45 protein-coding genes, 2 tRNA genes and 1 pseudogene are annotated in these 57671 nt (G+C 71.1%); 23 read left to right on the top strand and 25 right to left on the bottom strand.

The window, feature by feature from the left end:
• Positions 1-149 precede the first annotated feature (149 nt).
• Positions 150-1046 carry a M23 family metallopeptidase gene (locus NYZ98_RS31410; RefSeq protein ID WP_262847208.1) on the top strand — a complete coding sequence of 299 codons (897 nt, stop codon included), beginning with the start codon at positions 150-152 and terminating at the stop codon, positions 1044-1046.
• Positions 1047-1126: 80 nt separating this feature from the next.
• Here NYZ98_RS31410 and NYZ98_RS31405 read toward each other — a convergent pair whose 3' ends face one another.
• Positions 1127-1771 carry a TetR/AcrR family transcriptional regulator gene (locus NYZ98_RS31405; protein ID WP_262847207.1) on the bottom strand — a complete coding sequence of 215 codons (645 nt, stop codon included), beginning with the start codon at positions 1769-1771 and terminating at the stop codon, positions 1127-1129.
• Between the two features lie 141 nt (positions 1772-1912).
• Here NYZ98_RS31405 and NYZ98_RS31400 point away from each other — a divergent pair, with 141 nt between their 5' ends.
• Complete coding sequence (locus NYZ98_RS31400) at positions 1913-2881, top strand: zinc-binding dehydrogenase (protein ID WP_262847206.1); 969 nt, start codon at positions 1913-1915, stop codon at positions 2879-2881.
• 19 nt (positions 2882-2900) lie between these two features.
• Positions 2901-3815 (top strand): LLM class flavin-dependent oxidoreductase, encoded by a 915-nt coding sequence (locus NYZ98_RS31395; RefSeq protein ID WP_262847205.1) that lies wholly within the window; start codon positions 2901-2903, stop codon positions 3813-3815.
• 46 nt (positions 3816-3861) lie between these two features.
• Here the strand turns inward: NYZ98_RS31395 and NYZ98_RS31390 are convergent, their stop codons facing one another.
• A complete protein-coding gene (locus NYZ98_RS31390; RefSeq protein ID WP_262847204.1) occupies positions 3862-4437 on the bottom strand; it encodes a DsbA family protein in 576 nt (191 codons plus the stop codon).
• A 190-nt stretch (positions 4438-4627) separates the two neighbouring features.
• Between NYZ98_RS31390 and NYZ98_RS31385 the strand changes: the two genes are divergently transcribed.
• Together NYZ98_RS31385 and NYZ98_RS31380 are read left to right on the top strand one after the other, a co-directional pair.
• On the top strand, positions 4628-5848 hold the full coding sequence (locus NYZ98_RS31385) for a styrene monooxygenase/indole monooxygenase family protein (RefSeq protein ID WP_262847203.1): 1221 nt from the start codon (positions 4628-4630) through the stop codon (positions 5846-5848).
• Between the two features lie 333 nt (positions 5849-6181).
• Entirely contained in the window at positions 6182-6709 is a 528-nt protein-coding gene (locus NYZ98_RS31380; protein WP_262847202.1) for a hemerythrin domain-containing protein, read from the top strand.
• A gap of 48 nt (positions 6710-6757) precedes the next feature.
• On the opposite strand, the gene NYZ98_RS31375 is transcribed toward NYZ98_RS31380, so the two are convergent.
• On the bottom strand, positions 6758-7999 hold the full coding sequence (locus NYZ98_RS31375; protein ID WP_262847201.1) for an MFS transporter: 1242 nt from the start codon (positions 7997-7999) through the stop codon (positions 6758-6760).
• A gap of 206 nt (positions 8000-8205) precedes the next feature.
• On the opposite strand from NYZ98_RS31375, the gene NYZ98_RS31370 reads away from it, so the two are divergent.
• Complete coding sequence (locus NYZ98_RS31370) at positions 8206-8922, top strand: ArsR/SmtB family transcription factor (RefSeq protein WP_262847200.1); 717 nt, start codon at positions 8206-8208, stop codon at positions 8920-8922.
• Positions 8923-8965: 43 nt separating this feature from the next.
• On the opposite strand, the gene NYZ98_RS31365 is transcribed toward NYZ98_RS31370, so the two are convergent.
• Positions 8966-9439, bottom strand: a complete 474-nt coding sequence (locus NYZ98_RS31365) for a GNAT family N-acetyltransferase (protein WP_262847199.1) — start codon at positions 9437-9439, stop codon at positions 8966-8968.
• 98 nt (positions 9440-9537) lie between these two features.
• Positions 9538-10923 (bottom strand): Dyp-type peroxidase, encoded by a 1386-nt coding sequence (locus tag NYZ98_RS31360; RefSeq protein ID WP_262847198.1) that lies wholly within the window; start codon positions 10921-10923, stop codon positions 9538-9540.
• A gap of 264 nt (positions 10924-11187) precedes the next feature.
• Between NYZ98_RS31360 and NYZ98_RS31355 the strand changes: the two genes are divergently transcribed.
• Positions 11188-11264: transfer RNA gene (locus NYZ98_RS31355), tRNA-Thr, on the top strand.
• Between the two features lie 252 nt (positions 11265-11516).
• On the opposite strand, the gene NYZ98_RS31350 is transcribed toward NYZ98_RS31355, so the two are convergent.
• Positions 11517-12515, bottom strand: a complete 999-nt coding sequence (locus NYZ98_RS31350; protein WP_262847219.1) for a LacI family DNA-binding transcriptional regulator — start codon at positions 12513-12515, stop codon at positions 11517-11519.
• Between the two features lie 166 nt (positions 12516-12681).
• Entirely contained in the window at positions 12682-15135 is a 2454-nt protein-coding gene (locus tag NYZ98_RS31345; RefSeq protein WP_262847197.1) for a glycoside hydrolase family 3 N-terminal domain-containing protein, read from the bottom strand.
• Between the two features lie 355 nt (positions 15136-15490).
• Between NYZ98_RS31345 and NYZ98_RS31340 the strand changes: the two genes are divergently transcribed.
• The 4 genes from NYZ98_RS31340 (at position 15491) to NYZ98_RS31325 (ending at position 19892) form a co-directional block, all read left to right on the top strand.
• Positions 15491-16858 carry an extracellular solute-binding protein gene (locus NYZ98_RS31340; protein WP_262847196.1) on the top strand — a complete coding sequence of 456 codons (1368 nt, stop codon included), beginning with the start codon at positions 15491-15493 and terminating at the stop codon, positions 16856-16858.
• An 83-nt stretch (positions 16859-16941) separates the two neighbouring features.
• Positions 16942-17781 (top strand): carbohydrate ABC transporter permease, encoded by an 840-nt coding sequence (locus tag NYZ98_RS31335; RefSeq protein ID WP_316249622.1) that lies wholly within the window; start codon positions 16942-16944, stop codon positions 17779-17781.
• A 2-nt stretch (positions 17782-17783) separates the two neighbouring features.
• Positions 17784-18707, top strand: a complete 924-nt coding sequence (locus NYZ98_RS31330) for a carbohydrate ABC transporter permease (protein ID WP_262847195.1) — start codon at positions 17784-17786, stop codon at positions 18705-18707.
• 330 nt (positions 18708-19037) lie between these two features.
• Entirely contained in the window at positions 19038-19892 is an 855-nt protein-coding gene (locus tag NYZ98_RS31325) for an SGNH/GDSL hydrolase family protein (RefSeq protein ID WP_262847194.1), read from the top strand.
• 79 nt (positions 19893-19971) lie between these two features.
• On the opposite strand, the gene NYZ98_RS31320 is transcribed toward NYZ98_RS31325, so the two are convergent.
• Positions 19972-21336: a beta-1,3-glucanase family protein gene (locus NYZ98_RS31320; protein WP_262847193.1), complete on the bottom strand. Its 1365-nt coding sequence runs from the start codon at positions 21334-21336 to the stop codon at positions 19972-19974.
• Positions 21337-21659: 323 nt separating this feature from the next.
• On the opposite strand from NYZ98_RS31320, the gene NYZ98_RS31315 reads away from it, so the two are divergent.
• On the top strand, positions 21660-22202 hold the full coding sequence (locus tag NYZ98_RS31315; RefSeq protein ID WP_262847192.1) for a hypothetical protein: 543 nt from the start codon (positions 21660-21662) through the stop codon (positions 22200-22202).
• A gap of 36 nt (positions 22203-22238) precedes the next feature.
• Here the strand turns inward: NYZ98_RS31315 and NYZ98_RS31310 are convergent, their stop codons facing one another.
• From NYZ98_RS31310 to NYZ98_RS31300, 3 genes are all read right to left on the bottom strand, one after another.
• Positions 22239-23816 carry an alpha/beta hydrolase gene (locus NYZ98_RS31310; protein ID WP_262847191.1) on the bottom strand — a complete coding sequence of 526 codons (1578 nt, stop codon included), beginning with the start codon at positions 23814-23816 and terminating at the stop codon, positions 22239-22241.
• A gap of 85 nt (positions 23817-23901) precedes the next feature.
• On the bottom strand, positions 23902-24732 hold the full coding sequence (locus NYZ98_RS31305) for a PSP1 domain-containing protein (protein WP_380708452.1): 831 nt from the start codon (positions 24730-24732) through the stop codon (positions 23902-23904).
• Positions 24733-24858: 126 nt separating this feature from the next.
• Positions 24859-26361: an FUSC family protein gene (locus NYZ98_RS31300; RefSeq protein ID WP_262847190.1), complete on the bottom strand. Its 1503-nt coding sequence runs from the start codon at positions 26359-26361 to the stop codon at positions 24859-24861.
• Positions 26362-26427: 66 nt separating this feature from the next.
• On the opposite strand from NYZ98_RS31300, the gene NYZ98_RS31295 reads away from it, so the two are divergent.
• Positions 26428-26964, top strand: coding sequence for a MarR family winged helix-turn-helix transcriptional regulator (locus NYZ98_RS31295; RefSeq protein ID WP_262847189.1), 537 nt, complete (start codon positions 26428-26430; stop codon positions 26962-26964).
• A gap of 8 nt (positions 26965-26972) precedes the next feature.
• Here the strand turns inward: NYZ98_RS31295 and NYZ98_RS31290 are convergent, their stop codons facing one another.
• Positions 26973-28154: a DNA polymerase III subunit delta' gene (locus tag NYZ98_RS31290; RefSeq protein ID WP_262847188.1), complete on the bottom strand. Its 1182-nt coding sequence runs from the start codon at positions 28152-28154 to the stop codon at positions 26973-26975.
• A 118-nt stretch (positions 28155-28272) separates the two neighbouring features.
• Positions 28273-30333, bottom strand: a complete 2061-nt coding sequence (tmk, locus tag NYZ98_RS31285) for a dTMP kinase (protein WP_262847187.1) — start codon at positions 30331-30333, stop codon at positions 28273-28275.
• Between the two features lie 231 nt (positions 30334-30564).
• Between tmk and efeU the strand changes: the two genes are divergently transcribed.
• From efeU to efeB, 3 genes are read left to right on the top strand one after another with little or no spacing between them, the layout of a single operon-like run.
• On the top strand, positions 30565-31416 hold the full coding sequence (gene efeU, locus NYZ98_RS31280) for an iron uptake transporter permease EfeU (protein WP_262847186.1): 852 nt from the start codon (positions 30565-30567) through the stop codon (positions 31414-31416).
• A 47-nt stretch (positions 31417-31463) separates the two neighbouring features.
• Complete coding sequence (gene efeO / locus NYZ98_RS31275; RefSeq protein ID WP_262847185.1) at positions 31464-32612, top strand: iron uptake system protein EfeO; 1149 nt, start codon at positions 31464-31466, stop codon at positions 32610-32612.
• Between the two features lie 43 nt (positions 32613-32655).
• A complete protein-coding gene (gene efeB, locus NYZ98_RS31270; RefSeq protein ID WP_262847184.1) occupies positions 32656-33906 on the top strand; it encodes an iron uptake transporter deferrochelatase/peroxidase subunit in 1251 nt (416 codons plus the stop codon).
• A 199-nt stretch (positions 33907-34105) separates the two neighbouring features.
• Here efeB and topA read toward each other — a convergent pair whose 3' ends face one another.
• Positions 34106-36754: a type I DNA topoisomerase gene (gene topA / locus NYZ98_RS31265; protein ID WP_262847183.1), complete on the bottom strand. Its 2649-nt coding sequence runs from the start codon at positions 36752-36754 to the stop codon at positions 34106-34108.
• 243 nt (positions 36755-36997) lie between these two features.
• On the opposite strand from topA, the gene NYZ98_RS31260 reads away from it, so the two are divergent.
• A complete protein-coding gene (locus NYZ98_RS31260) occupies positions 36998-37183 on the top strand; it encodes a DUF5703 family protein (RefSeq protein ID WP_262847182.1) in 186 nt (61 codons plus the stop codon).
• A gap of 437 nt (positions 37184-37620) precedes the next feature.
• Here the strand turns inward: NYZ98_RS31260 and NYZ98_RS31255 are convergent, their stop codons facing one another.
• From NYZ98_RS31255 to NYZ98_RS31245, 3 genes are all read right to left on the bottom strand, one after another.
• Positions 37621-39789 (bottom strand): chaplin, encoded by a 2169-nt coding sequence (locus NYZ98_RS31255; RefSeq protein ID WP_262847181.1) that lies wholly within the window; start codon positions 39787-39789, stop codon positions 37621-37623.
• Between the two features lie 290 nt (positions 39790-40079).
• Complete coding sequence (locus NYZ98_RS31250; RefSeq protein WP_262847180.1) at positions 40080-40733, bottom strand: hypothetical protein; 654 nt, start codon at positions 40731-40733, stop codon at positions 40080-40082.
• Between the two features lie 235 nt (positions 40734-40968).
• On the bottom strand, positions 40969-42267 hold the full coding sequence (locus tag NYZ98_RS31245) for a M20/M25/M40 family metallo-hydrolase (protein ID WP_262847179.1): 1299 nt from the start codon (positions 42265-42267) through the stop codon (positions 40969-40971).
• Between the two features lie 495 nt (positions 42268-42762).
• Between NYZ98_RS31245 and NYZ98_RS31240 the strand changes: the two genes are divergently transcribed.
• A tRNA-Leu gene (locus NYZ98_RS31240) sits at positions 42763-42851 on the top strand.
• A gap of 456 nt (positions 42852-43307) precedes the next feature.
• Here the strand turns inward: NYZ98_RS31240 and NYZ98_RS31235 are convergent.
• Positions 43308-43754 carry a hypothetical protein gene (locus NYZ98_RS31235; RefSeq protein ID WP_262847178.1) on the bottom strand — a complete coding sequence of 149 codons (447 nt, stop codon included), beginning with the start codon at positions 43752-43754 and terminating at the stop codon, positions 43308-43310.
• 226 nt (positions 43755-43980) lie between these two features.
• Here NYZ98_RS31235 and NYZ98_RS31230 point away from each other — a divergent pair, with 226 nt between their 5' ends.
• The 3 genes from NYZ98_RS31230 to NYZ98_RS31220 all read left to right on the top strand — a co-directional run bounded on the left by NYZ98_RS31230 (position 43981) and on the right by NYZ98_RS31220 (position 48703).
• A complete protein-coding gene (locus tag NYZ98_RS31230) occupies positions 43981-47787 on the top strand; it encodes an nSTAND1 domain-containing NTPase (RefSeq protein ID WP_262847177.1) in 3807 nt (1268 codons plus the stop codon).
• Between the two features lie 260 nt (positions 47788-48047).
• Positions 48048-48263: a hypothetical protein gene (locus NYZ98_RS31225; protein ID WP_262847176.1), complete on the top strand. Its 216-nt coding sequence runs from the start codon at positions 48048-48050 to the stop codon at positions 48261-48263.
• Positions 48264-48376: 113 nt separating this feature from the next.
• A complete protein-coding gene (locus NYZ98_RS31220) occupies positions 48377-48703 on the top strand; it encodes a hypothetical protein (RefSeq protein WP_262847175.1) in 327 nt (108 codons plus the stop codon).
• Here the strand turns inward: NYZ98_RS31220 and NYZ98_RS31215 are convergent.
• A complete protein-coding gene (locus NYZ98_RS31215; RefSeq protein WP_262847174.1) occupies positions 48673-52686 on the bottom strand; it encodes an nSTAND1 domain-containing NTPase in 4014 nt (1337 codons plus the stop codon). The two genes, NYZ98_RS31220 and NYZ98_RS31215, sit on opposite strands and share 31 nt — an antisense overlap.
• A 181-nt stretch (positions 52687-52867) precedes the next feature.
• Here NYZ98_RS31215 and NYZ98_RS31210 point away from each other — a divergent pair, with 181 nt between their 5' ends.
• On the top strand, positions 52868-53056 hold the full coding sequence (locus NYZ98_RS31210) for a hypothetical protein (protein ID WP_262847173.1): 189 nt from the start codon (positions 52868-52870) through the stop codon (positions 53054-53056).
• A 426-nt stretch (positions 53057-53482) separates the two neighbouring features.
• On the opposite strand, the gene NYZ98_RS31205 is transcribed toward NYZ98_RS31210, so the two are convergent.
• The 5 genes from NYZ98_RS31205 to NYZ98_RS31185 all read right to left on the bottom strand — a co-directional run bounded on the left by NYZ98_RS31205 (position 53483) and on the right by NYZ98_RS31185 (position 57352).
• Positions 53483-54235, bottom strand: coding sequence for a GAF and ANTAR domain-containing protein (locus NYZ98_RS31205; protein ID WP_262847172.1), 753 nt, complete (start codon positions 54233-54235; stop codon positions 53483-53485).
• A gap of 119 nt (positions 54236-54354) precedes the next feature.
• A complete protein-coding gene (locus NYZ98_RS31200) occupies positions 54355-55134 on the bottom strand; it encodes a GAF and ANTAR domain-containing protein (RefSeq protein ID WP_262847171.1) in 780 nt (259 codons plus the stop codon).
• A gap of 88 nt (positions 55135-55222) precedes the next feature.
• The gene (locus NYZ98_RS31195) at positions 55223-55657 is read right to left on the bottom strand and encodes an STAS domain-containing protein (RefSeq protein ID WP_262847170.1); all 435 of its coding nucleotides are present in this window, start codon (positions 55655-55657) and stop codon (positions 55223-55225) included.
• A gap of 271 nt (positions 55658-55928) precedes the next feature.
• Positions 55929-56834 (bottom strand): LysR family transcriptional regulator, encoded by a 906-nt coding sequence (locus NYZ98_RS31190; protein ID WP_262847169.1) that lies wholly within the window; start codon positions 56832-56834, stop codon positions 55929-55931.
• 350 nt (positions 56835-57184) lie between these two features.
• Entirely contained in the window at positions 57185-57352 is a 168-nt protein-coding gene (locus NYZ98_RS31185; protein ID WP_262847168.1) for a serine/threonine-protein phosphatase, read from the bottom strand.
• Positions 57353-57355: 3 nt separating this feature from the next.
• Between NYZ98_RS31185 and NYZ98_RS31180 the strand changes: the two are divergent.
• Positions 57356-57544: pseudogene (locus NYZ98_RS31180) on the top strand (AAA family ATPase); the annotation flags it as partial.
• On the opposite strand, the gene NYZ98_RS31175 reads toward NYZ98_RS31180, so the two are convergent.
• The coding region (locus NYZ98_RS31175; RefSeq protein ID WP_262840876.1) for an integrase core domain-containing protein at positions 57540-57671 on the bottom strand (132 nt) is incomplete at its 5' end. The pseudogene NYZ98_RS31180 and the gene NYZ98_RS31175 sit on opposite strands and share 5 nt — an antisense overlap.

The raw sequence follows: 57671 nt of genomic DNA, 5'->3' as shown, positions 1-57671 counted from the left end.
TTGGACGTTTTTTATATGGCTTATCCGGACGCTGAACGCCAAGTAGGGCCTCCGGAGCCGCTTTCCGGCGGTCCCTCCAGAACCCGCGTCCGGTCGGAGCGCGTCGGCACCCAGCGCCGGACCCGCCGGAGCCGCGAGAAAGGATCCGCATGAAGCTCAACAGGTTGCTCACAGCGGGCACCGCCCTGCTGCTCAGCCTCGCGGGCGGCGTCGCGCTGGCACCGAGCGCCGGCGCGGCCGGACCCCGGCCGAACTTCCAGCTCCCCTTCCCCTGCGGCCAGAGCTGGACCGGGAACTCCAGCGCCAGCAGCGCCCACCAGTCCTACGAGATCGACTTCAACCGGGGGAGCACGGCCGACGCCGACCTCGGGGACACCGTGGCCGCCTCGGCGGCCGGCACCGTCGTCATCTCGGCCAACCAGGGGTCGACCAACGGCTTCGGCAACCTGGTCAAGATCGACCACGGCGGCGGCTGGTCCTCGTACTACGCGCACCTGCGGGTGCGGTCGGTGAGCGCCGGGGCCCAGGTCGCGCAGGGCCAGAAGATCGGCGAAGTGGGCAACACCAGCAAGCCGGGCAACAACATCTCGCCGCACCTGCACTACGAGGTGCGCACGACCGACACCTCCTACCCGGCCAACATCCAAAGGGCCGTCTTCAACGGGGTGACGTTCGGGTACCCGGTCCAGACGGTCACCTCGAACAACTGCTCCGGCAGCAACAACCCCTACTCTCCCGAGGAGATCTGCGGCAGCGGCTACAGCGTCATCGACTCCGCCGCGCTGGGCTCGGCGGGCCGCGTCTACCTGCTGTACAACACCGGCAACGCCAACAACTGCGTGGCCACCGTCAAGAGCGCGTCGGTCGGCACGGCGACGGCCACCTCCGCGTACCTGGAGGTGCAGGGCAAGAGCCGGGTCACCGACTCGGGCAGCTTCGCCTACTACGCGGGCCCGGTGCGGGCCGCCGCCGGCAACACCTGCGTGAAATGGGGTGGGAAGGCCGGCTCGTCCACCTACGACAGCCCCTTCGAACACTGCGGCTGACCCACCGCCCGGCAAGGCCACTTCCCCCCGGAGGTGGCCTTCGCCGTTCGTTCCCTCCCGGAGTCACCACCTGCCGCCGTTCAGTCGATGTCCGCGTGGTACCACCTGCCGCTGTAGGTCTCCCAGTCCGGAGGCGTGCCCGGCAGGTCCTCCCGCCGGGCGCCGCTCCGCAGGCCGTCCAGCGCGAGGGCCAGCAGCCGCCCGCTGACGTTGGCCCGCTCCTCGGTGCCGCGCGGGCTGCGGCTGAACTGCTCGATCAGGTAGGAGACGTCCAGAGCGGTCAGGTCAGTGCGCACGGTGCCGTCGGCCCGGGCCCGCCCCACCAGTTCCTCCATCAGCCGGCGCCCCAGCTCGCTCGCCGCCGTCATCTCGGCGGTGACGGCGATCGTGCCGGCGGCCGAGCCGAGCGACCCCACCCTGGCGTCCACGCAGCGCCGGACGAAGCCCGCGACCGCCGACCACCCGTCGCCCTCGGCGGCGATCGCCTCCCGCGCGGACGCGATCGACTCCTCCATCGACAGCAGGCACAGCCGTTGCAGCAGCTCCTCCTTGCTGCCGTACCGGCGGTAGAACGTGGCGATGCCGACCCCGGCCAGGTCCGCGAGGGCGGACATCGGCGCCCCGGCGCCCTGCTCGGCGAAGACCGTGCGCGCGGCCTCCAGCACGAGGCGGTCGTTGCGCTCGGCCTCGGCCTGACGTCCCCGCCTGCTTTCGCGTCGCGCCATGTCAGGCACGGTTCCGCCCGCCGCCGGGCGACCTGTCGTCGGGTCCACGACCGGAGTCTATTGCTATCGGAGCGAATCATTCCGCTATCTTTATCGGAGTGATTCATTCCGATAGATGAGGTCTCCGCGAGAGGAGCGGACATGCGCGCGATATGGCTACGAGAGTTCGGCGGACCGGAGGTGCTCGTCCCCGGGGAGGCGCCGGAACCGCGACCAGGCCAAGGACAGGTCGTCATCGAGGTGGCCGCGATCGGCGTCCCCTTCATAGAGACGCAGGTCAGATCGGGTTCCGCGCCGGTACCGCTGCCCACGCTGCCAATCATCCCCGGGAACGGCGTGGGCGGCACGGTCATCGAGACCGGCCCGGGAGCCGACCCCGCGCTCGTCGGCCGGACGGTCGTGACCTCCCTGAAAGGGTCGGGCGGGTACGCCGAACGGGTGGCGGCGGACGCCGGCGGCCTGATCGCCGTACCGCCAGGACTGGACCTCGCCGACGCCGTCGCGCTGCTCGCCGACGGGCGGACCGCGATGGGCGTCATCCGGGCCGCGGCCCCCCGCCCCGGCGAGTGGGTGCTGGTGGAGGCCGCGGGGGGCGGGGTCGGGAGCCTGCTCGTCCAGCTCGCGGTGAACGCGGGCGCCCAGGTGGTCGCGGTGGCCGGATCGCGGCGCAAGCTCGGCCTGGCCGCCGACCTGGGCGCGAAGGCGACCGTCCGCTACACCGAGGACGGCTGGGACGACCGGGTCCGCGAGGCCGTCGGCGACGCCGGGGTCGACGTGGCTCTCGACGGGGTCGGCGGCGCCATCGGCCGCGCGGCGTTCGAGCTCGTCGCCCCTCGGGGGAGGTTTGTGATGTTCGGCGCCGCCGGCGGGACGATGACACGCGTCACGGAGGCCGAGGCGTCCGGACGTGGCGTCGACCTCGTCACCGGGGCGCGGATCCTGCGGTCGCCCGCCGACATCAGGGCGATGGCCGAGGCCGCGCTCGCCGAGGCCGCCGCCGGCCGCCTCCGCCCGGTCGTCGGCCAGACCTTCCCGCTGGAACGGGCCGCCGCCGCGCACGCCGCCATCCAGTCCCGCACCACCCTCGGCAAGACCCTCCTCATCCCCTGACCACCCCCAAGGAGCTGAGATGTCCCTCGATATCGGAGTCGGGCTGCCCACGACCGGCCGAGGCCCGGACCGCACCCTGCTCGGCGACGTCCGCGAGCACGCCGTACTCGCCGAGGAGCTCGGCCTCGAATCGGTGTGGGCCGCCGACCACCTCATCCCGGCCGCGCCCATCCTCGACAGCACCATCGCCCTCGCCGCGGCGGCCGGCGCCACCCGCCGCGTACGGCTCGGCTTCGGTGTGATGGTGCTCGCCATGCGCCCCCTCGCCTGGGCGGCCAAGCAGCTCGGCACGTTGCAGCACGTCTCCGGCGGGCGCGTCCTGCTCGGCGTCGGCACCGGAGGCGTACCGCACGGCACCGCCGGGTGGGAGGCGGCGGGCGTGCCGTTCGCCGAACGCGGGCCGCGCACCGACGCGGCGCTCGGCGCGCTCCCCGGCCTGCTGGCGGGCGAGCCCACCGTGCTGCCGCACGAACCCGGGGCTCCGAAGATCACGCTGGCGCCCGCCGCCGCCGTCCCGCCCATCCTGATCGGCGGCAACGGGCCCGCCGCGCTCCGGCGCGCGGCGGCGTACGGCGACGGCTGGTTCCCCTCGGTCATCACCCCCGAGGCGCTGGCCGCCGGAGTGGCCCGCCTGCGCCGACTGGCCGCCGAACGCGGCCGGGCGCGGCCCACCGTCACCGTCGGGATCCCCGCGGCGCTCGGGGGCGGCCGGGGCGGCCGGGCGGCCGTCGCCGAGGCGCTGTCGCGGGGGTACGGCGTGCCGCTGGAGCAGGCCCTGGAGATCCCGCTGGCCGGGGACCGGCATGAGGCGGCGGAGCGCCTGGCGGAGTACGCGCGGGCGGGCGCCGAGCGGGCGGTCCTGATGACCGACCTGCCGGACTGGCGCCACCACTACGAGCGGGTGGCCGAAGTGAACGCCCTCCTGAACCCCTGACCGGTGGCGGCGGGCGGGCCAGAGGGTGGCGCACGGCGGGCGGGGTTCAGGCGTTCGTGGCGGCGTCCACGGCGGCGGTGATGATCTGGATGTTCGCGGGCACGGCCTTGCCCTGGACGAACACCGTCGGGGTGGCGTTCACCCCGCGCAGCGCGGCCTTCGCCGTCACGTACGCCGCCCAGTCGACGTACACGTGCCTGCGCACCGAGTCCTCGAAGTCCTGGTCCTCCACCCCGAGCGAGGTGCCGAGCCCGATCAGCTCGTCGTCGCTGAGCCCCGGCCCGCCCTCCGGCGGCTGGTTCACGAACAGCATGTAGGCGTACTCCACGAACCTGCCCTGGTCGGCCGCGCACCCCGAGGCCGACGCCGCCCGTGAGGAGTACCGGTTGGTGGACGCTTCGTCCAGGATGTTCATCGGGTGGTACAACCGGGCGATCCGCCTGCTCCGCACGAGCTCGTCCAGCTTGGGCCCCGCGGTCAGCTCGAACTGCTTGCAGAACGGGCACAGGAAGTCCAGGTAGACGTCCACGACGACCGGCCCGGCCCCCACCGCGATGCCGCCCTCGGTGCCCGTCACCCCCGCCGGTATGTGGACCGGCGGCGCCACGTGACCTGATCGCATGCTCATACGCTCCTTCTCCCCCCGCGCCGTGCATCCTGAACAGGCCGATACGGAATGCCGGGGGACGGTGACGCGCACGACCGTATCGCCGGTGACCAGGACGGACATACGTGCCAAGTCCACGCCAATCCGTCATTGATTCCGGAACAAACAGGGTGCAGGTCAATGGGCGGTGAGAAAGGAGCAACCGATGACCTCCAGTGGAATCGGTGTCGTGGGCACGGGGATCTCCGGCCTGACACTCGCGTTGCGGCTGCGGCAGCTGGGCGTGGACGTGACCCTGTACACCGAGAAGACCGCCGACCAGATGCGAGGCGGGCGTCTGCCCAACACCGTCGCCCGGATGTGGCGCACGCGTGAACGCGAACGGACCATGGGCTGCGAGCATTTCGCCGTCGAGGGCAGCTTCGCGACGACCGCGAAGATCTCCCTCAAGGGGGCGCCGCCGCTGGAGTTCCGTGGCGTGCTCGACGAGCCGTTCCACGCGGTCGACTTCCGCCTGCTGCTGCCCGCCCTCCTGGACGACTACACCTCGCGTGGCGGCCGGCTCGTGGTGACCGAGCCCTCGCCCGGAGCCGCCGAGGTCGAGAAGTGGTCGGCCGCCCACGAGCTGATCGTGGTGGCGGCCGGCCGGCGATCGGTGGCCGAGCTGTTCCCCCGCGACGAGACCCGGTCCCCCCACGTCGCGCCGCAGCGTTCGCTCCTGGCCGGGCTGTACACGGGCGTGACCCTGGCGGGCTTCAGCTACAACGTGTCGCCCGGGTGCGGCGAGATCTTCCAGATGCCCATGTGGACGCGCGAGGGCCTGGCCGCCGGGATGATGGTCGAGGCCGTTCCCGGCGGACCGCTCGAACCCGTGACCCGGCTGTCCTACCGGGACGACCCGCGCGGTTTCGTCCGCACGCTGCTGGACACGCTCACCGAGCACGCGCCGCGCATCGCCGAACGCGTCGACCCCGGCTCGTTCGCCCCGCTCGGCCCGGACGACCTGCTCCAGGGCGCGGTCACACCCGTCGTGCGCACCCCGGTCGCCAAGCTCTCCACCGGCCGTATCGCCCTCGCCGTCGGCGACGCGTGGATCACCAACGACCCGGTCACCGGGCAGGGCGCCAACCTCGGCTCACACTGCGCCTGGGTGGCCGCCGAGGCCATCGCCCAGGGCGGCCCGTACGACGAGACGTTCGCCATGTCGGTGGCGGAGGAGATGTGGAAGATGGCCGGCCCGGTCACCGAATGGGCCAACGCCTTCCTCCAGCCACCACCCGAGCACGTCCTCAGACTGCTCATCGGTGCCGCCACCGACCAGTACCTCGCCGACCACTTCGTCAACATGTTCGCCGACCCCATCTACGCCTGGTCCATCCTCTCCGACCCCGAAAAAACCGAATCCCTCCTGACCTCCCGCCCCTAACTCGGGCCACGCCCGCTCAAGCGCTGGTCCAGCCACCTCGTCCCCACCTCCATCAACCCACCGATCCCCCCGCCCCCATCTCCCTCGCCTCCGCCCCGGTCCCACTGATAGGCGCCGAGGCGGCGGGATGGGGGTCGGCGAAGTCGGCGCCTAATACGGCGAGCACCCTCCCGCCCCACCGTGCCCCCACTCATGGGCGCCGAGGCGGCGAGGCGGGGGTACGGCGAAATCGGCGCCCTGTACGGCGGGTGGGTGGTCGTTGGGCCGGGCCCTCAATATCGTGGAGAGTTAACAATAGTTGATGAGATTCCACGATATGTTAGCCTGTGCGACATGACGGACATTGGGCAAGTGGACGACGCTCCCGGCCGGCATCTGGTGGAGGAGCTCAAATGGGTCCACGGCATGCTCCGCCACGATCTGCGGATCTGCCAGGAGCTGGCCGGGCAGATCAGCGCCGGCGCCCCCGCAGGGGACGTCGGCGCGGCCGTGCGTTCGCTGCGGACCCGGAGCCCGCTCTGGCAGCTCAGGGTCAACTGCCTGCGCTACTGCCAGGTCGTCCACGCCCACCACGGCATCGAGGACATCGCGCTGTTCCCGGCACTGCGCAGATCCGACCCGAAGCTCGGCCCGACCGTCGACCGGCTGGAGGCCGACCACCGCAAGGTGTCCGACCTGCTCGACCAGGTGGAGTCGCTCGCCGACCTCCTCTCCGGCGACAGCGAGGGTGACACCGACGAGACCCGGAAAAGGCTGTCGACCGCCCTCACCGACCTCGGCGCCCACCTGCTGGAACACCTCGACTTCGAGGAGAAGGCCATCAGCCCCACGCTCCGGCAGTGGCGCGGCTGGCCCCTCTGACCCCGGCGCGTCGCGGAGACGCCGCCCCCACGGCCGCCGCTCCAGCTGTCACCGTCCGCCGACAGCCGCCGTACGCGTACGCCCAGCCCAGCGCGCGAGCGCCGGCACCGGCAGCGAGCACGCGAGAAAGACACCCGCGACCAGCAACCACCCCGTCGCCGCGAACCACGTGAGCACCAGCGTGAAGACGGCCGGAGCGAACATCTGCACGGTCGCGGTCGCCGCCTCGGACGCCCCCTGGTACGCGCCCCGCGCGTCCTCACGCATCAGCTCGATCGACAACCCCCAGCTCCCGCCCACGTACCCCAGCTCACCGGCGACGTGGAAGAGCGCCGCGAGCAGGACGACCACCGTCGCCGCCGTACCCGACCCGCCGGCCGTCGTCGCGAGCAGGACGCACGACACCGCCAGGCACACGCCCGCCCAGACGGTGACCCGTGCCGCCCGCGTCGTGCCTCGCGTCAGGTTCGTGACCGGCACCTGCAACGCGGCGATGCCGACCGAACTGATGACCACGACCACCCCGCTCAGCGACAACGGCAGCCGGGTCGAACCGGCGATCCACAGCGGCAGCCCGGCCGAGAGCATGGCCCAGCACAACGAGAGCACCGACGTGGCGCCGACGACCGCCAGATAGGGCCGGTCACGCAGCACGACCCGGACCCCGGACCTCCCATCTCCCCGCGAAACACCGGAACCAGGACCGCCCGGCACCGTCGCGGTCAGCACGGCCAGTACGGCGAACGTGAGCGCGTTACCGGCGATGGCGAGCATGTACGCGGAGTCGGTGCCGGCCGTCAACACGATGGCGCCCAAGCCCGCCCCCAGGGCGTAACCGACGTGCTGCGCGACCCGCTGGCGGGCGAGCGCCTTCACCCGGGCGTCCGTACCGTCGACCAGACCCGCGACCAGCGCCGTCCGGATCGCCGTGGACCCGTTCGCGGGGGCCACGAAGGCGGCGGTGACCAGGAAGAACATCCATGGCTCCCGTACGAGGACGTAGCAGGCCATGGCCACTCCGCGGACGACGGTGAGCCCGACCAGCACGGCGCGCGCGTCGAGCCGGTCGCTCAGCGCCCCCAGCGGGATCGCCGTCACGAGGCCGGCACCGCCGGCCACCGCCATGCCGGCGCCGACCGTGGCGGGCGACAGGTGCAGGACGCGGGTGAAGTACAGCGCCCAGATGGTGAACCACATCCCGTCCCCCAGGGCCGTGATCCCTCGCCCCCACAGCAGACGCCCAAGCCCCACCACCTCCCGCCCGCTCCGCCGCCCCACCACCGCGACCACCGACCCACCACCTTTCACGACTCCCTTAAAGGTGAATGTAGCGCTAGTGCCTTCATCGCGACAACCATCATTCAGGACATCATGAATGTTGATAGGATCGGACCAGAGGTCACGATTGGCGCGGGGTCGCACGATCGAAGCGGCATCGCGTGCGGGGACGGGGCCGCAACTGAGCTGGATGGACAAATGACGAAAAAGGTGGACGCATGAGGGGATGGGTGGACGCGGACGAACCGGTCCTCGCCTCGGTCATCTCGCTGACCCGGGAACTGGCCGACCCGGTACGCCTCACCGCCCTCCAGCTCCTCTCCGCCGAGGGCCCCCACACGCTCACCCAGCTCGCCGACGCGCTCGGCGTCTCGGCCCCCCGCCTGGGCAACCACCTCGCCCGTCTACGCACCGCCGGGCTGGTGACCGTCGAGCACACCGGCCGGCACGCGGTCTACCGGGTGGCCTCCCCAGGCCTGGGCGAGGTGCTCAGCGCGCTGGCCCACTACGCGCACGCCGACCTGGCCGTACGCCCCGGCCGGCCCTCGACGCCCGACGACGTGGCCCACACCTGCTACGACCACGCGGCGGGCCGGCTGGGCGTGGCCGTCCTCGGCACGCTCGTCGAACGTGGCGCCCTGCGTCCCCCCGACGGCCGCGACGGCTCCCTCGCGCTGGGCGGCGACCCGGCGGCGTTCGCCGAGCTCGGCGTCGACCTGACCACGGTGGACGCGCGGCGGCGCAAACTCGCCACGGCATGCCTCGACCGCACCCACCGCGTACCGCACCTCGGCGGCGCGCTGGGCAAGGCCGTCCTCGACGCCCTCCTCGCCCGCGACCTGGTCAGAGCGCATGAGGGCACCCGCGAACTGACCGTCACCCCCAAGGGCGCGGCCGAACTCCCCACCCTTCTCCCCGCCTTCACCACCCCCTGACAGGCCAGAAGACCTCGGACGGGGAGCTGCCGGGGCCCAGGTCTCATGCCTCAAGAACGAGGACCACCTCCGCGATACCGTCCTCAGCAAGGCGACTCTCGTCGGTCACCCGGCGGAACCCGCATTTCTCCAGCACCCGAATCGACCCGACATTGTGCTCGGCGACGTCCGCGTACAGAGGGCGCTCCCGCACCCGGCCGACGAAGAGGGTCAGCGCCCGGGTCGCGACACCCCGTCCCCAATGGCGGCGGCCGATCCAGTATCCGATGAGCCGGGTGTCCGACCGCCGCCAGCTCACGACGTTGCCGGCCACCTGGTCATCGACCAGGACCGTCTGGGTGACGACCGTACGATCGGCCCGGATGTTCACCCAGTGCGCGGCGAACGACGCCCGGTCCTTGGGGGGGAACGCCGCCATCCGGGTCGCCTCGGGCTCGAGTTGCTGCTCGAAGAAGACCCCGATGTCGCCGTCCTCGACGTCCCTGAGGCGCACCTCACCCAGCGGCTCCTCGGCCATCGGCGATCCCTTCCTCCGGTCGTCCCGCGTGACCAGAGTCTCGCACCCGCCCGGCCGAAGGGGGCGCGGCGCCCATGCGCGCGCCGCGCCCCCTCGGCTCAGAGGCTCCTGAGGAAGGCCAGGGACGGCGCGAAGAAGTACTCGCCGCCCTTCATCGTGACGGTCTGCGGCACCTCGGCCTGAAGAGGTGAGGTCCTGTCGCTGCCCCATGCCTTCGGGAAGGTCACCTTGGTGTCCCGCCTGCCCTGGCCGATCACCGGATCGAGCCCGGCGCCCTCCGCCGGGAAGCCGGAGTTGTCGGCCCACGACTGCTGGGTGAACTCGAACTGCCCCTGCAGGCTGGAGTTGAAGGCCATGAACAGCAGGCCCACCCCGCCCGTCGGCCGCGTCTCCGGAGGCGCGTCGTCCCACGGCACGTCGGTGCGTGTGCCATAGGTCTGGCCGCGCCTGGCCATCATCACGCCGAGCACCCGCTCAAGCCCGCCGTCCCGCGTGTCGCGAGGGTTGACCTTGCGGATGTGCGCGCTGACCGGGCACTTTGAGCCGGGGTCGTCGCGGTAGCTGAAGTCGTTCTGCACCGGGTGGCCGTCCGAACTCGGCCGGCCGTGCAGCCGCAGCGGCGTGCCGTTGCGGAACCTGCCGACCAGCATCGCGCCCGCCAGCGGCCGGTCGGCCCCCTTGAGCCCGAGATTGTCGGCCAGGTGCTCCTCGGCCTGCCGGAACGCGCGGACGTTCTGCTCCAGCTTGCGGAACACGAGATAACTGCCGAAGTGCCGGGCCGGCGCGGGCGCCAGCGGGTCGGACACCAGGACGTGGCTCAGCGGGAAGAACGGCGTCCAGTTCGTGCCGCTCTCCTCGGCCACCTGGTCGGCCAGGAACAGCGGCTGGCTGCGGCCGTCGATGTAGCCGAAGTGCTCGATGCCGCGCCCCTGGGCGTTGCGCAGCCCGTTCGCCTTCTCCTCCCCGAGTACGTCCGCGCTTTCCGGCAGCAGGGCCAGCACCCGTTCACGGGTGGCGGCGACCGGCTCCTCGGTGGCGTCGCCGATGAGCACGACCGCGTGGATCTCCCCCTGGTACGCCTTCTCCCAGCCGCTCACCGGCGGGTCGCTCAGAGTGTCCTTGCGGCGCTTGAGCCCCGACTTGAACGCGTTGTCGGTGAACGCGGTCGTGGCGTGACCGAGCTTGAGGTACCCGACCTTGCTGATCCCGACCCCGACGTACGGCTTGCCGGGCGTCTTGGCCTTGTTGAACGCGCGCACCTCCTCCAGGTGCTCGCGCGCCGACTTCATCAGCGGGACGAGGCTCCGAAGGAACCTCCTGCCCTCCGGCCCGTCCCCGAAGTGGACGAACAGCACCGCCATGTGCTCCCGGACGTGCCCCTGCAGAATGTTGGGCTGCAGGTTGTCGAGCATCGCCTTGGTGTCGGCGTCCAGACTCCCCGAGTCCCACGCGAGCGCCTCACCATTGGCAAGATTCACCGCCATGCCGATCCTTCCCCGTTGTCCGTGTCATCCCGGGCCCCCACCCATAAGTGTTTTTTTCACGACAACGTGACTATTGCTAGGACCGACACGGTAAGACCTCCGACCTCCTCGTCGGCGACTTCGGCCCCCAAGGCCGGCACGTACCCGAACAACCGCCGCCCCCAAGCCGGATCCCCCACCAGACGATCACCCCGACCACCACCATGACCCGCAAGGCGCCAGGGGCTGGTACCCTATAGGCGGTCGTGGGGATCCCTCGACCATGCCGCCTTAGCTCAGTCGGCCAGAGCACTTCACTCGTAATGAAGGGGTCAAGGGTTCGATTCCCTTAGGCGGCTCCAGGCCGAAGGCCCTCCCGGTACTCCGGAAGGGCCTTTTTCATGCGCGCCGACCGGCGTAGACGTCACCTCGCGCTTCCCGACACCGCGCCTGGCTTGACCGGTGCGATGGGTGCAGTCGGGGAGCTCGAGGGGCGGAGCCCTTCGATCAGGGGCGGAGCCCCGCTAGAGATACTGCCCGAGCCGAAGGCGAGGACCGACGCCTTAATAGGAGCCCCGCTGATGACACTGCCCGAGCTGGAGGCGAGGAGCGAGTTAGGGTTTGGGGGCGGTGGAGGCGCGGAGGATTAGTTCGGTGGCTAGTTCTACGTGGTGGGAGTCGATTCGTTCGCCCGCTGCCAGGCGCAGGGCCGTGCGGACGGCTACGCCGCCCATCTCGCGTAGGGGCTGGCGGACGGTGGTCAGTGGGGGTGAGGACATGCGGGCGACCTGGGTGTCGTCGAAGCCGACGATGCTGAGGTCCTCGGGCACGCGCAGACCGCGCGCCCTGGCCGCCTCCAGCACGCCGAGCGCGATGTCGTCGCAGCCGGTGAAGATAGCCGTGGGGGCGTCAGGGAGGTCGAACAGGGCCGTGCCGCCCCTTACGCCCTCCTGGTAGTGGAAGTGCCCTGAGCGTACGTAGGCCGGGGGGACCGGGGCGCCCGCGGCCTCCATGGCGGCGCGGTAGCCGTGCAGGCGGGCCTGGTTGCAGGCGGCGGTGGCCGGGCCGCCGAGGTAGGCGATGCGGCGGTGGCCGAGCGTGAGCAGGTGTTGCGTGGCGGCCAGGCCTCCGGCGAAGTTCGTCGAGCCGACGCTGGTGACGCCTCTGGTCTGTGGCAGGTTCAGCGGGTCGATCACGACCAGCGGCAGCCGTACCCGGGACAGGGCGGTGAGTTGCGCGGCGGTCAGCTCGCTGGTGATGGCGATCACGGCCCGGCGCCCGGCGGCGACCAGGCCGCGCGCCCAGGGTCCGCCGCGGTCGGCGTTGCTCCGGATGCTCACAACGATCGCCGCGTCGGCCTCGGCGCCGGCCCGGACGGCGCCCTGGACGATCTCGGTCGAGTACGCGTTGAGGTCGGCGTCGAGCTCCACCTCGATGGTGTCCGGCACGGCCGTGTCGCCGCCCCTGCGGCGCTGCGGCGGCGCGACGTAGTCGTGGTGCTCCAGCAACGACTCGACGAGGGAGCGGGTCACCGGCGAGACGTCGCCCCGGCCGTTGAGCACCTTCGACACGGTCGCGACAGAGACGCCCGCGGAAGCCGCGACCGTGGCCAGCGTGGCCCGTCTGGGACCGGCGGTGTCTGTTCCAGCGGAAGGGTTGGGTGTGGCTCGTCCAGGACTGTCTGCGTCTGTTCCTCCCCGCTGTGTGACGGAGGAGACCGGCCTGGCCCGTTCAGGACCGGCGGTGTCTGTTCCGGCGGAGGGGTCCGGCGTGGCCCGGTTAGGACTGGCCGGCATCTGTTTCTCCCTGCTGTACGGCGGAAGAGTCCGGCGTCGTCTGCACGTGGACGCGGGTGACCAGCCGTCGCCCCGGGCCGACGTGGCGCGGTGTGCCGGTCAATCGTATCCGGCCCTGGCAGGGCAGGTCGGCCGCCGATGCGCCCACGAACACCTCGATGTCCCCGGGTTCGACGACGCGTCTCAGGTCGCGCCCGGTGAACGCGGTGCGGTCGGCGGGCACCGTGAAGGTCGCGAGGGCGCTCGCGCCGGGTTCCAGCCGGACCCGGGTGAAGCCGGTGAGCTGCAGCACCGGCCGGGTGACCTGGGCGACCACGTCGTGCAGGAAGAGCTGGACGACCTCCTCGCCCGCCCGGCCGCCGGTGTTGCGTACGCGCACCGACACGGTGAACTCGCCGTCGGTGGGTACCTCGGCGTCGCTGATCCGCAGGTCGGAGATGGCGAAGGTGGTGTAGGAGGTGCCGTGCCCGAAGGGGAACAGCGGGGTCGGGTCGAGATTGCTGATGCCGTGGCTGTTGGCGCCGAGCGGCGGCTGCAGGTAGGTGCCCGGCTGCCCGCCATGGCCGCGCGGGATCTGCACCGGCAGCTTCCCGCTGGGCTGCACCCGGCCGGACAGGACGCCGGCGATGGCGGCCCCGCCCTCTTCGCCGGGCATGAACGCCTGGACGAGCGCGGCGGCCGTCTCGGACACGGTGCCCAGCGCGTAGGGGCGGCCGGAGACGACGACGACCACGACCGGTGTGCCGGTGGCGGTCAGCTCGGCCAGGAGGTCCTCCTGTACGCCGGGCAGCCGCAGGTCGTCGGCGTCGCAGCCCTCTCCTGAGGTGCCCAGCCCGAACATCCCGGCCCGGTCGCCGACGACGGCCACGCACACGTCGGCCTCGCGTGCCGCCTGGACCGCGGCGGCGAAACCGGAGCGGTCGGTGCTCCGCACGTCGCAGCCGGGCTGGTGGACCAGTTCGGCGCCGGGCAGTTCGTCACGCAGCGCGTCGAGCAGGCTGGGCGCGGCCACGCCGAGCCCGAGTTCGGGATGGCGGGGCAGCACGTGGTTGGGGAAGGCGTAGCAGCCCATGAACGTGCGCGGGTCGTCGGCGCAGGGGCCGACCACGGCCACCCGGCGCGGCTCCGTGCGCCCCTCGCCGAGCAGGGGCAGCGCGGTGCCCGCGTCGAGGAGCACGATCGAGCGTTCGGCCAGTTCCCGGGCGAGTTCCCGGTTGGCCGGCGAGTCGAAGTCGACAGCACGCGCCCCGGCCACCGAAGCCTCCGGGGTCCAGTCCGCGTCCAGCAACCCGAGTTGCACCTTCTGGGTGAGCAGGCGCCGGGCGGCCCGGTCGATCAGGGACTCCGCCAGCTCGCCCCGGCGTACGCGCTCGGTGAGGTGCTGGCCGAAGCCGAGCGTGTCGGGCAGTTCGACGTCGATGCCCGCGGTGAGGGCCTGCACCCCGGCCTCGTAGGCGTCCGCGGCGATCTGGTGGGTCGTCGCGAGGAACGGGATCGCCCAGTAGTCCGACACCACCGTGCCGGTGAACCCCCACTCGTCGCGCAGCAGGTCGGTCAGCAGCCACGCGTCGGCCCCGGCGGGGACGCCGTCCACGTCGGCGTAGGAGTTCATGACCGAACGCGCGCCGCCCTCGACGATGGCGGTCTCGAAGGTCGGAAGGATCATGTCCATGAGCTCGCGCCGGCCCATCGGCACCGGGCCGTGGTTGCGTGCCGCCCGTGAGGCGGAGTAGCCGGCGAAGTGCTTGAGCGTGGCGATGACGCCGGCGCCCTCCAGGCCGCGCACGTAGGCCGCGCCGAGCATCGCGACGAGGTACGGGTCCTCGCCCATGGTCTCCTCGACCCGGCCCCAGCGGTAGTCGCGCACGACGTCCAGCACCGGCGACAGGCCCTGGTGGACGCCCACGGCGCGCATGTCGCGCCCGATGGCGGCGGCCATCCGCTCGACCAGGTCCGGGTCGAACGTCGCGCCCCAGGCGATGGCCGCCGGGTAGACGGTCGCGCCGTAGGTGGTGAACCCGGTCAGGCACTCTTCGTGGACCAGCGCCGGGATGCCGAGCCGGGAGTGCTTCACCACCTCGGACTGGAGCCGTACCACCTCCGCGGCGCCCTCCGCCGCGGTCAGCGGAACGCTGCCGAACACCCGCGTGAGGTGGCCGAGGCCGTGGCGAATCGCCTCCTCGAAGGGCACCCGGCCCGAGGCCGCGAAGACGTCCTGCATCGGGGCCACGTTCGCGGTGCCTTCGGCCTCCTCGGTCTCCGCGCCCTCCTCGGCCCCCATGTCGTTGCCGAGCCAGCGGCTGCCGAGCTGGCCGACCTTCTCCTCCAGGGTCATGGCCTCAAGGAGGGCCTCGACCCGGTCGGCCACGGGGAGGGCCGGGTCCTGCCACGTACGGAGGATCCGGCCCGCCGCGGAGGCCCCATCAAGCGCCGTCATCTGGCTTCTCCTCAAGAAAAAATCCGTTCCGCAAATGTCCGAAACCTTTCGGAGCGTTGCGGCAGCTCTGCTCGTCATCCTGGCACACCCGAGGTGACCAGGAAAATCCCAGTTGAGAGTACCTCAAATCGCTTGCATGCCAACTTGGCGTCACCAAGAGGGCACCCCTTGACAGGCAAGTACTGGAAATCTAAATTGACGTGCCACGCGGCCTGTTTCGGAAATGTTTCGACATGCTGGGCTCAAAGGGAGCGGATGCCTGGCAGCGGAGGTGCCGACCCGACCGGCGGCCACCGCCACTGATGTTTCACATGGAGCCGCGCCCAGCCCCGGCATTCGACATACGGAGATCAGCGTGGAGTCAACGACACCATCTCGCCGCACCTTCCTCACCCTCTCCATGGGCATCCCCCTGGGTGCCGCGCTCGCGGCATGCGGCACCTCCGGACCCGCCCCGGTAGGCGGAGCCGCGAGCAGCGCGGCGGCCACGACCGGCGGCGGAGGCAGCGGGGCCAAGGCCACCTACTGGTACCTGTCGGTCCAGCCGCAGGAGGGCGTGCGCACCCGGGCCGTGGAGCGTTTCAACAAGGCCAACCCCAACGGTCAGATCACCGGCACGACCGTACAGAACGACGCCTACAAGACGAAGATCAAGACGGCGATCGGCGCGGGCCAGGCGCCCACCATCATCTGGGGCTGGGGCGGCGGCACTCTGCGCACGTACGTGCAGGCCGGCCAGGTCGACGACCTCACCTCGTGGTTCGAGCAGAACGCGGCCGTGAAGGACCGGCTGTTCCCCTCCTCCTTCGGAGCGGCCACGATCGACGGCAAGATCTACGCGATGCCGTGCGAGACCGTGCAGCCGATCGTCCTGTACTACAACAAGACGGTCTTCGAGAAGGTCGGGGTGCAGCCGCCGCAGTCGTGGGGCGACATCATGGCCCTGGTCCCCAAGTTCAACGCCGCCGGCATCGCCCCGTTCTCCCTCGGCGGCCAGTCCCGCTGGACGAACATGATGTGGCTGGAGTTCCTCTTCGACCGCATCGGCGGCCCCGAGGTGTTCCAGGCCGTGTTCGACGGCAAGAAGGACGCCTGGTCCAACCCGGCCGCCCTGGACGCGCTGACCAAGCTGCAGGACCTCGTCAAGGCGAAGGGCTTCATCAAGGGCTTCTCCTCGATCACCGCCGACTCCAACGCCGACCAGGCCCTGCTGTACACGGGCAAGGCCGCGATGATGCTGCACGGCGGCTGGACGTACGGCAGCATGTCGACCGACGGCGGCGACTTCGTCTCCGGCGGCCACCTCGGGTACATGAACTTCCCGCCGGTCGAGGGCGGCAAGGGCGACCCCAGCAACACCGTCGGCAACCCCGGCCAGTACCTGTCGATCTCCTCCAAGGCGACCCCCGAGCAGAAGGAGATCGCCAAGAAGTTCTTCGCGACCGCCGTGCTCAACGCCGAGGACGCCAAGGAGTGGGCCGGCACGGGCGCGGTGCCGATCGTCAAGGGCGCCGACGCCGGGTTCGCCACCTCCAAGGACGCGGACTTCCTGAAGTTCGTGTACGGCATCGCCAGCAACGCCAAGTCGTTCGCCCAGTCCTGGGACCAGGCGCTCAGCCCCACCGCGGCCGAGGTCCTGCTGGACAACATCGCCAAGCTGTTCCAGCTGTCGATCACGCCGCAGCAGTTCGTGTCCAACATGAACGCGGTCATCGGCAGTTGAGCGTGTTCACCACCCCTGCTCGGAGAGGGACGCCGCCGGCCGCCACGGGAGGGGCCCGAAGCGGCGTCCTCCCGTGGCTGGCCGTGCCGGCCTTGGCGATCTTCGTCGCCTTCGGGGTGATCCCGCTGGTCGGGGTCCTGTTCCTCAGCTTCACGTCCTGGGACGGGCTCGGCGAGATCCACATGTCCGGGCTCACGAGCTGGCGGGCCGTGCTCGCCGACCCCGGCCTCGTGCACGCGGTGCTGGTGACGTTCCTGGTGATGGCCGTCTCCTGGGCGGTGCAGACCCCGGCCAGCATCCTGATCGGGGTGTTCCTGGCCGGGCACCAGCGTTACCGCACGCTGCTGGCGGTGCTGTACTTCGTCCCGCTGCTGCTCAGCTCGGCGGCCATCGCCATCGCCTACAAGGCGCTGCTCGACCCGAACTTCGGGCTCGGCGCGGGGCTGGGCATCGATCTGCTCACGCAGGACTGGCTCGGCGAACCCGTCCTCGCCTTCAGCGTCGTGATCTTCGTGGTCTCGTGGCAGTTCATCCCGTTCCATTCGCTGATCTACCAGGGCGGCGTACGGCAGATCCCGCGCTCCCTGTACGAGGCCGCCGAGATGGACGGCGCGGGCCGCGTGCGCAAGTTCTTCAGCATCACGCTGCCGCAGCTCAAGTACACGATCATCACGTCCTCCACCCTCATGGTCGTCGGCTCCCTGACCTTCTTCGACCTGATCTTCGTACTGACCGTGGGCGGTCCCGGCGACGCCACCCGGGTGCTCGCCCTGGACATGTGGAAGCGCGGGTTCCAGGCCGGCCTCATGGGGCCGGCCAGTGTCATCGCGGTCATCCTGGTCCTCGTGGGCCTCGTCCTGGCGTTGCTCCTGCGCCGGCTCGGCGGCCGTGACGCCAACGCGAGCCAGATGGAAGGGGCCTGACCATGGGCTTGACCCACACGACGGGGCCCGGCCGTACCGTGGCGGCCGAGCAGGAGCCGGGCCGGCGCCGGTCGCGTCCGGGTGACCGGCGCCGGTCGCGCCCGGGCGCCGAGCGGCCCAACTGGCTGGGCGGCATCACGAGCTGGCTGTGGCTGGCGATCGTGATCGTGCCGATCTACTGGATCGTCATCACCAGCTTCAAGGCGCAGAGCAGCTACTACGCCACCAACCCGCTCGCGCCGCCCCCCGAGCCGACCCTGGCCAACTACAAGATGGTCATCGAGTCCGACTTCCCGCTGTACTTCCTCAACAGCCTCATCGTGACCGTCGGCGCGGTCGTCCCCGCGGTCGCGGTCTCGTTCATGGCCGCGTACGCGATCGTCCGGGGCGGCTCCTTCCGCTTCCTGCGCGGGGTGAACGCGCTGTTCCTCATGGGGCTGGCCATCCCGCTACAGGCGACCATCATCCCCGTCTACCTGATCATCATCAGGCTGCGCCTCTACGACTCGCTGACGGGGCTGATCCTCCCGTCGATCGCCTTCGCCGTCCCGCTGTCGGTGCTGATCCTCAGCAACTTCATCCGTGACGTGCCCAAGGAGCTGTTCGAGTCGATGCGGATGGACGGCGCGAGCGAGTGGATGACGCTCTGGCGCCTGGCCTACCCGCTCACCCGGCCGGCCGTGGTGACGGTGACGATCTACAACGCGCTGACGATCTGGAACGGGTTCCTGCTGCCGCTGATCCTCACCCAGAGCGCCGACAAGCGGACGCTGCCGCTCGCGCTGTGGACCTTCCAGGGGCAGTACAGCGTGAACGTGCCCGCCGTGCTCGCCTCCGTCGTGCTGACCACGCTCCCCATCCTGTTCCTGTACGTGATCGGCCGCCGCCAGTTGCTCAGCGGCCTGACCGCCGGCTTCACCAAGTAACACCGCCGGCTTCACCAGGTAACCCGGACCGCCCACGCCCGCCGAGGGTGTGGGCGGCCGGTCAGGTGTTTCGGAGCGTCGCGAGTCTCACAAGCCTTCGTGGGGTTTGTGAGACGTCGCGTCTTTGACAGTGAGGATTCACCCTCCTGTCCAGTTCCCAGAACGCCCGTCGTGGCACATCGTGTGTCTGCCGACGCACCCGTTTCGGCCAACGACCGGTGACCCTGGCCCCCTGACCCGGACCCATGCCCCCGCTGCCCCATGTCCGGGCCGGTGACCCGTGCCCCGGTGGATTCCCGCCTCCCTCTCCCCTCGCCGAAGGAGTCCCCCATGGTCCGACGGATGTTCGCCGTGCTCGCCGCGGCCGCCCTGGCGTTCGCGATCGTCCCCCGCGCCGAGGCCGCGCAGGGCGAGGTGTACGTGGCGCTCGGCGACTCGGCCGCCTCGGGACCGCTCGTTCCCGACCAGGTGCTCCCCGACCTCGGCTGCTGGCGCTCCGACCACAACTACGCCCACCTGACCGCCCAGGCCATCGGCGCCGCCACCTTCCGCGACGTCACCTGCTCAGGCGCCGACACCACCGACATGTACCAGCCGCAGCGCACCGACCTCGGCACGCTGCCGCCGCAGCTCGACGCGCTCAGCCAGGACACCACCCTGGTCACCGTGCAGATCGGCGCCAACGATGTCGGGCTCACCGGCTTCATCGAGGACTGCCTGAACCTGCTGCCGCCGCCGGTCGGCGACGCGTGCAACGACGACTACGTCGTCAACGGCCAGGACAGCTGGCGGGTGGCCACCGACGCGCTGCGTCCCCGGCTGACCGCGCTGGCCGGCGACATCCACGCCCGCGCCCCGCAGGCCAGGATCTTCGTGGTCGGCTACGCCACCTACGCGCCGCCGAACGGCTGCTGGCCGCGCGTCCCGATCATCAGGTCCGACGCCAACTACATCCGCGCGACACTGCAGTACTTCAACCGCATGCTCGCCGAGCAGGCCGCGTCCGCCGGGGTCGGGTTCATCGACCTGCAGACCCCGAGCACCGGCCACGACCCGTGCACCGGCTCGGGCACCCGCTGGATCGAGCCCTACATCCCGGCCTCCCCCGCCGCCCCCTTCCACCCGAACGCCCGCGGCATGCGCAACTTCGCCACCGTGGTCACGGCCGCCGTCTCCGGCGTCTGACCCCGCGCCACCCGCCGACGTTCTGAGGCCCTCCCGGTTCGTTCCGGGAGGGCCTCGGTTCATGCGAGGGGCCGCGTGGTCACCAGCCGACGGCGACCAGGAGCCACTGCGGGTTGCCGTGGGAGATGAAGGAGGACTGGCTCGCGTAGTCGTCGTACGGGAAGCCGTACGACAGGCGGTTGATCGCGTGGTCGTGCCAGAACTTGGAGTAGTAGTTCGCCGGAGCGGCCTGGTAGTACAGGCTGGGCGTCGACCACTGCGACTGCGGCAGGTGCGCCACATGCCGGTTCAGGGCCGAGCACATGCCCGGGTTGTTGGCCAGCGAGGCGGCGCAGCCGAAGATGTCGGAGGTCGCCGCGGAGACGCCGACCGACGAGGCGTAGGCGGAGAAGTAGTTCGCGTTCGCGCCGCCCGCGCGGAACCCGGCGTGGCTGCCCGGTGCGATGATCCGGTACGGGGCCTGCACCTGCGCGAGCGGCTTGAACTCGGCCGGGACCTCGTTGACGAACTTCTGGAACGTCACCGCGCGGTCCTCCGCGAAGGTGGTCTGGTCCTCGCCCACCGACACGTCGTACCCGTCGTGGGCGTGCAGCCGCATGGCCAGCTTGATGCCGAACGCGTCGACCCGTGTGGTGTTCCCGTTGAACACCGACGCGCCGACCGTGAACTCGATGAAGTCGTAGTACTGGCTGTTCGGCGAGCCGAGGTAGAAGTACATCCGCCCGGCCGAGTTCACCGGCATGTCGAAGTACGGCTGCTCGGCGATCGAGTGGACCTGCCCGTTGTAGCTCCAGTAGACCTGGCTGTCGGGGTACTTGCCGTTGGTCCGGTTGAGCATCTTGACCATGACGACGTTCTGGGCGGCGGGGATGCTGGCGGTGTCACCCCAGAACGACCCCGGCGGGTCGGTCGGTGGCGTACCCGTGCTGGTGCCGTAGACGGCGAACTCCCACAGGGAGTAACCGTACGGGGTGGCCCGTACGGTGCCGTACACGCGCACGTAGCGGCCGGTGCCGGTGACGTTGAGGGTCTGCGTCCCGCCCGTGCCGGTGGTGGTGGAGTAGACGCTGGTCCAGCTCGTCGCGTTGGCGGAGACCTGGACCTGGAAGGACCTGGCGTACGCCGCCTCCCAGGTGAGCACCACCTGGCTGATGGAGGCGCTCGCGCCGAGGTCGACCTGGATCCACTGCGGGTCGCTGAACTGGCTGGACCAGCGGGTGCCGGCGTTGCCGTCGACGGCGGCGGAGGCGGGGGTGCCCGCGTTCTCGGTCGAGGAGGCGGTGGCCGGCTTGCCCTGTGACAGCAGGGTGGCCGCGTACGCGGGGGTGACGGCGGCGGAGTACACGGCCAGCATGACGACCACGAAGACGGCCAGCGCCGTCGCGAGGAAGGCCGGTCGGGTGTGGCGGATCGTGACACGGGATGGGGGGGACATCAGTGGCATGACAGCTCCTGACGTGGCGGTAGGCCACGGCCGCGACCGGACGCGCCGACCCCTGAGGCAGGGCCGTGCCCGGTACGGCGTGGTTCGGCAACACGCAAGAGAGCGCTCTCTCGACTGAAGCCTTGCCCACGTTCGTCAAATCGTCAAGATGAACTGTCGGAAACATTCCCCGCACACCCCGGGTCCGCTGGGGCGGGCCGCCTGTCCTTGGGGCCGCGCGCGGGATGGTGCGTGAAGCGGTGCGCGAGCGGTGCGTAGGCGGTCCGCGAAACAATCGCGTCGGAAGCCCCAACCAAATGCCCGGCGGCGCACTCTCATCTGTCATGAAAACGTTCACGAAGCCCACGGCGGCCTTCCTCCGCGCCACGGCGGTCACCGCCACCCTCGCCGCGACGATCCTCGCGGGAACCGCCGCCGCCGACGCGGCCACCACCACCCCGAAGTTCAAGCCGCCCACGACGTACGGGACGTCCTTCCAGTCCGACCCGCACCACGACTTCACCAAGAGGATCAGCCCACGGCACGACGGCATCCTGCGCGGCTGGGTCACCTACTACCGGGCAGGCGAGGCGGAGTACGAGCCGATCAGGTGGAAGAAGGACAAGAGCGGCAACACCGAAGGATGGTTCGTCGGCCCGCCGGAGGGCGACTCCACGGCGTACCGCTCCCGGCTCTCCTCGAAGGCCACCTTCTACAGCGCGCTCAACTGTAATGGTGACGATGTGACCGCGAACCGCAAGGGCGTCGGCACCAAGCGCTGCTCGCACAAGGCGCTCATCCGCTTCGTCAAGGCGAAGCACAACCCCGCCCTCATCACCATCGTCAAGGGCAAGATCATCAAAATCCGGGAGATCTACACCCCCTGACCCGTTCCCATCGGACGACAAAGGTCACCAGGGGGGTCAGGTGACCTTCGGGCAGAGGGTGTCGTTCGCGGGGGGTCTCAGAGAGATCAGATAGCGGTCGACGGCCTCGTCCACGCAGGTGGAACCGGTGCGGTAGGCGGTGTGGCCGTCGCCGTCGTAGCTGAGCAGTACTCCGGCGGACAGTTGCGAGGCCAGGGCCTTGGCCCACTCGTACGGGGTGGCGGGGTCGCGCTGGGTGCCGACGACCAGGATCGGCGGGGAGCCGGCGGCCTTCAGGGGCTTGTCGCCGCCCGTCGGCTTGACCGGCCAGTAGTCGCAGGGCAGCGACCCCCACATCACGTACGCCCCGAAGTGCGGGGACTCCTTCTGCGCCGCCTTCGCCGCCTGCTCGTACGCGGCGATCTTGTGGGGGTAGGGGTGGTCGAGGCAGTTGACGGCCATGTTGGCCTCGGTCTGGTTGGAGTACGAGCCGTCCTGGTGGCGGTCGACGAGGATGTCGGCGAGCTTCAGCAGCGTGGTGCCGTCGCCCCGGAACGCCTGGCCGAGCGCGGCGCGCAGCACGGGCCATGAACGCTTGTCGTACAGCGCCGTGACGACGCCGAGCGTCGTCCACGACTCGTCGATCTTCCGGCCGTCACCGGTGGCGTTGCGCAGCGGGTGCTGGTCGGTGGCCTTCAGCAGGTTGGCGAGCTGCGACAGCGCCATGTCGGTGTTCCTGACCGGGAACGGGCACGAGGCCTCCTTGAAGCAGTCGGCCAGGAAGGAGCGGAACGCCACCTCGAAGCCGCGCCCCTGGGCGGCGTTGATGTCGGGCACCGGCGACAGGGCGGGGTCGATGGCGCCGTCCAGCACCAGGGCACGGATCTTCCTCGGGAACAGCTCCGCGTACACGGCGCCCAGGTAGGTGCCGTAGGACTTGCCGAGGTAGGTCAGCCCCTGGTCGCCGAGCGCCGCGCGCAGCACGTCCATGTCGCGCGCGGCGTCGGCCGTGCCGACGTGCGGGAGGAGCTTGGCGGACTTGGCCTCGCACCCCTCCGCGAACTCCTTGGCGCCCTTGGCCAGCGCGGCGACCTCCGAGGAGTCGTCAGGCGTTCCGTCCAGGCCGATGAAGGTGTCCAGTTCTGGACCGGTGAGGCACCGCACGGGCGCCGACTCGCCGACGCCGCGCGGGTCGAAGCCCACGGTGTCGAACCGGGACAGGACGGCGGGGCTCAGCACCGTCTTGGCGGCCCGCGCGTACTCGATGCCGGAGCCGCCGGGTCCGCCGGGGTTGAGCAGCACCGATCCCACGCGCTTGCCGCCCGTGGCCGGGAGCCTGATCACGCTGATCTGGATCCGGTCGCCGCCGGGATCGGCGTAGTCGAGGGGGACGTTCAGCTGGCCGCACTCGAAGCCGTCCTTGCAGGGCGACCAGGAGATCTTCTGCGTGTAGAAGGGCGCCAGCGCGGCGGAGGGCGCCTGGGTGGCCGCGCCGCCGGACCCGGTGGCGGCGGGCGTCGCGGGCGGCGCCCCGTCCGCCGGGTCCGCGTCCCCCTTCGCCGAGCACGCCGAGGCGGCCAGCATCACCGCGATGAGAGCGGCAGCCGTGCGGCCGGCGCCTTGGGAGCGCATCATGCGCCGACCACCTGTCCCCCGTGTAGACCACCGGCCGGTTGATCAACCAGGCGGCGCTTAGGTTGTACCCCGCCCATCTGGTGTCTCACTCCTCGGACGGCTCCTGCTCACCGTAGTGCGCGTCGTGCTGCTTGCGCGGCGCGCACACGCTCGCCTTCGAGCACGCGCACCTGCGTCCTCCGTCGTTCAGCCGCACGACGACCGAATCGGACGGCACGTTGTGCCCGACGACGGTGCCCGGCCCCTCGGGCGTGTCCACCGCGAGCCCGACGCGCGGCGCCGTCGCGCGGAACTCCTGGTAGAGCGGGTGCTCGTACTTCAGGCAGCACATCAGCCGCCCGCAGGCGCCGGCGATGCGCAGCGGGTTGACCGGCAGGTCCTGGTCCTTGGCCATGCGGACCGACACCGGTTCGAAGTCCTTGAGAAACGTCGCGCAGCACAGGTCGCGCCCGCAGGGGCCGATGCCGCCCTGCAGCCGCGCCTCGTCACGCGGCCCGATCTGCCGCAGCTCCACCCGGGCCCGCAGGTTGCGCGCGAGGTCACGGACCAGCGCGCGGAAGTCGACGCGGTGGGGGGCGGAGAAGTAGACGGTGTAGACGTTGTCGGCGTCGAGGTAGTCGATGCCGACGATCTTCATGGGCAGCTCGTGCCGCTTGATCAGGCGCTTGGACACGCTGCGGGCCTCGGCGCGGCGGCGGCGGTTGCCCTCGTCACGTCCCAGTTGCTCCTCGTCCGCGACGCCCTCGCAGACGGGCAGGCCGTCGATGTCCTCGCTGACCCACTGCGGCGCCCACACGCATTCGGCCACCTCGGGCCCGGCGTCGGTCGGCACCAGGACCTTGTCACCGACCTTGGGGGTGTGGCCGCCGGGGTCGAGATAATAGAGCCTCCCGTAGCGAGCAAAGCTCACGGCCATGATCATTCCCATGGAAGGCCTCCGCTTTCTCACCGGTACGGCTCGCGCCCGCCCTCGGTTCTTTACGCTCCGCGGGCACGCGCTTCGGGCCCACATTACGCGCACGCGGGTTCGCGGGCGCAACACCTACCCGGCGTGGCTCGCGACGCCCGCGTGGACGGAACGCAGGGCCGCGTCGATGTCCGCCAGCGCGCGTGTGCGCGGGTCGGAAAGCGGCGGGATCTCGACGGGCACCCATTCGGGCGCGGGACGGCGGCCCAGGGTCAGGCGGATCGTCCCGATGTTCCGGCGAAGGGCTCCGTGCACGGAGGCGGTCTGGCGGGCGCGCCCGTGGTCCTCGGAGGCGGGGTCGTCGGCGGGGACGGTCAGCGCCGCGAGCGGTTCCGCGCACGACATCAGGCTCCGCGCGCATTCCGCCAGGCCAGGGACGCGCGGGGGGCGGCGCAGGACGGTGTCGGCCATGCCGGTGATCCGCCGGAGTGCCAGCAGGGGTTCGGCGGCGACGTGGAGCGCCTCGGCGCGACGGTCGAACTCGCGCCGCCGGTCCTCGTCCGGTCCCTTCAGCAGGTCCCCGAGGGCCTCCAGGGTGCGGGAGAGGTTCTTGCGTACGACGGCCTCGGTGCGGATCGGCAGGAGCACGAAGGCCGGCAGGATGGCGCACACCGTGCCGAGCACGATCTCCACGATCCGCTCGCCGAGGAACCCGGGGCCGGCCTGGCCGGAGAGGCCGTACAGTACGGCCAGCACGCTGGTCATGCAGAAGGACCAGTACGCGTAGTCGACCTGGCGGAGGATCAGCCCCACCAGCAGATAGGCGAAGATCACGATCACCGAGACCACGGGGTGGCCGTCGATCGGGCCCGCGATCAGCGTGGCCGTGAGGGCGCCAGCCAGAGCGCCCGCGAACCGCTGGACGCCCTTGTGCAGCACGTGCCCCCGCGAGCGGGCGCCGACGGTGAGCACCAGCGTGGTGATCACCGTCCAGGTCCAGTGGTCGGGGAAGAGCAGGCGGCCGGCGACGAAGGCGAGGGCCAGCGCCAGACCGGCCTGCGCGGCCAGCCGGGTGTGGACCTCGCCCCGCGTGCCGGATTCCCCGGGTTCCGCCACGGGCGGCGGCGGGTCGTACCGCGCGATCATGAAGGACGCCGCCAGGCTCCACAGGACGGCCACCACGCCGGCGGCGATCGCCCAGACGATGGCGCCGAGCGGGCCGGAGCCGACCGGGACCGGCGACATGAACATCGCGAGCAGGGGCAGCGTCATCAACCGGCCGATCCCCGCCGCTCTCGGGCCGTACCGCCGGAGGTGGATCGAGAGGAAGACCAGTGCCACGAAAAGGGCGCTCCCGAGCAGCGGTTGCCAGTGCATGACCGCGCCCACCCCGGCCACGCACGCGGTCACGACCGGCAGGCGGGCCAGCAGGGCGAGGTGCCGCTGCCCCTTGCCCACCCGGTCGACGGAGAGGGCGACCATGACGCCGACGACGATGGCGCCGGACGATCCGTGGGCGAGGTGGACGAGGAGCGCGAGCGTGACGAACGTCCCGAGGGCGGCGACGAACGAGCGGAGCCCGGCGCGTACGGCGGTCCGGTCGGGAAGGGGGAGGCGGAGGGATCCCGATGATGTCATCAGCACCTACGTATGAGTCATGGGCATCGGACGAGTAGATAGTAAGATAAGGCGTACTATATGCACATGGAAGAGCGGGACGCGCGGGCGGAGACGTCCGCCGTCCGCCGCGGCACGATGCGGCTGGCGAGGCGCCTGCGCACCGAGCGCCCGGAAGGCGGCCTGAGCGGCGCGAAGCTCAGCGTGCTCGGCCACCTCTACCGCCGGGGCGGGATGACGCCCAAGGCGATCGCCGAGCTGGAGCGCGTGCAGGCGCAGTCGATGACCCGCGTGCTCGCGGAGCTGCAGCGGGAGGGCATGGTCTCCCGCGACCGCGACCCGCACGACGGCCGCCAGTCCCTGATCACCATCACGCCGCAGGGACGGGACGTCCTGGTCCAGGACATGGCGAGCCGCGACGAGTGGCTCGCCCGGGCGATGGAACGGCACCTGTCACCGGCGGAGCGGCGGATCCTGCACATGGCGGGCGAGATCATGGAACGCCTCGCCGAAGCCGACACCGGCACCGTTACCGACACCGGCACCGTTATCGGCTCCGACACCACCTCCGACTCCGACTCCGGCTCCGGCTCCGGCTCCGGCTCCGGTGAAGACGCGCGGTGAGCGGTGGGTCAGAGGCGGGGGCGCCAGAGGGAGACGGTCATGGCCTCGACGGCGATCTGCGGGTTCACATTGGCGGCCAGCCGCTCGCGGCAGAGCATGATCGCGTCGACCCGCCGCAACGTGTCCTCCGGGGAGCTCGACCGGGCCAGCGCCGCGAGGTCGGCCCGCCGGTCCTCGGTGGACAGCTCGACCTCGGCCCCGAACTGCACCGCGAGCACGTCACGGTAGAAGGCGACCAGGTCGAGCAGCGCCTGGTCGAGCGAGTCGCGCTTGATGCGGGTCGCGCGCGACTTCTGCTTGTCCTCCAGGTCCTTCATCGCCCCCGCACCGCCCCTGACCAGCCCCCGGTTCAGTCCTTTGCCCGTCGACCCCTCGCCGTAGATCTTGCGCAGCTCGGTCGTCTCGGCCTCGTTGAGGTGGGTCGTCGCCTCGTCCGCGTCCTCCGACGAGGTCTTGACCAGGCGTTCGGCCGCGTCGACACACTCTCCGACGCCAGTCAGCGAGCGCGGCAGCGAAAGGACCGACTCGCGGCGGTGGCGCACCTCGCCGTCCAGCGCCAGCCGGCGTGCCCGGCCGACGTGCCCTTGGGTGGCCCGGGCGGCGAACTCGGCCATCTTGGGCGGCACGTCGTCGCGGGTGACCAGCATGTGGGCGATGGCGGCGGTGGACGGCGTGCGCAGGGTGACGACCCTGCACCGCGACCGGATCGTGATCACCATGTCGTCCGGTGAGGGCGCGCACAGGAGCCAGACCGTGCGCGGCGGCGGCTCTTCGATGGCCTTGAGCAGGGCGTTCGCGGCGGCCTCCGTGGCACGGTCGGCGTCCTCGAACAGCATGACCCGCCACCGGCCGAGCGTGGGGGCGCCCGAGGCCCTGAGCACGAGCTCGCGGGTCTGCTTGACGCTGTACGACAACCCCTGCGGCCGTACCGTCTCGACGTCGGGATGGGAGCCGACGCTCACCTGATGGCACATGTCGCAGTGGCCGCAGCCCTGGTCGGGGCAGAGCAGGGCGGCGGCGAAGGCCTGGGCGGCTTCGGTTCGCCCCGATCCCGGGGGGCCGGTGAACAGCCAGGCGTGGGTCATGCCCGTGCCGCGCCCGCCGGCGATCGCCTCGGCGCCGGCCGCCGCGGCGCGCTGGAGCACGGCCGCCGCCTGCTCCTGGCCCACCAGGTCGTCGAAGACTGTCACGCACGCCAGGTTAGCCGACCACCCCGCGCCCCAGGCCGCCTCGCGACCATGCCCGGCGGCCTGAGGCGCGCCAGGCCGGACCCGCCGGTGAGGCGTGCCAGGCCGGACCCGCCGGCGGTCAGTCGCGGATGGCGGGCATCGTGCCGGTGATCGCCTCGGTCTCCTGCGGGACGGGGTCGGGGAGGATCTCGCGGATCCGGTCCTGGATCAGCCCGGAGATCTCCTCCTGCGTCAGCAGCCCGTCCACGATTAGGTAGCGGTCGGGGTCGGCGGCGGCCAGCGCCCGGAACTCCCGGCGGACCCGCTCGTGGAACTCCAGGGGCTCGGACTCGATGCGGTCGGCCGGCGAGCCCAGCCGGGCCAGCCCCACCGCCGGCGGCACGTCGATCAGCACCGTGAGGTCGGGCACCAGCCCGCCCGTGGCCCAGGAGTTCACCTTGGCGACGTCCTGCGGCAGGAGCTCCCGCCCGGCCCCCTGGTAGGCCAGCGAGGAGTCGACATAACGGTCACAGGTCACCATCGCCCCCCGGTCCAGCGCGGGACGGATGACCTTCTCCACGTGCTCGGCGCGGTCGGCCGCGTACAGCAGCGTCTCGGCCCGTGAGGACAGCCCTTGGTGGGCGGAGTCCAGCAGGATCGCCCGCAGCCGCATGCCGACCTTGGTCGAACCGGGCTCGCGGGTCTGCACGACGTCGAAGCCCTGGTCGCGCAGCCAGATGGCGACCAGCCGGGACTGGGTGGTCTTGCCCGATCCCTCGCCGCCCTCGAACGCGATGAACATGCCGTGTGAGCGCTCGGCGACCTCGGCGACGAACCGCTCGCCGCGCAGGGCGGCGACCAGGTCGGCCCCGATGGGGACCTCGCGCCGGTCGTCCATCTGCCGCAGCGCGAGCATGCCGACCACGACCGCCACCAGCGCGCCGATCAGCATGACCAGGTTGGGCCCGTCGAACCGGTACGCCAGCCCGGCCCCGAACTCGAAGCGGTGCTCGCCGAACAGGCCGGCCAGGGCGGGCGCGAGCGCGACCACCAGAAGGAGGGTGACGCGGGCGAGGGACTGCAGGAAGGAGAAGGTGCGCCCCCGCATCCCGTCCTCGACCTCCAGGCCGATGAGTGTGTACCCGATGATCCACGCGATGCCCGCGCAGGCCCCGAGCACGACGACCAGCATGACCACGATCACCAGGTTGTGGATCAGCGCGGTGGCGGCGAGCACGACGCCCGCCGTGATGATCGCCAGCCCGAAGAGGCGGCGCCGCGACAGCTCGCTCAGCAGCCTCGGGCCGAAGAAGATGCCGAGGGCCATGCCGGCGAAGACCGCGGCGAACACCATGCCGTACGCGGCGTCCCCGCCGCCGAGGGCCACCACGTACACCTTGGCGACGCCGATGACCGCGCCGCCCGCCGCGAACGCGCCGAGCATGCCGATGACCAGGCCGCGGACCATGCGGTGGGCGCCGACGAAGCGCCAGCCGTCCACGATCTGCCGGAGCATCGACGGCGTGGACACGGCCGCCGCGTTGCCCTTGGGGATGCTGGTGAGCGTGAAGATCAGGGCCGCGGAGACGAGGTAGGCGGCGGCGTTGATGATCAGGGCGAGGTGCGCGGGCTCCCACCCGAGGGTGGGCACCGCCCTGTCCAGCACCTCGATGATCACCGACAGCACGGCGAACAGCGCGGCGGCGACCGGCGCCGTGCCGTAGGTCACCAGCAGGTTGAGCTGGTTGGCCTCCTCCAGCCGCTCCTTGGGGACCAGGTTCGGGACGGTCGCGTCCTTGGCCGGCACCCAGAAGAGGTTGACGCACTCCACGAGGAACGTCGCGATGATGATCCACTGGTAGCTGCCGACCAGCGGGATGGACAGCACGAACGCGAAGCGCAGCAGGTCGGAGAAGAACATCGTGAGCCGCCGGTCGAACCGGTCGGCGAACGCGCCGGCGAGCGGCCCGAGCAGGATCGCGGGCAGCATCTTCACGACGAAGACGCCGCCGATGGCGAGGCTCTGCGCCTTGTAGCCCGAGTCCTGCGTGAGCAGGGCCGCGAAGGCCGTGATCGCGATGATGTTCAGCCAGTCGCCCAGGCTGCAGACCGCCATCGCCGTCCAGAGCCGGCGGAAGGGGGCGTTCGCCAGCACGTGCGGGGGTTTACGACGCGCGGAGGACCGGCCGGAGGTGGTCATGGTGTCAGCGTATCCAGGTGCTCGCTGGGCTGGGATCGATCGAGAACAGGATGGATATGCCCGCCTGCTCCTGTGCCGAGCGTATTACGTCGTCGGCGTCCCAGGCAGGCCACATCCGGGGAAAGGTCGAAATGCTACCTGGTCGCCCGGTCGGACGCCGCCCTCTTGCCAACGCTAAGGTAATCCTGTCCTAATTTAGGCAAGGCTAACGCAAGCGGCAGGGAGACCACAGTGTTCGCCAGCTATCTCATCGGCCTGCGCGAAGGGCTCGAGGCGACCCTTGTCGTGTCCATCCTCGTCGCGTTCCTCGTCAAGAGTGATCGGCGCGAGCGTTTGCCCCTCGTCTGGGCCGGGGTCGTGGCGGCCGTGGCCCTGTCCGTCGGGTTCGGGGCGCTGCTGACCTTCACCGCCGCCCACCTCGACTCGCGCCAGCACGAGTTCTTCGACGCGATCGCGTCCATCGCGGCCACCGTCTTCGTCACCTTCATGATCTTCTGGATGCGGACGGCGGCCCGGCGGATGTCCGGCGACCTGCGGGCCAAGCTCAGCGAGGCGCTGAACCTCGGCGCGACGGCCGTGGTGGTCATGGCCTTCCTCGCGGTCGCGCGCGAGGGCCTGGAGACCGCGCTGCTGTTCTTCGCCGCCGCCCAGGGCGCCACCACCAGCGCCACCCCGCTGATCGGCATCAGCCTCGGCCTGGTCACGGCGGTCGCGCTCGGCTGGGCGCTGTACGCGAGCGCGCTGCGCATCAACCTCGGCAAGTTCTTCACCTGGACCGGCCTGCTGCTCATCCTGGTCGCCGCGGGCATCTTCAAGTACGGGGTGCACGACCTGATCGAGGCCGGCGTCGTCGACGTGCTGACCGCCCCCGCCTTCGACCTGACCGGCGTCCTGCCGCCGGACGCCTGGTACACCACCCTGCTGAGCGGCATCCTCAACTTCACCCCGCAGCCCAGCATCCTGGAGACCATCGCCTGGGTGGCCTACCTGGTCCCGGTGCTGACGCTGTTCCTCCTGCCGTCCTCCAAGGGCCCCGGCGCCGCCCCCGCGTCGACCTCGGCCACGGCGGCGACCTCCCCATGAACCCCCGGCACCTCTCTCACACCGTGATCGTCCCGAACTGGAGAACCATGCGTACCCCTCTTGCCCTCACCGCCGGCGCGCTGGCCCTGGCCGGCCTCACCGCATGCTCGTCGACGACCGGCGGAGGCGCCACGGCCGGACCGGCCGCCACCGACGCGGCCAAGCCCGGGAAGATCACCGTCGCCGCGAACGACACCGACTGCCAGGTCTCCGCGGCCGACCTGCCCGCCGGCACCTCCACGTTCGAGGTCACCAACAGCGGCAGCAAGGTCACCGAGTTCTACGTCTACGCCGACGGCGACCGCGTGATGGGCGAGGTGGAGAACATCGTCCCGGGGCTCACCCGCCAGGTCATCATCGAGCTGCCCGCCGGGGCGTACCAGACGGCCTGCAAGCCGGGCATGATCGGCAAGGGCATCCGCAACCCGCTGAAGGTGAGCGGCGCGGCCGTCCCCCTCACCGACGACGTCAAGCTCGCCAAGGCGACCGCCGACTACCAGCGGTACGTGAAGAGCCAGAGCGACGCGCTGCTCGTCAAGACGCAGGAGTTCGTCGACGCCGTGAAGGCCGGTGACGCTGATAAGGCCAAGGCGCTGTTCCCGATCGCCCGCACCTACTGGGAGCGCATCGAGCCCGTCGCGGAGAGCTTCGGCGACCTCGACCCCGCCATCGACGCCCGCGAGGGCGACCTGGCCAAGGGCGAGAAGTGGACCGGCTTCCACAAGATCGAGAAGCACCTGTGGGTCACCAAGGACATCAGCAAGGACGGCCCCACCGCCGACAAGCTGATGGTCGACGTGAAGGAGATCGTCGCCAAGTCCACCACCGAGAAGCTCGCCCCCCTCAAGCTGGCCAACGGCGCCAAGGAGCTCCTCGACGAGGTCGCCACCGGCAAGATCACCGGCGAGGAGGACCGCTACTCGCACACCGACCTGTGGGACTTCGCCGCCAACCTCGAAGGCTCGCAGGCCGCGGTCTCCGCGCTGCGCCCCGTCCTGGACGAGCGCGCCCCCGACCTGGCCAAGACGCTCGACGAGAAGTTCGCCGCCGCCTCGGAGACCCTGGGCAAGCACCGCGCGGGCGACGGCTGGAAGCTGCACAACGAGCTCTCCAAGGCCGACCTGAAGGAGCTGTCCGACGCCATCAACGCCCTGGCCGAGCCCATCAGCAAGGTCGCGGCCGTGGTGGCCCAGTGATCCGGGCCCACCTCGTGGGCCCGCCCGCGGGCGAGGAGACGAAGTGACGAAGATCAACCGCCGCAGGCTGTTCGGGCTCGGCGCGGCCGGCGTGGCCGCCGTCGGGACGGGCGCCTACGCCACGCACGCCCTGCTCGAAGGGCCGCCGCCCGCCGCGGCGGCCTCCACCTCCGACCCGGTGCCGTTCTACGGCGAGCACCAGGCCGGGATCGTCACCCCGGCCCAGGACCGCCTGCACTTCGTCAGCTTCGACGTCACCACCAAAAAGCGCGCCGAACTGGTCGACATGCTCCAGGAGTGGACGGTCGCCGCCGCGCGGATGACCCAGGGCAAGGACGCCGGGACGTTCGGCGCGGTCGGCGGCGCGATCGAGGCGCCGCCCGACGACACCGGCGAGGCGCTCGGCCTGCCCCCGTCCGGGCTGACCATCACCATCGGGTTCGGCCCCTCCCTGTTCGACGGCCGGTTCGGGCTCGGCGCCAAGAGGCCCGCCGCCCTCGCCGACCTGCCGAAGTTCCCCGCCGAGGACCTGCTGGCCGACATCTCGGGCGGCGACATCTGCGTCCAGGCCTGCGCCCACGACCCGCAGATCGCCGTGCACGCGATCCGCAACCTGGCGAGGATCGGGTTCGGCAAGGTGTCGGTCCGCTGGTCCCAGCTCGGCTTCGGCCGCACCTCGTCCACCTCGCGCGCCCAGTCCACCGCGCGCAACCTGATGGGCTTCAAGGACGGCACCAACAACCTCAAGCTCGAAGACGCCGCCCTGCTCAGGCAGCAGCTCTGGGCCGCACCCGGGGACGGGCCCGCCTGGATGGACGGCGGCAGCTACATGGTCACCCGCAAGATCCGGATGAACATCGAGACCTGGGACAGGACCTCGCTGTCGGAGCAGCAGCAGATCTTCGGCCGCGACAAGGGCGAGGGGGCGCCGCTCGGCGGTAAGCACGAGTTCGACGAGCCCGACTTCGCCGCCAAGGGCGCCGACGGCACCCCGACCATCGCGGTCGACGCCCACGTACGGCTCGCGCACCCGTCCAGCCACGGCGGGGCCCGCCTGCTGCGGCGCGGCTACAACTACGTGGACGGCTCCGACGGGCTCGGGCGGCTCGACGCCGGGCTGTTCTTCATCGCCTACCAGCGGGACCCGCGCAAGCAGTTCGTCCCCATCCAGATGGAACTGGGGCGCACGGACTCGCTGAACGAGTACATCAAGCACGTCTCCAGCGGCCTGTTCGCCTGCCCGCCGGGGCTCCGCGACGCCGGCGACTACTGGGGCCGCACCCTCTTCGCCTGACCCGACGGGGGCACCCCGTACCCGATGTCACGACTCCGGGTACGGCGGACCGTCATACGGGCAGACCGACGGCTCCGCGGCAGGGCGCGGATTGTCATGCGGGCAGACGGACGGCTCCGCGGTACGGCGGACCGTCATGCGGGCGGACGGACGGCTCCGCGCCGTACCCGGTGGCATCGCTCCGGGTACGGCGGGAGGCTCAGGACTTGGCGCCGGCCTTGGCGCGCGGGCGCTTCGGGGCCGGACCGCGCGAACGGCGCTCCGCGAGAAGCTCGGCGGCCCGCTCGATCGTGATCTGCTCCACCGAGTCGTCCTTGCGGAGCGACGCGTTGGTCTCGCCGTCGGTCACGTACGGCCCGAAACGGCCCTCCTTGACCACGACCGGCTTCTTGGAGACCGGGTCGTCGCCCAGCTCACGCAGCGGCGGCGCGGCGGCCGCGCGGCCCCTGCCGCGCTGCTTGGGCTGCGCGAACAGCTCCTTGGCCTGCTCGATCGTGACGGTGAACAGGTCCTCCTCCGCGGCCAGCGACCGCGAGTCCGTCCCCTTCTTGATGTAGGGGCCGAACCTCCCGTTCTGGGCGGTGACCTCCTCGCCGTCGATCGCCCCCAGGGCGCGGGGCAGGCCCAGCAGCTTGAGCGCGTCCTCCAGCATGACGGTGTCGAGCGCCATCGACTTGAGCAACGAGCTCGAACGCGCCTTCACGACGTCCTTCTTGGCGCGCTTCTTCCCGTCGGCGGGTGGTTCGTCGTCCGGGAGGATTTCGGTCACGTACGGCCCGAAAGGCCCCACCTTCGCGATGATCATGTGGCCGCTGCCGGGGTCGACCCCCAGCTCGCGCTCGCCGCTCGGCTGGGCGAACAGCTCCTCGGCCTTCTCCGCCGTGAGCTCGTCGGGTACCAGGTCCTCGGGGACGTTGACGCGCGTGCCGTCCCGGTCGAGGTACGGACCGTACCGGCCGACGCGGATCATGATGTCGGTGCCGGCGATCGAGAACGAGCTGATCTCGCGGGCGTCGATCTCCCCGAGGTCGCTGACCAGCTCCTTCAGCCCGTCGTCCCCCTGCTCGCCGTAGTAGAACCTGCGCAGCTCGGGCACGCGCTCGGCGCGGGCGTTGGCGATGTCGTCGAGGACCTTCTCCATCTCGGCGGTGAAGTCGTAGTCGACGAGGTTGCCGAAATGCTGTTCGAGCAGGTTGACCACGGCGAACGCCAGGAAGGACGGCACCAGCGCCGTGCCCTTCTTGAACACGTACCCCCGGTCGAGGATCGTGCCGATGATCGACGCGTACGTCGACGGGCGGCCGATCTCGCGGTCCTCCAGCTCCTTGACCAGCGACGCCTCCGTGAAGCGGGCCGGCGGCCGGGTGGAGTGGCCCTCGGCCTCCAGCTCCAGGGCCGTCAGCGGGTCGCCCTGCCGCAGGTTGGGGAGCCGGCTCACCGAGTCGTCGCGGGCGGTCGAAGGGTCGTCCGCCCCCTCCACATACGCCTTGAGGAACCCGTAGAACGTGATCGTGCGGCCCGAGGCGCTGAACTCGACGCGCTCACCGGAGCTGGACGCGCCGCCGATGCGCACGCTGACCGCCTCGCCGACGGCGTCCTTCATCTGGGATGCCACCGTACGCTGCCAGATCAGCTCGTAAAGGCGGAACAGGTCGCCGCTGAGGCCCGTCTCACCGGGCGTGCGGAACTCGTCCCCAGAGGGCCTGATGGCCTCGTGGGCCTCCTGCGCGTTCTTGACCTTGCTCGCGTAGACGCGCGGCTTGTCCGGCACGTACTCGGCGCCGTACAGCCGCACCGCCTGGCTCCTGGCGGCGGTCAGCGCGGTGTCCGACAGCGTGGTGCTGTCGGTACGCATATAGGTGATGAACCCGTTCTCGTAGAGCTTCTGCGCGACCTGCATCGTGAACTTCGCGGAGAAGCCGAGCTTGCGGCTGGCCTCCTGCTGCAACGTGGTCGTACGGAACGGCGCGTACGGCTTGCGCGTGTACGGCTTGCTCTCGACCGACGTCACCGCGTACGACGAGCCTTCGAGCCGCTGGGACAGCGCCCGCGCGGCCTGCTCGTCCAGGTGGAGGACGTCCTTGGTCTTGAGCGTGCCGGTGCTGGCGAAGTCGCGGCCCTGGGCCACCCTCTTGCCGTCCACACCGGTCAGCGTCGCGCCGAAGCTGCGCGGGTCCTCGTCGCGGCCGACGTCGAACAGCGCGCGCAGGTCCCAGTAGGCGGCGGAGGTGAACGCGATGCGCTCGCGCTCGCGCTCCACGACCAGCCGGGTCGCGACCGACTGCACGCGGCCGGCCGACAGCCGGGGCTTGACCTTCTTCCACAGGACCGGGCTGACCTCGTAGCCGTAGAGCCGGTCCAGGATGCGCCGGGTCTCCTGGGCGTCGACCAGGCGGAGGTTGAGCGCGCGGGGGTTGGAGACCGCGTCGCGGATGGCCTGCGGGGTGATCTCGTGGAAGACCATGCGGTGCACGGGGACCTTGGGCTTCAGCACCTCCTGGAGGTGCCACGCGATGGCCTCGCCCTCGCGGTCCTCGTCAGTGGCGAGATAAAGCTCGTCGGCGTCCTTGAGCAGTTGCTTGAGCTTGGAAACCTGTGATCGTTTGTCGGGGTTGACCACATAGAGGGGTTCGAACTCGTGGTCCACGTTGACCCCAAGGCGGGCCCATGCCTCACCTTTGTACTTCTCGGGGATGTCGTCCGCCTTTTCGGGCAAATCCCGAATATGGCCGATGCTGGACTCCACGATGTAGCCGCGCCCGAGGTACCCAGCGATCGTCTTCGCCTTCGCAGGCGACTCGACGATCACCAGGCGGGTTCCGCCGGCGTTGCCGTTGTTGGCTGGCACGCTGCTTCCTACCTCGCTGTTCGCTGTCGTTCCCCTGCCGGTCAGTCACGGAACGCCGTGGGCGGCGCTCCGAGTGACCCCGTCACAGGCATGAAGGTAACCCGTCGCCGGGATCTTCTCCCCGTCGGACTACCCGGTCACTTACCGGTGTTCCACCTACCTGGACCCGATACCCACGAGGACGCAGAATAGAGCCCAGAGAGTGCCAGCGTCCCCTTGCACACCCTTCGGAGACTAACCGCTGTGCTCGAGTACTCCTATTTAGACCTCTACCTCCCGCGGGGGACCTCACGGGAGACCGCCCGCAGGGTTCTTACCGAACATGCCGAATACGGGCATTGGGAACTTGACCTCCTGCGGCTGTATCCCGATGGCCGTCGGTACGTACGGCTGCGCCGCAAGATCCTACGAGTGGCCAGCACACTGTAATCTCCGTCGGCCCCACTGTAACGCCCCGGACATGGCTTTGCCCGCTCCGGGCCGCGCCCCCGGAACGGGCAAAGCATCTGTGCTCCACCGCACGAGCCCAGCTCAGCGGGCCATCCCCGCCACCGTGCCCACTACGGCAAAGCGTCTATGACTCCGCCCCCCAACAGACGGAGAACCCCTTCACCCCCAGAAACCCCTCACCACCCACCCCCATGACCCTCCCGCCACTTACAGCGGGCCGGTCCGCAGGTGGCCGGTCTCTGGTCGCCTCACCTCCGCCAGAGACGGCGGGCGCCTGCGAACACGGTTCGCCTTACGGCGGGCCGGTCCGCAGGTGGCCGCTCTCTGGTCGCCTCACCTCCGCCGAAGACGAAGGCGGCGGCGAACCCGGTCGCCCTACGGCGGGCCGGTCGGCGGGTGGCCGCTCTCTGATCGGCTCACCTCCGCCGGAGACGGAGGCGGCGGGTGCCGGCGAACACGGTCGCCGAGGCGGTGAACAGGGCGCCGAGGAACAGGGCCACCAGCGAGCCGGAGTTCATGCCCGTGACGCCCAGCGGCTGCTCGGCGCTCATCAGACCCATCGGGCTGACCGGCAGTTCGCCCGCCGAACCGCCCACGAGCGCCCCGGCCGGGGTGCCCGCGACGATCTTCCCGACCTGCCCGAGCGGGCTGCCGACCGCAGCCGGCTGCTGCGCGCCCCCGGCGGTGCTGGGCGCGGCGGGCAGGTCAGGAAGGCCGGCCGGCTTCTGGACGCCACTGACCGACGGCGCCTGACCCGACTGGTGGGTCACTTCCCCCGCCTTCCGAGCCGGGCCCACGGGAGTGAGCGGCATGTCCGCCAGCAGACCGGGAGCCGCCATATTGCCGCCCGCGACCCGGCGCTCCGGGTGCCCGTACCCGGACTGCCCCCCACCGGGGCCGGCCGGTCCACCAGGCCCACCCGGTCCAGCCGGTCCACCAGGCCCGCCCGGAGCACCCGGAGCACCAGGGCCACCCGGGCCGCCGGGACCACCCTGGCCACCCGGACCGCCCTGGCCGCCGGGCCAGGCCGGGCCGCCCACGCTCGCTCCGCCCAGGCAGCCCGCGGCGGCGTCACCCAGCACGGCGACGGCGTTGCCGCAGACGTTGATCGGCGCCGTGATCGGCGCCACGATCTGGTTACCACCCAGGACGCTGTACCGCCCGTCGGTCTGGTTGCCCCCGGCGCCACGACCCGCTCCGCCGCCCTTGACCGAGGCCCCGCCGCGGCAGCCCGCGAAGGCCTGGCCGATCACGGCGACGGCGTTGCCGCAGACGTTGATCGGCGCCGTGATCGGCGCCACGATCTGGTTACCACCCAGGACGCTGTACCGCCCGGACGTCTGGTTGCCACCCGCGCCACTGCCGTGACCGGCCGGCGGGGCGATGATGCCGCCCTCGCAGCCCGCCGCGCCGTTGCCCACGGAGTTACCGCAGACGTTGATCGGCGCCGTGATCGGCGCCACGATCTGGTTGCCACCGAGGACGCTGAACCGCCCGTCGGTGTCGTTCCCACCCGCCCCGAACGAGTGATCGCCGTTACCCCCAGGCCCACCGTTACCCCCAGGCCCACCAGGCCCACCGGGGCCACCAGGGCCACCAGGGGTACCCGGTCCACCCGGAGTACCCGGTCCACCGGGAGCGCCCGGTCGGCCGTGATCCCCGTCGCCGCCATGGTCACGGCTGCCGCCAGGCCCACCGTGATCGCGGTCGCCGCGATAGCCACCGTCGCCTCCGTGGCCGTGGCCGCCCTGACCCCCATGACCTCCCTGGTGACCGTTCCCGCCGCCCCCGGGACCACCGTTCCCGCCGGGACCGCCATTCCCGCCAGGACCACCGTTGCCGCCAGGGCCACCGTTGCCCCCGCCGCCACCGGGACCGCCGTTCCCGCCACCGCCACCGTTGCCACCGCCACCGCTGACGCTGGCTCCGCCACGGCACCCGGAGAACGCCCCGCCGATGAGCGCGACGGAGTTACCGCAGATGTTGATCGGCGCGGTGATCGGCGCGACCACCTGGTTGCCGCCCAGCACGGAGGAGTTCCCCGACGTACGGTTGCCGCCCGCGCCGCGCCCGCCGCCGCCCTGCACGGACGCGCCGCCCCTGCACCCCGCGGTCGACTCGCCGAAGACCGCGATGGCGTTGCCACAGAGGTTGACCGGGGCGGTGATCGGCGCGACCACCTGGTTGCCGCCGAGGACGCTGTGCCGCCCGTCGGTCCGGTTGCCGCCCGCGCCACCTCCGCCGCCGCCTCTGACCGTCGCCCCGCCCTGGCAGCCCGCGTCGGACCGCCCGACCAGGGAGACGGCGTTGCCGCACGCGTTGATAGGAGCGGTGATCGGCGCGTTCACCTGGTTGCCGCCCAGCACGCTGCCACGTCCGGAGGTGCTGCCCTGGATGCCGTTGCCGCCCGGACCGCCCTGGACGGAGGAACCGCCCTGGGACGAGGCCGACGAGCCGCCGAGCACGCCGACGGCGTTGCCGCTGATGTCGACGGGGATGGTGATGGGCAGGTTGACCTGGTTTCCGCCACCGACCGAGCCGGTGCCGGAGGTGTCGGCGACCGCCGTACCACTACCGAGAGTCATGACGGCCACCGCAAGCAGAGCTGCGGGAGCGGAGCCCTTCGCCCACGTTCGCATAACAGATCGCTCCTTGGTTCTTTGGGGGGAGTTCCTGACAGACCGCGAAAAGCGCAGGGCGATGCCACGTGAGAGGCCGCACAGCCGCACAGTGGAAAGCCCGAGGTCATCGCGGGACTAGGAAATGACGTGTCACCCGCGGGTACGTACCGGTCACTCCGGGGACGAGGAGATCGACGGCACGCTCCGCACCGGCCGTGACAGCTCGAACAGGTCAGGGCCGGACGGGAGCGGGATCAGTCGGGAGAGAAAGAGGGGTCGTCCGCGGCTGTGCGGACGACGGGGGCAGGCACGCGCGCCAGGAGAGCGGGCGCGACCATGAGCCGCGGGTCGGGAACGGACCTCGCGACATCCCCGAGACCCGGCCCGGACGGGCCGGAGCCGCCACCTCGGGGCACGAAGCCATTGGCCCCGGCCGAGTGGTCGGCTGTGGATGGTTCAGGAAGGGCGGGCTTCGACTGGCTGGTGAGCCCGTCGACCGTCCGCCCCGCCATCGCCCCGGCATCCGCCAGGGCACTGTCGCTCACCGTGGGGAAACCGCCGGCCAAGGCCGACCCGGCAGCGACGTGAGGAGCCGTGGAGGTGGCATGCCGGCCCGCCCCTGTCCGGGCGGCCTCGGTATCGACCACATCCGCGACCCGGCCGACCCGGCCGATCCGGTCAATCTGACCGACCGGACTGGCTCGATGGATCTGACTGGTATGACCGACGGCTTCGGCTCCCGCAACGGTCTCGGCGGTGGCCACATGGTCCGTGCGGACATGGGCATCGGCGGCCGCGGGGGCGGCGCCGAAGAGAGCCGAGACGATGCCCAGGAGCCAGCCGACGGCCACGAGACCACCGATGGCCAGCAGACGACCGAACCGGGGGCCGGCCACGAACCGTGCCATCCGGCCCTCCCGCGCCCTGATCGTCTGAGTCGGCTCGTCCGAAGCGGTCACGGGCACGCACGCGGCGACGACGGGCGACTCAGCCCTTCGCCGCCCCATCGGCGTGCGTGCCACGTGACCTCCCCGAACTCCGCGATCGACCCCGCTCACGCTGGGCCGATCATGGCGCAACTCCTCAACGGAAAGTTACCGTAGCAGCACCGGGAGTGATGGCAATGGTTTTTTCAAGAAGACGTCAGCAGGCGCCCAGGAAGCGGTCAAGTACCCGCACCCCGAACTTCAGCGAATCCACCGGAACCCGCTCATCTATCCCGTGGAACATCCCGGAGAAATCCAGGTCGGCGGGCAGCCGCAGCGGCGCGAACCCGAACCCGCGGATGCCGAGACGGCTGAACGCCTTGAGGTCGGTGCCGCCGGAGAGCGTGTACGGCACGGCCCGCGCCCCGGGATCCTCAGCGTTGAGCGCCTCGGCCATGGCACGCACGAGCGAGCCGTCGAACGCGGTCTCGACGGCGATGTCGTGGTAGATGAACTCCCTGGTCACATTGGGCCCGAGCAGCTCGTCGAGGGTGGTGAAGAACTCGTCCTCGTACCCGGGCAGGAAGCGGCCGTCCACATGCGCGGTGGCGGTCTGCGGGATCACGTTGGCCTTGTACCCGGCGTCCAGCATGGTCGGGTTGGCCGTGTTCCGCAGCGTGGCGCCGATCATGCGGGCCAGCGGGCCCAGCTTCGCGACCGCGGCCTCGGCGTCGTCCGCCTCCAGCTCGATCTCGAAGGCCTCCTGGAAGAAGGCGCGCACCGTGGGCGTCAGCCGCACCGGCCACTCGTACCGCCCGATGCGTGCGACGGCCTCGGCCAGCTCGGTGACCGCGTTCTCGCTGTTCAGCATCGAGCCGTGCCCCGCGCGCCCGGCGGCCGTGAGCCTCATCCAGGCGATGCCCTTCTCCGCCGCCTCGATGAGATAGAGCCGCTTGGCCTCGCCGACGGAGACGCTGAAGCCGCCCACCTCGCCGATCGCCTCGGTGCACCCCTCGAAGAGATCCTTGTGCTCGGTCGCCAGCCACTGCGCACCGTAGTGGCCGCCGGCCTCCTCGTCCGCCGTGAACGCCAGCACCACGTCCCTCGGCGGCCTGCGGCCCTCGCTCAGCCGCTGCCGCACGACCGCGAGGATCATGGCGTCCATGTTCTTCATGTCCACGGCCCCGCGACCCCAGACGCACCCGTCGGCGATCTCCCCGCTCAACGGGTGATGGGTCCAGTCACCGGCGTCGAAGGGGACCACGTCGAGGTGCCCGTGAAGCAGCAGGGCCTCCCGGCTCGGATCCTCGCCCTCGATGCGGGCGATCACGTTGGCCCGCTTGCTGTCGCTCTCCAGGATCCGCGGCTCCAGCCCCACCTCGGCCAGCTTGCCCGCGACGTACTCCGCCGCGACCCGTTCCCCCGGGCCCGCGTTGTCCCCTGCGTTTCTCGAATCGATCCGGATCAGGTCGCGGCACAGCCCGACGACCTCGTCCTCACCGTTGAACGCGGTCATACGTGCTCCTTCACTCAGTACGTCCCACCACTCCACACCGGTCGCCCAACCGCACCCGGCCACAACCTGCACCACACCGGCCACAACTTGCGCTACACCAGGCACAACCTGCGCAGCGCCGGCCACGACTTGCGCTACACCGGGCACAACCTGCGCCGCACCCGGGCCGAACCTGCGCTGCGTACCCGACACCCGCCCTCAGATACGCCCCAACCGCCCGCACATGGGTACGACCCAACGCCCGCACGTGGATATGACAGTAGATATGACCCGACAGTAGATATGACCCAACGCCTACCATCCTCCCGCCCAACCCCCGAACCAGCACCCACCCACCCCCACCAGAACCCACAGGCGAACCCACAGCGGAGGCCACCGCCCTCCCGCCCCCCGGACTCCCGCACCCCAGCCGGAATCCCGGTATGACGCAGTGCCCGGAGTTTGCTAACCTAGTGCAGCCGACGCGGGGAGACGTTCTCACGTGCAGGCACCACTGTCCGGGTGGCGGAATAGGCAGACGCGCTAGCTTGAGGTGCTAGTGCCCTTTACGGGGCATGGGGGTTCAAGTCCCCCCTCGGACACCAACCAAATCCCAATGGGATGCCGCTGGCGGTGCGGGATCGAGGTTCAACTCGGCCCGCACCTTCTTGGTTTCAGGGTCGAAGGTGGCACGCAGGCCCATGGCCCTGCGCTCGCTCACCCTGGGTCTGCGTGATCCACCCCGACACCACAGCGGGCTCCCCACCGGCATCCAGGGTCGCCTTGTACCGTGCGATCTTTCGATCACAGTCAGCGACCCTGCGACTCGCCTCTTCGGCCATGGAGGAGTCACGGGCCCGATCATCCACGACCGATGCCAGCGCCTCGATGGTGGAGCGAAGACGCTGGGGGGTGAATTCTCCGGCCAGCCATCGATCCATACGGGCGTAAGGCTGGGGCTCCGTCCGCGGACCATTCCCGCAGGCGCGGATCCGGCCATGGTCGCATCGCTACTGTCCCCAGCCGAAACCACGCTCTGGCCGCTCGACACATGCACCCTGTCAGGAGCAGGCGGGGTCGTCGGTCGTCACGCTGCCGAAGCGGGCGATCGGGAGTTTGGCGTGGATCGTGAAGCAGCCGCCCTGGTCGGAGGCCGCCTTCAGGTGCGGTAGCGCCCTCTGGTACGGGATGGCGAGGGCTGCCTCGCAGGCCAAGCCGTACACGAAGGGGAGACGGAAGCAGATCAGGTCCGCGGCCAGGCCCGCCGACCAGCCGTGTGCGTCGAGGGAGCGGGTGACGGAGCGAGTGGCTTCGGGGCGGAGGTAATACGTGCAGTTGATCCTGCTGACGCAGGTCTTGTTGAAGTAGCGGCCGGCCTTGAACTGGCCCGCTTCCGCAGCGGCGTGGGCGGGGGCCGCCTGGGCGGCCGCCAGGCAGGCGACGGTGAAGACGACGGCCAGGAGGCGGGCCGTAGGGCGTACGGCTCGGATCGGGTGGGACGTGGTCACTGGTGGCTCCTTCGAGGGTGGAGAGGGAGAACCTCTCTGCGAAACCGGGCTCGGGGAGCTCGGTGACCACGACGGTCGCAGTGCGGCTCGGTGTCCGGCGACCCCGCTCGGACACATGCGGGGAAACCCTCCGCAATCGGCTGCTCACGACCTACGCTTGGCAGGGTGTTCCGTGTCCGGCGGCTTCGGACACCTGCTATGAGCGGCGCTGAACGGAGACTCGTTGGTGGAGAACGCCACAGCGCGCTTCGCCGGTCGGCTGCTCGACCTGAGGAAGGCCGCGGGGCTCTCGGTGCGCGGGCTGATGATCGCCAGCGGGCAGACGCCGCGGCGGCGGCCCGGTGAGGAACCGACGCGGCTGGCCAGAAGCACGGTCGGCGACATGACCAACCCCACCAGTGACACGGTGCCGGAGCGGGTCAACTTCGAGGTCTTCGTCGACACCTGCCTGCGGGTGGCGGCCCAGTCCGGACGCCCGCTGCCGCCCGGTCTGGTTGACCTGGGAGCCTGGGACGCGGCGTACCTGGCTCTGCGCGAGGAGAGGGACCTGGCGCGCGCCGCCTCCAAAGGCGTCTCGAGACGCGGCTCCGGACGTACGGCCGGACGGGCGGAGGCGGTGCCGCCGTACCGGGGGCTGGAACCCTACGGCGCTGCGGACGCTCGGTACTTCTTCGGGCGGGGGGAGCTCGTCGGGAACCTGCTCGACCGGGTCGGCGGCGGCGGACTGCTCGTGGTCACCGGGGCCTCGGGCGCGGGGAAGTCCTCGCTGCTGCGAGCCGGGCTGGTGCCGGCGCTCGCCCGTACCGGAACCCGCGAGGTGGTGATCATGGAGCCGGGCACCGAACCGGGCGCGACTTTGCGACGTCTGCTGGGGGCGGCGGACGCCGAGCCGCTCGCGGAGGCCGCCCGGCGCGCGTGGCGCGGGCGCGTGGTCGTCGTGGACCAGTTCGAGGAGGTCTTCAGCGCGGGGGACGGATCGCCGCGCGCCTTACTCGACGTACTGGCGGGGCTGGCGGAGGACGGGGGCGCTCGGGCGGTCGTGCTCGGGGTGCGCGCCGACTTCTTCGGACAGTGCGCGGCCTGGCCCGAACTGGTGCCGGCGCTCGAACGGCCGGTGGTCGTGGTCCCGATGGAGCGGCGCCGCCTGCTGGAGGTCATCGAAGGGCCGGCCAAAGTCGCCGGGCTCACCCTGCAGGACGGGCTGGCCGACCTGCTGCTGGAGGACCTGCGCAGCGACCGCGACCACGCCGAGGCGGTCGGGGCGCTCCCGCTGCTGTCGCACGCGCTGCTCCAGACGTGGCACCACCGGCAGGACGGCACGCTGACCTTCGCGGGCTACCGGGCCACCGGCGGCATCACCCGATCGCTGGCGCAGAGCGCCGACGCGGCGGTCGACGGGCTGGACCTGGACGCGCGGCGCGCCGCCCGCGGGCTGCTGACGCGGCTGGTCCATTTGGGCACCGACGCTCCGGACACCGCGCGGCGGCTGCCGGTGTCCGAGGCGATCCCCGGCGGGCCCGAAGGCGAACCGTCCCGGCGGGCGCTCAGCCATCTCGTCCAGGCGAGGCTGCTGACCGTCGACGACCAGAACGCGCAGATCACTCACGAGGCCCTCATCCGGGGCTGGCCACGGCTGCGCATCTGGCTGGAGGAGGACCGCGCGGACCTGCTGATCCGCCAGCGGCTCATGTCCGACGCCCTCGACTGGGAGCGCAGCGGCCGGGACCCCGCATATTTGTACTCGGGTACCCGCCTGGCAAACGCCCTAGCGTTGGAGCGGGTCGGGGGCGTGCCGGCCGAGTTCCTCGCGTCGGCGGAGCGGGCGGCGGCGCGGGTCGTCCGGCGGCGCCGCACGACCACGACGATTCTTACCGTATCGCTGGTGATCTCGGTGATCGCCGCGATCGCGGCGGTCATCCTCTTCGGCGACGCCAGGACGCAGGCGGCGATCGCCCTGTCGGGGCAGGTGGCGGGGCAGAGCAGGAACGCCTCCGAGATCGACCCGGCCACCGCGCTGCGTCTGGCCGCCACCGCCTGGCGGATCGCGCCGACCGACGAGGCGAGGCAGGCCATGCTGAACGCGCTCGCCGACCCGGCGCGGCACGTCCTGGTCGGGCACACGTACTGGGTGCGCGCCGTCGCCTACTCCCCGGACGGCCGGACGCTGGCCACGGCAAGCCAGGACGGCACGGTCCGGTTGTGGGACACCGGCACCTACGAACAGCGCGGCCGCGCCCTGTCCGGTCACGGCAAGAGCGTGACCTCAGTGGTGTTCAGCCGGAACGGCACGACCCTGGCGACCGGGAGCGAGGACGGCACCGCCCGGTTGTGGGAGGTGGCGAACGGCAGAGAGCTCGGCCCACCGATCGGCGTACGATCGGCCACGATCGAATCGGTCGCGCTGAGCGCCGACGGCGCGACCCTGGCCACGGCCGCCGACGACGGCGCGGTCCGGCTTTGGGGGGTCGCCGACCGGCGCGAACTCGCCTCGCTCGTCAGCGAGGGCCAGGTGTTCTCCGCCGTCGCCTTCAGCGGCGATGGCAAGGTCCTGGCGGCGGGCGGCTCCGACGGCGTCCACCTGTGGGACGCGGCCACCCACCACGACATCGCCCGCATTCCCATCGCGTCCAACGACCACGTGAAGGCCGTGGCCTTCAGCCCGGACGGCACGCTCCTGGCCACCGCCCATCACGACGGCACCGCCCGCCTGTGGAACGTCGGCACCCGCGGCGAGGTCGCGCGACTCCGCGGGCACAGTCAAGAGGTCAACGCCGTGGCCTTCAGCCCGGACGGCACCCTCCTGGCGACCGGAAGCCTCGACAAGCAGGCCCGCCTGTGGGACGTCGGCACGGGCTTCGAAGTCGGCCAGCCCCTCAACGGGCACGTCGACCAGGTCTTCGGCGTGGCGTTCGGCCCTGACGGGCGGACTCTGGCCACGGCCGGCGCCGACCAGGTGACCCGGATCTGGGACATCTCCGTGCGACGGCAGCTCGGCACCGCCTTCGGCGACGGTGAGGTGCCGGTGAACGACCTGGCGTTCACGCCGGACGGCGCCACGCTGGTCAGCGCCGGATACGACGGCAGGGTCGGCCTGTGGGACGCGGCCACCCGGAAGCCGATCCGGGCGCCGTACGAGCTGCCCTGGGAGATCAACGGTGTGGACATCAGCGACGACGGCCGGCTCCTGGCCGCCGGCTCGGGGCAACGCCAATGGACGCTGGAAAGCGGGTGGGCCCCCGGCAACGGACACGGAGAGGCCCGGCTGTGGGACCTCGCCAGCGGCGCGCAGATCGGTGGGCCACTGGCCGCGGACGGGGCCGTGATCGCCTCCGTCGCCTTCAGCCCCGACGGGCGGAAGCTGGTGACGGGCGGATTCGACGGACTCGTTCACACCTGGGACACGCGAACCCTTGACGAGACCGGCCCGCCGTACGCCGGTCACAAGGGGTGGGTGAAGGCCGTGGCGTACAGCCCGGATGGGAAGACGCTCGCCACCATCGCGACCGACAACATGATTCTTTTCTGGTCGACCGCCACCCGCCGGCCGCTCGGGCCGCCCGTCAGCGGGCACCACAACTGGGGGAAGAGCGCGGCCTTCAGCCCGGACGGCGCCATCCTCGCCACGGTCGCCGACGATCGCACGGCGCGGCTGTGGGACGTGGCCGCCCGGCGGCAGATGGGCCGAACCCTGCTGGGTCACCAGGCACCCTACCTCAACGACGTCGCCTTCAGCCCGGACGGCAAGGTTCTCGCCACGTCGGGAGAGGATCGGACGGTCCGGCTCTGGGACGTCGCTACCCAGCTCCAGATCGGGCCGCCCCTGGTGCACCCCGAGCCGGTCAGAGGGGTGACATTCAGCCGTGACGGCAGCACGCTGGCCACCGGCGACGCCATGGGCAGGATCAGGCTGTGGGACGTACGGCCGGTCGCCGACCCGTTCGCGTCGGTCTGCGCGGCCGCGGGGCGCTCGCTGACCAAGGACGAGTGGCCCAGATATCTGCCTGCCAGGCAGGGTTATCTGAAGGTCTGCTGATCATCGAGGGCTGGTCTTCCCAGGCGATCCTGAAGAAGCTGGCCGTCGAGTAGGAACGGCCTCCTCGGAGGCCGTCCCTAGCCGAAACCGCGCTCTGGGCCGCTCGACACACGCACCCTGCGTGACCTGGGACGACGGCCCCGGAATGTACCTCATTGCAGCACTCCTACCGACAGGCCGAATACCTGTCAAGCAGGCCACCGCCGCCCTTGACCCACACGGCATCGGCTGGAGGCAGGCCCGTCGTCGTCACCGAAGACATGCTCCACACGGTCCTGCGGCGCCGTGCTGCCGGCGAGCGAGTCCAGGACATCCGCATGGACCTGATCATCCCCACCGGCAGGCGCAAGGGTGGGAATCCGTCGCTGGCCAGCCTCTACCGGGCGCTCGCCGACTACGACAAGACCCAAGCCCATCCCGAGGTGGTGGAGCAGGCGCGCGCCGAGTTCGCCGAGCTACGCTCCGGCGCCCGCTGACCTCATTGCGGGTCGGTCAGGAGATCGAGGCGGCCCATCCCGCAGGCGTCACCAGCACTTGCCCGGCCGAGATCCGCTCAAGCAACGGTCGTACGTCTTCGGGGCCAACGACGTTGTCCAGCACCAGCACCAGCAGCCAGCCGTACAACGGCTACGGTCTGGGCGGCGGTGAGCCTGGACGTTGCGGACAGGGCCCGCTGGACTTTGGCTGGCACCGCCTGGCTGCGGTTTCCATCCTGGGCCTCGCCTTCCTGATCGGCCCCGCCGCCCGCCGCCTGGCCGGCGAACACCAGCCGCTCACCGCGACCGAACGCCGGCAGATGACGACACGCGGGCTTGTTGGGACACGGAATTCACATTGCCTGTCACAACGCCGTCGCACGATCGCGGAGCTGGCGATGGCCTGCCGCTACCGGGAGGCCGGGCAGGTGGGCCGGTAGGGCGCATCCGGGATGCGCGGCCGCCATTCCTGCGGGCTTAATCCCCGGCCCGCGATGGCGCACACGGCGCCAAGAAGATCACGTGGAAGGGCGACGTCCCAGATCCGCACCGTCTCGTCGTCGCTGCCGCTGGCCAGGCGGGTCCCGTCGGGGGAGAACGCCACCGACGTCACCGCGCCGGTGTGGCCGGTCAGGGGGTTGCCGATCGGGGTGCCGGAGCGTGGATCCCAGATCCGCACCGTCCCGTCATCGCTGGCGGAGGCCAGGCGGGTCCCGTCGGGGGAGAACGCCACCGACACCACCGCGAGGGTGTGGCCGGTCAGGGGGTTGCCGACCGGGGTGCCGGAGCGTGGATCCCAGATCCGCACCGTCCCGTCGCTGCCGCTGGCCAGGCGGGTCCCGTCGGGGGAGAACGCCACCGACCACACCGCGCCGGTGTCAGTCAGGGGGTTGCCGATCGGGGTCCCGGTGCGGGGATCCCAGATCCGCACCGTCTTGTCGACACTGCCGCTGGCCAGGCGGGTCCCGTCGGGGGAGAACGCCACCGACCGCACCCCGTCGGTGTGGCCGGTCAGGGGGTTGCCGATCGGCGTGCCGGAGCGCGGATCCCAGATCCGCACCGTCCCGTCATCGCCGGCCGAGGCCAAACGGGTCCCGTCGGGGGAGAACGCCACCGACCACACCGCGAGGGTGTGGCCGGTCAGGGAGTTGCCGATCGGGGTGCCGGAGCGTGGATCCCAGATCCGCACCGTCCCGTCGTTGCCGGCGAAGGCCAGGCGGGTCCCGTCGGGGGAGAACGCCACCGACAACGCCCAGTCGGTGTGGCCGGTCAGGGGGTTGCCGATCGGGGTGCCGGTGCGCGGATCCCAGATTCGCACGGTCCCGTCGCCGCCCTTGCCGTCGCCGCCGCTACCGCTGGCCAGGCGGGTGCCGTCGGGGGAGAACGCCACCGACACCACCGCGCCGGTGTGGTCGGTCAGGGGGTTGCCGATCGGGGTGCCGGAGCGTGGATCCCAGATCCGCACCGTCCCGTCGTTGCCGGCCGAAGCCAGGCGGGTCCCGGCCGGGGAGAAGGCCACAGACCGCACCGCTTCGGTGTGGCCGGTCAGGGGGTTGCCGACCAGGGTGCCGGAGCGCGGATCCCAGATCCGCACCGTCCCGTCGTCGCTGCCGCTGGCCAAGCGGGTGCCGTCTGGGGAGAACGCCACCGACAACACCCGGTGGGTGTGGCCGGTCAGAGGTTTGCCGACCGGGGTGCCGGTGCGCGGATCCCAGATCCGCACCGTCCCGTCGTCGCTGCCGCTGGCCAAGCGGGTCCCGTCGGGGGAGAACGCCACCGAGTACACCACGCCGGTGTGGCCGGTCAGTGGGGCGCCGATCTGCTTGCCCGTGGCCGCATCCCAGATCCGCACCGTCTCGTCGACGCCGGCGGAGGCCAGGCGGGTCCTGTCTTGGGAGAACGCCACCGACGTGACCGCGCCGGTGTGGCCGGTCAGGACGGCGCGTTGGGGTCGGCTGAGCAGGGAGGCCATGCTTGCGGCGGCTTCGTCGGTTCGGGAGATCGACCAGGCGGCAGCGGCCAATCGTGCCGAGGTGGCGGGGTCGTCGGGAATGTCTTGGCTGTAGGCGGCTGCCTGCCGGGACACGAGCTGGGCGCTGCGGCTGAGCGCGCCCGCGCGCTGCTGGTCGGCGTCGCGGCCGAAACGAACCGCCATCACCGCGGTGACGACCGCGACCACCAGCAGCCCGGCCAGCACGCTGGCGGCTGCCTGCCAGCGGCGCCGGGTCCCGGTGGCGGCGCGAGCACCGGCGGCCAGGAAGGCCTCGGCGGCATCGGACAGACCCAAGCCCGGATGGCGGCCGGGATCGGCTCGCCAGTGTGCAGCCGCGTTCTGTGCGTCTTCCAGGCGCGATCCCCGATACAGGAACGAGGCATTGCGGCCCCGCCGGCTCCATTCGGCCACGTCATGGACAATCCGGCCGTGCAGGATCCGGTCCGCCTCATCAGCGGCAAGCCACGACCGCAGCCGGGGCCAGGCGGCCAGCAGCACATCATGGGCGAGTTCGACCGTCGCGGGCGGCCCGGCCGCCGAGAAGCCTTCCCCTGGCGGCAGCGACCCGATGGGCGGGCTCACAGGAATGGACCCTGTGCGGGAGCCCGGCTCAGCCGATCCGGTCGCCGACCCCGACCCCCATCCCGGCTCCGGGGACCGGCCGCTCGACCCGGCCGATGCCATGGTGGTCATGAGACGGGCACCAGTGAACGCCTCCACCACGCGGTGCACCTGGGCGGCGTGGTCGCGGTCGCCGGAGGCGGATCGATCCACCCCGGCCGGTTCGGTCAGTTGGTTCAGTTCGGTCAGCGGGACACGCCGGCGGCTGACCTGTCCGTCGGCTCCGGTGATCGTCAAGGCCAGCAGGACACGCTGCGCGGTCTGCCGCTGCCGGCCATCCAGCCGGGTGTAGGCCTCCTCGGCGGTGTCGGTGACCGCGGAGGCGACCCCACCCGCCCGATCGTAGGCGGCGTGGGTGAGCCGGCCGCCTTCGCGCTCGTCCCAGGTGCGGGCCGCCGCCATCGACAGCAGCGGCAACGCCCCCGCCGCCGACCCTGCAGGACCTCCGGACCCACCCGGCCCGGCGCCTCCGGCGCGCAGATGACCGGCCAGGTCACTGACGATCTGCTCGGCCAAACCGTCCTCTACGGCCAGCCCGGCGGCCGCCGCCGGCCCGGTGATCGCCCGGCGCAGTTCCTGCTCACTCATCGGACCGAGCACAAACGCCCGCTCCTCCAGCGCGCGGGCCAACACCGGGTAGGCGGCGCACCGGTCGATGAAGTCACCACGGACCGCGATCACCACGACCACCGCCGCGGACCGCAGCACCTGCCCGGTGAACCCCCGCTCCGCCAGACCCCCACCCGGCCCGGCCGACAGCTGAGCCTCAGCGCCGGAGTGGGCGGCGAGCGCCTCCAGCGCGGCGACGAACGCCTCAGCCTCTCCCCCGTCCCCCCGCTCCCCCAGATCGGCGGGCCGGCCCGTGCGCTCACCCGTGTGATCCGTGGTGGCCAGGGTGAACAGTTCCTCGAACTGGTCAACGACCACGACCAGCCGCAGCGGCCCTTGATCTGCTCTCCCCGGCGCCCCCTTGCCGGGGGCGCGGCGAATCCGTTCGGCTGCCAGGACCTGCCGGGCCCGCCGCACCACCGCCTGAGCGGGATCGGCACGCAACTCGGCCAGCACCTGGTCAGGGTCGGCGTTGCACCGCACCGCCAACTGCACCGCCAGCTCCTGCAACGGCCGCGCCCCCGGGGTGAAGGAGATCTGCGGCCAACCGGCCGTGCCATAAGCCGCCCCCGGCGCGCCGGGGGCCGCCGCGCTCAACTGGGGCAACAGCCCGGCCTGCAGCAGCGAGGACTTCCCGGCCCCCGACGCCCCGGTGACGATGATCGGCCCGCCGGCGGCGGGGACGGCCACCATGCTCAGCAACCGGGCGATGGCCTGGCCCCGGCCGTAGAACACCGCCGCCTGAGCTCGCCCGAACGGGGCCAGCCCCTGATACGGGCACCGCCCCGCCCAAGCCGCCGACCGCCTCACCGGCTCCGCCGTCCCGGGATCCGCTGTGCCGGGATCCACCGGCGTCCAAGCGCCGGGCAACCGCAGGGCCACCTCGGCCAGCTGCTCGTGGAACTCCAGCAGCAACGCGATCACCCACTGCCGCTGGGAGCGGTCGAAGCGGTGCTCGGCGTCCTGCCGCGACAAGGTCTGCTGAACCTGCAGCACCGATCCGTCCAGGCCACGCAGCAGCCGGCCGACCCCGGCCACCTGCCCCCCAAGGCCGGCGAAAGCGGCCATCAGCTCCCGCAACAACTGCTGCTGCCCGCCGGCCACGATCTCACCGACCACCACAGCGGTCGCCTCGATCCGCTCCAGTACCAACACCAGCACGCCGGCCAGCACCTCGGCCTGCTCATCCTGGGCCGCCAAGACCCTCTCAATCCGGGCGGCGATCTCCTCACCCACCCGTTCGGCAAAAACCGCGCCACCCACATCCCGCCCGCCTCCGCCCCCGGCCCCGGCATCGGGACCAGGCTCGGCGTCCGGATCGGTCGACCCCGGGTCCGCAGGGAAGCGCATACGGGCCCGGGCGGCGGCCAAGGACTCGCTGATGAGGCCGGCCAGCACATTGCCCCCCACCGAACCCACCACGGTCAACCCGGCCGCCACCGCCGGCAGCCCCGGCTCGGCCAGCGCGATCGGGACCAGCGCGCTGACGCACAACCCCACCAGCATCGCTCGCGGGCTCCCCCAGGCCGCGCCCCGCACCGACACCGCGGCGGCATGGCGGATCCACTGACGCACCCCGTCCTGAGCAGCGGCGATCGGCACCTCCGTAGCCGCCCCGGACCGGTCACCCGGCGGCAAGGACGGCTCACCCTCATCCGGTCCGCTCATCTGGCAACTCCCACCACCGCCACCATCCACACCCATGACCCGCACAGGCCACGACGGAACTGGAGGATCCATGAACTTATCGGTCACAGACCGGCGATCGCTACGACCCGTGCCCATCCGGTTTCACACCGGCGCTACGGAGAGAATGCGCCCTGGTCAAGACCTATATCCGGCCCCTCGATGAAGAGGGGCGGTTGCTGGACCCGCAGGAGAGCAGAGGCAGCGTGCCGTGTGCGTCGACGGATCCTCTCGACGGGCCGCTGCTCCTTCGGGAGGCCCGATACCAACAGATCGGGTTCCAGAACCGGGTCGCGGAGGTTGTGGGCGCTCAGGTGCGGGGCTCGTCCTCACGCGTGCGGTTCTGGGCGTGCAGCAGGTCGACCAGGAGCAGATCCTGCTCGATCACGTGGGCGGCCACCACTGCGAGCCGCTGGTTGGTGTTGCGGGCATGGGCCCGCATGCGGATGAAAGCTTCGGCCACGCTGATCTGGGCGCGTTCGGACAGCATGCCCTTGGCCTGCTCGATGAGGACGCGGTTGTTGAGCGCATACTGCAGCTGCTCGGTGACCAGCTCGTGGTGGCGCAGGGTACGTTCGTGGGTGATGCCGATGGTGGCCACGTCGGCCAGGGCCTGGGCGACGTCGCTGGTGTCGGCCGATGGCGCCCCTGGAGTATGGCTGAACAGGTTCATCGCCCCCAGCGTCTGGTCGCGCAGCCGCAGCGGGAAAGCCTGGACCGCGGCATAGCCATCGCGCCGGGCGGCCTCGGCGAAGCGCGGCCACCGCTGCGGCTCGGCCATCAGGTCGGCGCAGGTGACGATCTGCCCAGTGTGGAAGCAGTCCAGACAGGGGCCTTGTTCGGTCTGCAGCTGGAACAGCTCCAGCAGCCGCACCTGGTCACTGGAGGCGGCCACCAGCGTCAGCGAACCGCGCGCGTCAGCCAGCAGAATGCCGGAGGCGTCGACATCCAGCAGCTCCACGCACCGCTCGGCGAGCATCTGCAGGAAGTCGATGACATCGAAGCCGACCACCAGGGTGTCGGCGAGCTCGACGAAGGTCTGGACGGTCTTGCGGTCGAGCATCGGCCTCACCTCGGGTAATTAAGCATGACATACCGTCCCAAGACCGTCCCGGGAACGAGGGCCAGGACGGGGATCTGGGTAGCGGAGATAGCGACGGGAATGGCCAGCGGTGCGGTGTCTCATCGGGGCTCCGCCGGGAAGCGCAGGCGCCGGGCAATGACGTCGGCGGCGACCTGCCGCAGGCTGCGATCGACGGCGAAGGCGTGGGCGCGCAGCCGGAGGAACGCGGTGCGCAGGTCGACGCCCGCCTGGACGGCAATGATGCCGGTGGCTTGGTGGACCTGAGCCCAGCGTTCGACGGTGCCGTAGTCCCGATGCGGCCCGTCGACAGGGACGCCGTCGATGACGGTGTCGTCGATCCGGCTGCCATGGGTGGCGGGCGTGCCGTCAGGCTCCTGGTCTGCGTTGTGCTGGATATGCACTAGCAGGGCGATGTCGGCGAAGGTGAGCGCGTCGGCCAGATCCTCGGGGCTCAGCCAGCCCGCGTCCGCCCGGCTGATCTCCAGCACGCCGACCGAGATCGCCCCCAGCATCATCGGCAGGGCGAACAGGGCCTGGGCTCCGGTTTCGAGAGCGGCGGGGGCGAGCAGCGGCCAGCGACGCAGTGCGTCGGCCTCGGCCAGATCAGGCACCAGGATGGGCCGCTGATCGGTCAGGGCGGTGATGGCAGGGCCTTCGCCGAGGGTGGCGTGAGCCTCCATCACCTGGTAGGCGGCAGGGCCGCTGGCACACAATGGCTCATAGCCCAGGGGCGTGCCGGTCAGGGCGACCGCGACTCCGTGGGCGCGCAGCGCCCACGCGCAGGTGTGGCACACCGTCTCGATGCTCACCGGCCTGCGCTGAGCGTGGGCCTCGGCAATGATCGATTCCCACACCGCGGTCGGGCGCCGCGTGCTCATCAACCCTCACCGTCTAAGCCCAAGTGCCGCTCGCCGGGCAGGTGCCGACTGATCCGCATGAGGCTGAGCTTCATCCAAGCACACCGGCTTACCGCCCGGTCCGGCCCAGGCTGACCGGATGGCCCGATTCGGTCTCCACGCCCGATGGCCGCTCCCCGGCGGAACAGGGCGAGATGCGCTCGCGTTCAGCGGCCAGGACGTAGGTGAACGGCGCGTCGGTGACCACCTGTGTGCGCACCCCCAGCAGATCCACCAGGCGAGACACGGGACGGTGAATGCCGCGCAGCCCGAACCAGCCGCCAGCCTCGAAGCAGCGGTGGGAGTTGAGCAGCATCAGCCGCAGTCCAGCGCTGTCGCAGAAGCTCAACTCGGCCACGTCCAGGATGACGCGCTGGTGCCCTTCGGCGCGCAACCGGTCTAAAGCACGCTCCAGTTGCGGGCGGGACAAGGCGTCAAGCTCGCCCGCCACCGACAGGACGCTACAGCCCCGATCGTGAACGGCACGGATGACAAGGGGGGTCATGTCGCCCACTTTCAGCAGGCATCACATGAAGATCCGACGCGAGCGCGGCCGACCCGCCGGTAGAGGTCCGCAGACGCTTCTATCGGCAGGGCTACACGCTCACATCAACCTCGGCACCGCGGGGTCAAGACGGCACGAAGATCGCAAAACGCGCAATCCCCAGATGGTGCGAAGGATGAAGAGGGGAAGGATCCTCTTCTCGTCTCTCAGCCTAGGTCCAGCCGGCGTCAGAGCCAAGCGCGCACCCGAGTTAGGCGGTGGAGGCGGGAGCTCACGCCGCCACCCGGTCGCCGGTTCGCAGCCAGCCCAGCGCGCGGGCCAGGATGCGCGCACAGTCCACGACGGCCTTCAGATGGGGCGATTGGTCGTCGGCGCGCCACAGGATCGACCAGGGGTAGAGGTGAGCGGGTTCGACCAGGGGCCGCCAAGTGGTGGCCGGTAGTGCAAGCGCGCAGGACATGGGGACGGCGTACAGGCAGCGGCCCCGGGCGACCAGCCCGGCCGCGCCGCGGACGCTCTGCACGGTGCCCTCGTAGAGAGTGGGGATGACGCCGGCGTCCCGGCACATGCCTGCAATGACCTGGTTGAACTCCGGTGCCTGTGATGCGGTGGCCATCAGCAGGGGTTCGCGGGCCAGCAGGGCCACGGGCACGGCTTGCCGGGCCGCCAGTCGGTGGCCTTCGGGCAACAGGAGGCCCACCGGGTCCTGGCGCACCAGGCGAGAGGCGATCTGGGGCGGCGCATGGGTGGCGGCGCCAATGCCGACGTCCAGGCGGCCGCCGGCCAGGAGGCGGTACTGCTCGGGTACACCCGCCTCGATCTGGTCGACGACCAAATCGGGGTGGCGGGCTTGGAGGTGGTGCAGGATCTGGGGCATGGAGTCGTGGTTGGCGTCGAGGATCCCGGCACGCAGCCGGACGGGTATGCCACGGGCTGCGGCGCGGGCCCGCTCCACGCGGTCCAGGATCTGGCGGGCCTCAGGCAGGAAGACCGCGCCGGCCGCGGTCAGGGACACGTGGTGGGTGCTGCGCTCCAGCAGGCGCACCCCCAATTCGCGTTCCAGTTGCTTGATACGCGCGCTCAGCGCGGACTGCACGATGTGCTCACGGGCGGCCGCTCGGCCGAAGTGCAGCTCCTCGGCCAGAGTGACGAAGTAGCGCAGCTGACGTAGCTCCATGGGGCCTCCTGCCCGGTGACTCACGGTGACGGGATCAGGTCCCCACGGTGGCGGGGGCCGGGCATCGCCGGGGTCAGGAGCGACGGGCTACCTCCGGCAACCGGCAGGAGGTGAACCTCGTCCATCCCCATGCCCCCGGGCAAGGCGGCCATGCCACTGAACGGTCAAGCTCTCAGGCCGACGGGCGGCCATGCCCCCGGCAGGCCGACGCCCTGAAGGCGTACGAGCGCGTGATGTCCGGGAAAGCCCTCTTCCAACACACGCCGCGCCTGGGGCTGTCCGCCTTTAGGGTCACGTACACGATGACCGTGCACGAATCACCCGATTCGTGCACGGGTAAAGGGAAACGGTCAGGGCGCGGGTGGGACGCGCAGGGTTAGCAGGGCTATGTCGTCGGCCGGGTCGTGGTCGCAGTGGGTCATGACCGCCTGGCTGAGGCGCTCGACGATGGCGGAGGCGTCGATGTCCCGGCATCCGGCCAGCAGGGCGCTCAGGCGTTGCTCGCCGAACAGGGTCATGTCCGCCGGCGGGTCGGCAGCTATTCGATGGGCATGGGGCGCCGACTCGGCCTGGCCGTCGCGTTGCTCGGCGACCCGCAGATCCTGATCCTGGACGAGCCAGTCAACGGCCTGGACCCGGAGGGGATCCGGTGGATCAGGACCTTCCTGCGCGAGCGCGCCGCGTCCGGCCGGACGGTCCTGCTGTCTAGCTGTACTGCCCTGTGAGGTTGGGTACGCGGCTGGCGGGTGGTTGGCCGTTGAGTGCGGTGTGGCCGCGGTGGTGATTGTAGGTGTGGAGCCAGCTGGGGAGTGCTTGGCGGCGTTCGGTCTCGGACTG

The organism is Sphaerisporangium corydalis (assembly GCF_025506355.1).
Classification (GTDB): Bacteria; Actinomycetota; Actinomycetes; order Streptosporangiales; family Streptosporangiaceae; genus Sphaerisporangium; species Sphaerisporangium corydalis.
Note: the sequence above shows the minus strand (reverse complement) of the source record. Positions and strands in the feature narration are given on the sequence as shown.

Bases quoted from the DNA above. Each gene is read 5' to 3' on its own strand.
- NYZ98_RS31410 (WP_262847208.1), top strand. From the start codon at position 150: ATGAAGCTCAACAGGTTGCTCACAGCGGGCACCGCCCTGCTGCTCAGC.
- NYZ98_RS31405 (WP_262847207.1), bottom strand. From the start codon at position 1,771: ATGGCGCGACGCGAAAGCAGGCGGGGACGTCAGGCCGAGGCCGAGCGC.
- NYZ98_RS31400 (WP_262847206.1), top strand. From the start codon at position 1,913: ATGCGCGCGATATGGCTACGAGAGTTCGGCGGACCGGAGGTGCTCGTC.
- NYZ98_RS31395 (WP_262847205.1), top strand. From the start codon at position 2,901: ATGTCCCTCGATATCGGAGTCGGGCTGCCCACGACCGGCCGAGGCCCG.
- NYZ98_RS31390 (WP_262847204.1), bottom strand. From the start codon at position 4,437: ATGCGATCAGGTCACGTGGCGCCGCCGGTCCACATACCGGCGGGGGTG.
- NYZ98_RS31385 (WP_262847203.1), top strand. From the start codon at position 4,628: ATGACCTCCAGTGGAATCGGTGTCGTGGGCACGGGGATCTCCGGCCTG.
- NYZ98_RS31380 (WP_262847202.1), top strand. From the start codon at position 6,182: ATGACGGACATTGGGCAAGTGGACGACGCTCCCGGCCGGCATCTGGTG.
- NYZ98_RS31370 (WP_262847200.1), top strand. From the start codon at position 8,206: ATGAGGGGATGGGTGGACGCGGACGAACCGGTCCTCGCCTCGGTCATC.
- NYZ98_RS31365 (WP_262847199.1), bottom strand. From the start codon at position 9,439: ATGGCCGAGGAGCCGCTGGGTGAGGTGCGCCTCAGGGACGTCGAGGAC.
- NYZ98_RS31360 (WP_262847198.1), bottom strand. From the start codon at position 10,923: ATGGCGGTGAATCTTGCCAATGGTGAGGCGCTCGCGTGGGACTCGGGG.
- NYZ98_RS31345 (WP_262847197.1), bottom strand. From the start codon at position 15,135: ATGACGGCGCTTGATGGGGCCTCCGCGGCGGGCCGGATCCTCCGTACG.
- NYZ98_RS31330 (WP_262847195.1), top strand. From the start codon at position 17,784: ATGGGCTTGACCCACACGACGGGGCCCGGCCGTACCGTGGCGGCCGAG.
- NYZ98_RS31325 (WP_262847194.1), top strand. From the start codon at position 19,038: ATGGTCCGACGGATGTTCGCCGTGCTCGCCGCGGCCGCCCTGGCGTTC.
- NYZ98_RS31320 (WP_262847193.1), bottom strand. From the start codon at position 21,336: ATGCCACTGATGTCCCCCCCATCCCGTGTCACGATCCGCCACACCCGA.
- NYZ98_RS31315 (WP_262847192.1), top strand. From the start codon at position 21,660: ATGAAAACGTTCACGAAGCCCACGGCGGCCTTCCTCCGCGCCACGGCG.
- NYZ98_RS31310 (WP_262847191.1), bottom strand. From the start codon at position 23,816: ATGATGCGCTCCCAAGGCGCCGGCCGCACGGCTGCCGCTCTCATCGCG.
- NYZ98_RS31305 (WP_380708452.1), bottom strand. From the start codon at position 24,732: ATGGCCGTGAGCTTTGCTCGCTACGGGAGGCTCTATTATCTCGACCCC.
- NYZ98_RS31300 (WP_262847190.1), bottom strand. From the start codon at position 26,361: ATGACATCATCGGGATCCCTCCGCCTCCCCCTTCCCGACCGGACCGCC.
- NYZ98_RS31295 (WP_262847189.1), top strand. From the start codon at position 26,428: ATGGAAGAGCGGGACGCGCGGGCGGAGACGTCCGCCGTCCGCCGCGGC.
- tmk (WP_262847187.1), bottom strand. From the start codon at position 30,333: ATGACCACCTCCGGCCGGTCCTCCGCGCGTCGTAAACCCCCGCACGTG.
- efeO (WP_262847185.1), top strand. From the start codon at position 31,464: ATGCGTACCCCTCTTGCCCTCACCGCCGGCGCGCTGGCCCTGGCCGGC.
- NYZ98_RS31255 (WP_262847181.1), bottom strand. From the start codon at position 39,789: ATGACTCTCGGTAGTGGTACGGCGGTCGCCGACACCTCCGGCACCGGC.
- NYZ98_RS31250 (WP_262847180.1), bottom strand. From the start codon at position 40,733: ATGGCACGGTTCGTGGCCGGCCCCCGGTTCGGTCGTCTGCTGGCCATC.
- NYZ98_RS31245 (WP_262847179.1), bottom strand. From the start codon at position 42,267: ATGACCGCGTTCAACGGTGAGGACGAGGTCGTCGGGCTGTGCCGCGAC.
- NYZ98_RS31225 (WP_262847176.1), top strand. From the start codon at position 48,048: ATGCTCCACACGGTCCTGCGGCGCCGTGCTGCCGGCGAGCGAGTCCAG.
- NYZ98_RS31210 (WP_262847173.1), top strand. From the start codon at position 52,868: ATGAGGCCGGCCAGCACATTGCCCCCCACCGAACCCACCACGGTCAAC.
- NYZ98_RS31205 (WP_262847172.1), bottom strand. From the start codon at position 54,235: ATGCTCGACCGCAAGACCGTCCAGACCTTCGTCGAGCTCGCCGACACC.
- NYZ98_RS31200 (WP_262847171.1), bottom strand. From the start codon at position 55,134: ATGAGCACGCGGCGCCCGACCGCGGTGTGGGAATCGATCATTGCCGAG.
- NYZ98_RS31195 (WP_262847170.1), bottom strand. From the start codon at position 55,657: ATGACCCCCCTTGTCATCCGTGCCGTTCACGATCGGGGCTGTAGCGTC.
- NYZ98_RS31190 (WP_262847169.1), bottom strand. From the start codon at position 56,834: ATGGAGCTACGTCAGCTGCGCTACTTCGTCACTCTGGCCGAGGAGCTG.
- NYZ98_RS31185 (WP_262847168.1), bottom strand. From the start codon at position 57,352: ATGACCCTGTTCGGCGAGCAACGCCTGAGCGCCCTGCTGGCCGGATGC.